We start from the raw sequence: 57671 nt of genomic DNA, 5'->3' as shown, positions 1-57671 counted from the left end.
CCATACCACCCAATACATAATAATTGTCCAGGTTTGGATAAGTAAGTCCAAGAGAAGCCACTCCAACGTTTACTTCATCAAGAAAACCTTGAGCAGTAATAAGAGTATGATATGATAAAAATCTTTCATAGTCTTTATCCAAATTATTTAGCGTATGTAAAGCATAAGTTTTTGCATTTTTAAAAAAATTAGGAGCAATTTTAACAATCTTGTCAATATTTTTAAAAGCTTTTAAGATAAGCTTAGTAGATGGCAAATTAGAGGCTTGCGGCAAAAAATCGTAAAGCATTTGCCATATTAAGTCTGATGTTGTATAAATGGTATTCCAAAATTTTTTGTTGTTTTTATCATAAAAGGCTTTTTGAATTTCCTCAAAAGCCATATCTTTATCTTGATATCTGTTGATGATTTTATCTTTGATGTAGATTTTAAGACTTGGATCTATCTTTTTAACTGGAAATTCAAGATTTAAAAGATGCTTTAATTTTGCAAGCGGCAAATTGCCATCTAATCCAACGAAAGTAGCTGCCCCTGCGTTGAAGTAATAACCTTTTCTTTTAAAAGTACCAGCACATCCACAAAGATAATCAAGTCTCTCAAAAAGAACCACATTATAACCTAAATTATTTAAAATAGAAGATACAACAGAACCACCTATACCAGCGCCTACTACAGCAAAATCAAACATTTAATATATATATAGATTCCCCCGCCAAAAGGCGGAGGATGGTATGTTAAGCTTGAACAGGTTCTTGTTTTTTCATTGGAGCAGGTGGAAGCATGGGACTAATACCGTTTTCCTTAGCCCATTCCAAAGCCATGTTGAAAGCTTCTCTTGCGGTATTTAGGTTTTTCTCTATAAGCTCCAATTTTTTCTTAAACTTTCTTTCTAGTGCTGAGTCCAAAGAAGCTGTACCACCAGAGGCTACAAACTTTTTCATAAACCTTGATTTTATACCCTCTTCTATAGCAGGCAAACCAACTATCTGAGTAGCACCAAACAAAGCACCTATCATGGCCATATTTGTAGAGAGCTCTGTGCCTGCTATATCTATAGCTATTTTGGTAGCTGGGAAGTTTAAAACTTTTACGTTTATAGAATCAAGCTTCTTATAATCCTCTGGTTTCAAAAGTTCCTCGTCGGTGTTTATTATGATGATACCGTTTCTTTTTATACCAGAGTAAAAAGGCATAGTATAAGATTTACCCATGGTAATAACGTGATGGTGAAAAACCATGATGATATCTGGATAAACCACTTCTCCTCTGTCGTATATAGGTTCTATACCTATGCGAGCATAAGATTCAGCAGGAGCCATACGTTTTTCGGCGCCAAAGAATGGATTTGAAACAGCATAGTATCCTTCGTAGTCTGCTGCGGTAGCTATAATGTGAGCTGCGGTAACGGCTCCTTGACCACCCAACGCTGGCATACGTATATTAAGACGTTTCCTTACTGGTTGTTGAATTGTCATATTAAACCTTCCTCCTTTTTCCTTTTAATCACTTCCTCTGCTTGAGGAGTCATATATTCAAAGAAAGCAAACCTTTCTTTATCACCAAGCTTCATTTCTTCTAAGCCTTCATCTGAGTTTCTTCCTATTTCAAGTATACAAGGTGTGTAAAGATGAATATATGTTGGACCTACTTCTCTAGCTACGTATATAGCTTTTTTAACAGCTTGTTCAACCCTACGAGGTGATGAGACTGTCATCCTTACCACGTAATGACAACCTGAATCTATAGCAAGTTGCCACATAGGGACTTTATCCCACTGTTTACCCTTGGGAGCCATCTTAAACACGTGGCCTTTCACCGTCAAACCGCTTTCTTGACCACCGGTATTTGCATAAACTTCGTTATCGTAGCATATGGTGGTGATTTTCTCTTGTCTGAAGAAAGATTGTAATGTACAATCTAAACCTATATCGACAGTAGCACCGTCACCCGCCAACACCACGACATCTTTTACTTTATTAGGAAATCTATACTCTAAAACCCTTTTTATACCGCTGGCAACCGCATTTTGGTTCCCAAACAAAGAGTGAACAGTATGTAAGGCTATATGAGGAAACACAAGTGATGTACACCCAGTGGAATTTACAATTATGGTATCTTCTGGATTTGGCAAAGATGCAAGTATATATCTAAAAGCATCCGACTCTGGACATCCTGCGCAAAGAGAATGCTCTTCTAATAGTTCTTTTGCATAGGGTAAATCCATTACGCCCCTTTTAGGATTACCCCAAGTGGCTTTTTCTTCAAGCTCCAGTATTTCTGGAGGCATAAATTCTCTAAGCTCTTCGTTTACTTTATATATATTAAAGGACATAGCTTACCTCCTTGCCTAAGATCTTTAAGGCATCTTTGTATATAATTTCTGGTGGCATTGTCATACCACCAGCTACCCTTGGCGTACCTATTATGGTAGCATTTGACTTTCCATAGAAAGCTGCTCTTACTTCTCTTTCTAACCATCCCACAATATTAAACTCTGGGACCATTATGTACTTTGCATTTTTTGTAGCTTCTAAAAGCTCTTGATGTGGGAATGGTCTAATGCTTTTTACTTTTACAACCTTTGCCTTTATACCTTCATCCAATAGCATTCTTGTAGCTTCCTTAGCTTGTGAAGCTGCAGTTCCGCTTGCCACAAACACAAGCTCTGCTTCAGGATCACCGTACTCTTCTATTAAACCTTTTAGATAGTGTTTAGCGTAAGGTCTAGAGCGTTCTATAGCTGCTCTTACTTCCCATTGCCAGCTTGCGTGAGTAGCGTAAGATATGTAGTTTGATTTCATAACAAACGGGTCTTTTATATATCTTCCAGGAGCTATTTCAGCATCTATTATTGGTGTTGGTGACGTATAAGGATTGTAAGGAGGAAGAGCTATATCTTCTGGTGGAATCATTATAGATTCCCTTGTGTGAGATATAAAGAAACCATCTATTGCGGTGATGATGGGTACGTGTACATCGGTTTTTTCTGCCACTACAAAACCAGCCAAAATCATATCAAAAAGCTCTTGAGCATTTTCAGCGTGCCATATCATAACACCTGTATCAAGTAAAAAGCTTATTTCTAAGTTGTCTGGTTGTATCGTAAGAGGGGCGTTCACACCTCTTGCCATCAAAACAAGCTGTATAGGCAATCTAGAACCTGCCCACATAGGAAAGTTTTCCATGGCTCTTAGGGTTCCTGGTCCAGAGGTGGTTGTTATTACTCTAGCACCAGCCATTGAGCATCCTGCTACTTCTGACATAACACCAAATTCTGACTCGCCTCTAAAGTATACACCTACATAACCTTCTACCCAGAGCTCACCAATCAAATGAGCAGCTTCTGATTGCGGTGTAATAGGATATGATACAGATGCATCCACTGAAGCTCTTTTAACGGCTTCTTTAACCGCTTCGGAGCCCGTCATAAACACCTTTTCTCTAGGTGCTTCAAAAAGCAAATAATCTGGTGAGACAATCTTTTGTCCCGATTTATTAACGCCTGAGTAAGTACCGTTGTTACCCATAACAAAAACCTCCTTTACTTACCTAACTCTTTCTTTACTTGCTTAGCTATCTCTATAAACTTTCTCACATCCTCTGGATGTTGATCTCTAACGGTTATCATAGCATCTTCATGACCCATTTTTGCACACATAGCTATTGTTAAACAATCCGTTTCAGCTCTTATGATCTTCAAAGCTATATTTGCAAAATGACAGTGAACGCCTATAAATATACATGCTTTTATATTGTTGTGCCATATTGTAAGATTTGGATGGTTTGGGTTTATCTCTACTTCGGGATTTATTTTTGGATACTTTGGTCTATAGTCAACCATAGGTATAATCTTGGCATTTAAGACTTCCGCCATTTCTCTTACAAGCTTTGCCATTTCCTTAGCTTCTTCGTTCCAAGCGTATATGATGAGGGGTCCTACAAATATAGTTGGGTTTTCCCTTGTAAGCATCTCTTTAGCAGCCTCACGCATGGCCACTTCTTCGTCTACAATCTCGTTGTACAAAAGCCCTTTACCAGGTGGTGGTGTTAATACACCTTCTACTATTGCCGTAGGGTACGGTGAGAAATGATAAGGCCCCAGTGTAGCCATTATAACCTCCGTTTAAAGTTTGAGATAATAATTTAATATAATATTAAAATTTTTTCAATGTTTTTAATTATAAGAAAGATTCTATACCAACATGAATTTTATAATTTTTATAGCTTTTTAACAAATGACCCAATCTTTTTATATTTGCTGTGTTTTTTACTTTTATTAAAAGCTTAAAACGTTTTTCCCCTTTTTCATAAAAATAACGGGGTTTTGAAACATAAAAAAAATCCTCTTCAGAAAGCTCTTTGTAAAGATCGTATATTTCTTTTCCCATTTCTATCAGTATGGCTTTTGTAAAAGGAGGATCGTTGTTGAGTTTTCTTCTTTTTAGTTCATCTTCTAAAAAAATAAATTGATCGTTCTTTAAGATAGATTCCAAAGCGTATTTATCAACGTGAGTGGTTTCTAACACAAAAAGTTCTTTTGCTTTTAAAGAAAGACTCCAAAGCTTATGATGATAAATTTCCCTAGCGCTTAATTCTGGAGCAAACAACAAGTTTTCTAAGGAAAAAGCAAACACTATATCATAAGTATCTTCTTTTTCTATAGTATCAAAAGAAAAGTTTTCCCTGTCCCCAAACATAGAAATTATGTATTCTTTATATTGTTCTAAACCAGCACCAAACGTCTTTAAAGGCCCGCCACATCTAGAGCAAACGCCCTCTTGATTTACATTTTTACATTTTGTGCATTTTATGGTATTTAGGCTTTTAAAATAAGTGGTATAAGACTCACAATAAACGCATGTATCAAGAGCGTTGCATCTTTCACAATAAGCATAGCTATAACCAGATTTGTTCACATAAAATAGTATATTTTTATCGATATGCTGTTTAATTATATCTATAGTTTCATCATCTATTAGAAAGTTTTTATCCTTTTTCTCTACTATTTTTATATGTGGCAGTTTAACGCTTATATGAATATGATTTGCTTTCTTTTCCTTGTAAAGGAAATAATCGTTTATGCTTAGTGTCAAAGAAACAAGGTATAAATTTGCACCGTAATGCTTTGCCACATAATAAGCAAGTCTTCTAAAATCTAAATAAGGCTCTTTTTTTGATTTATAAAATTCTGAGTACATATCATCTATTAGTACAACGTTTTTCAGATTATAAAAAGGAAGCACCAGTCCAAAAGGCGTAGTTACAAAAACTCTATCTTCTTTCATAGCGCTTTCATAGCAAAACCTTGCCTCTGATACTGTATTTGGGCTTTTCAAAAAAATAGCATCTTCAAAGATATCTCTAAAGTTATCAAACATATGTTTAGATGGAACCACCACAAGGGATTGGAATGGTCCTATTGTTATATCCTTAATTTTTTGTTTGTAATCTCCTGTGATTATTTCTATGTTTAGTCTCTTTGAAAAGTGTCCTTCATTAGAGGGTTTTATATCTATATCTTCAATTTTTACCAATGGCCCTACGTTGTTTTCTACCTCCAAAAAACCTTTTTTTATATAAAAATCCACTGCGTTTTTAGTATATTTTTTATAAGCTTCTTCTAAAGATAGTTTTCTTTTTTTTAAAAGCCTAAAAATACGTTTAAACGTTTTATCTGTAAAATCTTCATCATCTTTCTTTAATTTCAAGCTTTTATCGTTAACTTTAAACATTATATCTGGAATAATCTTTGCTAAAAGTGTATAAGCTGGGTAAAGATAGTATTCACCTGCATCTTTTACAGCTTCAAATACGCTTTGGTTTACTATGGGTAACTTATCTTTGTAAACAACTGTTTTTTCTGATTTTACAGCTTTTGCATCATAACCCCAAAGGATACCGCCTTTTATGGAACCATCAAGTCCAATGTAAAAAATACGCGTGCCTGCTGGTGGCACGTCTTCATCATCTGTGTAAACTTCTTGTAGAGCCCTAGACTCGGTGGCTAGTTTTAATATCAAACGTTTTTAAGATACTCTATCACTATCTTATCAAGATTAACAGCCTTTTCTATGTTTCCAGTATGGGCAAAAGCTATAGGTCCAAGTATAGTAGCCCCTGGAAATAGATTACTTTCCACAGATTCTATCTCTATACTAAAAGCAGATACATCAAAAGGCACTTCTTCTATCCTATTTTTTAGATAGCCCTTTCCATGAGCCACTATGGCCGTATCTTGAGCAAATATGCTTATACATACGTTTGGGTTTGTGATTATATTTTGAGCGGTTCTTGATTTTGTGCTAAGAGCTATGTTTATTTTACTTTCAGAAACAGGGTATACCCAGCTTATCAAAGCGCTGTAGGGTTTTAAATCGTTGGTAACCGTGCTAATCACCACGGGAAACACATAAAGATCTCTCATCAAATCTATAAGTTCTCTATTTAGCATAGACCTCTCCTTAGTTAAATTTTAATACGCCTCTTAATACTATTTTACCAGATCTTAGATCATCGAGCGCTTTGTTTACATCTTCAAACTTGTACTCTTGAATGATGGGTTTTATGTTGTTAAAAGCCGAAAACTCAAGCATCTCTCTTAAAAGCTTTCTTCCACCTATAGCAGAGCCAGTTATCACGATACGTTTTGTTATGAGATCAAAGGGATTTACATATATTGGTTCTTGGGCAGCGCCTACCACTGACAATCTACCCTTTATAAGCACCTCATCGGGGCCTATCTCTGGTATTGGTATATCTTCTATCACCAAAGGCTTTTTAAATTCTTTACAGATGGCTGCTTTCATAAGCTAAAAATTATAAAATATTTTATTTTTTGCAAGTATATTACATCATCATGTCAGAAAACAAATTTTCAAAAGTTTTTATGTAATAGTAAAAACTAAATAGGAGGTTTTTATGAAAAAGCTGATGCTTTTAAAGCGTGGCATACTTGTAACAGGAGTCTTGAGCGCATGTGCGCTGTCTCAAGCCCTACCGTTGTTTAACGTCAGTATAGACGCTGGCGGTGTAGAACAAGACCCTTCTGGTATCGTGTCTTATCAAGCACAAGGGTCTAATGACTATATAGACCTCAAAAGCGATGCTCATTTTTCACAAAGGACACGTCCTTATGTAGGTGTAAGAATAACCAACAACTTACCAATTCTTCCAAACCTAAAGCTTGATTACATGCCTATGAGCTTTAGTGGCTACGGTACGCTAAGTAGACCAATTACATTCGGTGGTGCAACTTACAAAGCAAAAGCAAACTTCAACCTATATGCAAAGATGGATAGATTTGATGTAGAAGCTTACTATCATCTTCCATTTATCAGTACAGCCACAAAAGATATGCTAAAAGTAAGACTTGGTCTAAACGTAAGGGTAGTAGATTTTAGCGAAACTTTTACAGGTAACAATGCAACTATTAATGGTCAATCTGTTGGTGGATATTATACAGAAAGCAAATCCCTTACAGTACCAGTACCTATGGGGCATGTAGGTGTTACGTTTTCACCTATAAAACAAGTATCTTTGGTAGGAGACCTAAACTATGTATCTTACGGAAGCAACGATTACTACAACTACAATGCTGGTTTAAGGCTGTCACCAGTGGGACTTTTTAAAAGTGCGATAGTACCATTTATCCAAGTAGGTTATAGATATGAAAAGCTAAAAATAGATCAAAGCAGTGTATATGCAGATGTTAAAGTAAAAGGTCCATACGCTTTGATAGGTGTAGAGTTTTAATTAATTTATAGCCCCGTTTTGGGGCTTTTAAAAAATTAAGAATTGATTCTTTTTACCTTAGCGCCTATTTTTTCTAATTTTTGTTCTATATGATCGTATCCTCTATCAAGATGGTATATATTCCTTATTATAGATTTGCCTTCTGCCATAAGACCAGCTATTACAAGCCCAGCAGATGCCCTAAGATCTGTAGAAAAGACTTCTGCACCCTTTAAACTTTTTACACCTTTTACATAGGCTGTTTTTGAATGTATCGTAATACAAGCTCCCATACGAGCAAGCTCTTGGGCGTGTTGAAACCTATTTTCAAAGATATTTTCTACTATGGTAGACTCCCCATCTGCTATAGAAAGTAGACTCATAAACTGAGCTTGCATATCCGTAGGAAAACCAGGGTATTCAAGGGTTTCTATATATAAAGGGTTTATTTTATCTTCTTTTGGATAAACCAAGACACTATCAGGCAACAAAATATCTATCTTAGCACCTGCTATCTCAAGCTTTTGCAATACACTTTCTATATGGTTTACGTTTAGATTTACTATGTTTATTTTTGAGCCAGTGGCAAGGGCTAAAACCATAAACGTACCCGCTTCAATTCTATCTGGTATTACTTTTATATCAAAACCCTTTAACTCTTTTTTACCTTTTATCTTGGCTGTTCTTTCTGACTCGTCTATTTCTATCAAAACACCCATCTGTCTTAGAGCATCTACTAAGTTTATCACCTCTGGTTCTAAAGCGATGTTTCTTAGTATTGATTCATCTTCTAATGTGCTTAACATACAAAACACATTTTCAGTGCCAGTTACCGTTATCATATCAAATCTAAAATCAATAGGGTTTAAGTTTTGGGCTTTTAAATTTATAAAACCTTGTTCAATCTCAATATCTACGCCTATTTTCTTGGCAGCTTTTAAATGCTGATCTATAGGCCTTGCCCCAATAGAACACCCTCCTGGCATGGACACTTTACCGCTTTTATACTTTGCTATAAGAGGGCCCATCACCAAAACAGAAGCTCTCATTTTACGCACTATGTCTTCTCTGGTTTCTTTGTTTAAAATGGGCCCTTCTATGCATAGGGTATTTTTGTCCATTGTGATTTTTTTGCCCATATCAGAAAGAAGCTCTATCATATTTTTTATATCAAGCAAATCTGGTACATTTCTTATGATGCAAGGCTCTTCTGTCAAGATGGTGGCTGCCATAAGAGGCAAAGTTGCGTTTTTTGCCCCAGAGACTTCCAAAGTCCCTTCCATATGTTTTGATTGTTCTATAACAAGGTAAGCGTCACTCATACAAGCTCTAGCTTAACAGCGGTTTCTATATGATAAGTCTGCGGAAACATATCTGCCATATATATTTCTTTTATTTTATATTTTCTTCCTAAAAGCTTCAAATCCCTTGCCAAAGAAGAAGGCTCACAGGATATATACCATATGTAATCAGGTTTTCCAAGAAGTATAAGGTCTATCTCTTCCTTTGATAAACCACTACGCGGTGGGTCTAAAACAAGAAGGTTTGCGTGTTTAGATAGGCTTTTTTTCAAAAAGATATAGCTGTTTTGGACATAAAAAGATGCATTATTTATGTTGTTTATCTTGGCTGAGTATTCGGCATCATTTATTGAGCTTTTATTTATATCAGCTATATCAACAGAGCCTACTCGTCTTGCCAAATGCAAGCCAAAAAGTCCTACACCACCATAATCATCCAATACTCTGTCAAAATAATTTTCTTTTTCTAAAAGCGTTTGTAAAAGTTTTTGAGCTACTTTTATATTTACTTGAAAAAAGCTATTTATGCTTATTCTATATTTTATTTCTAAAAGCTCAATAAAAGTAAAAGGAGTTCCTATTGAAAATATAATTTTATCTTCTTTATTATCATCCTTTATAAGCGTTATGCCAACGACGTTCTTAGGAGTAAGATGTTCTTTAAACTTTTTTAGCTTTTCCTTATCTATATAATCGTAAGAGGCAAACTTTATTATATACTCTTTTTGCGTATCCGAATAAAACACGCTTATCCAAGATGGATTAAAATGCTTGGCAAACTCTTTTAAAAAGGGTATAAGATCGTTTATAGCTTTTGAAGAAATAGGGCAGTGCTCTATATTTACAAAATCTTCATCAACACCAACAAAACCAATCTCTTTATCACTAACCTTAAACTTAACACGGTTTCTATAATAAAAAGGTTCATCGTAGATAATGCCGTTTAAATTCTCTATCTCTATGTTACCTATCTTTTTTAACGTCTCTTTTAGAATGTTTGATTTTTGATTTAGCTGTTCGGTATAATCAATATGTTGAAAATGACATCCACCGCATCTTCCAAAGTAAGGACAAATGGGCTCTATCCTATGGGGACTTGGTTCTAAAACAGTCTCTAATTTAGCCATAGAATAATCTTTTCTGTTTATAATATCTTTTATCTTAACTTTTTCATTTGGTAAAGTAAAAGGCACAAAATATACCCTGTTTTGAAATCTTCCTATTCCGTAGCCGTTGTGAACAAGTTTTTCAATTTCTACTATCATCAGGAAAGCTTCTTTAGCTTATCAAAATCTTCTTTTGACATCACATCTATATGTTTACCCAGTATTTTATAAGCTAGCTTTGTGTTTATACCTCTTTTCCCTATGGCTAAAGAAACTTGATCTTTGTCAACAGCCACCTCTATTTGATTGCCTGATTCCCTTATATCAAGGATTTTAGCTGGAAAAAACAAATTTTCTAAAAACTTCTTTTTATCCTCAGAGTATCTTACAACATCTATATGCTCTCCAGCAAGCTCTTTAGATATGGGGTTTATTTTTGAACCTTTTATGCCTATAACCACACCTACTGGGTCAATCTTTTTATCTTCTGTATCAACCACAACCTTAGCCTTTTCACCTGGTTCCCTTGCAACAGAAACTATTTTCACAAGCCCACTTGCTACTTCTGGTATCTCAGCTTCTAAAAGCCTTCTTAAAAACTTAGGGTGTGTTCTGGAAAGCAACAAAACTGGTCTACCTCTTTCTTTTTGCACTGAAAAAAGAAGCGCTTTCACTCTATCGTTTTTTTTGAAACTTTCTTTTGGGATTTGTTCTTTCCTTGGAAGCTCAGCATCTATAGGGCCTAAATCCACAATAGCGGTCTGGTCTTTGGTTATTTCTCTTACTATACCATGTACAATATTGCCCTCCTGAGAAACGTATTCTAAAAACCCACGCTCTCTTTCAGCATTTTCCAATTCTTTCAAAAACTCTTCTTTAGCGGCATAAGCTGCTATACGGTTCAAATCCTCAGTGGATATATCAAGTTTAGTTTTTTCTTTTCCAGAAATTATATAAGCTGTTATAGTATCATCATCTGCAAAATCTATATAAATTTTTCCCCTTATATGTTTTTCTTTTCTAATGCCGTAGGCTATAGCGTTTTTTAAAGCATTTTCCACTATTTTAGCCGGTATATCTTTTTCTTTTGCGACGTTTTCTATTAGTTTCTTTATATTCTTTACCATTTTTCCACATCCAACCTTGCTTTTGCTATTTTATCAAAAGGTATTTTTAACGTTTTATCTAAAAGCCTCAACACCAACGTATCATCTTCTACACTATCTATATAACCAGCGTACTCTTGTTTGTTATCTATTTTTTCCTTCAAATAGAGTCTTGCATACTTACCTTTGAAAAATTCGTAATGCCATTTTTCTTTTAATTCTCTAGTAAGACCCGGTGAACTCACTTCAAGAAAATAACTATTTGGTATCACATCTTCTACATCCAAAAGAGCGCTTACTCGCTTTGAAAGTTCTTCACAATCGTCTATTGTTACCCCTCCTTCTTTGTCTATTATTATCCTCAGTACCCAACCGTTTTCTGGTTTAAATTCAACATCAAACAGTCTAAATCCAAGGTTATCAGATATAGGTTTAACCAAATCTTTAACAGTATTAGCTATTTTTTTCGCATCTAGCATAGTGTTATTATACCATAACCAAATATAACAATATGATAAAATATAATAATGAAGCTTTATGTGGTACCCACCCCCATAGGAAATTTAGAAGATATAACCATAAGGGCGATAAATATCCTAAAATCGGTAAAATTTATAGCTTGCGAGGACACAAGGAGAATTCAGATACTTTTAAAACATTACAACATAGAAGGTAAAACGCTTTTATCGTACTATCATCCCAAAGAAGCTATACAAATAAGAAAAATCATATCCCTCATAAGAAAAGACGAAGACGTAGCGCTTGTATCAGACGCTGGTACACCCTCTATATCTGACCCTGGTTTTAAGCTTATAAATGCATGCATAAAAGAAGATATACCTGTAGAAGTACTCCCTGGACCCTGCGCACTTATTACAGCATTAGTAGGTTCTGGACTTCCAACCCATAGTTTTATGTTTTTGGGTTTTGCACCAAGAAAATCCCAAGAATCCTTTTATAAGGAAGTTTTTAGCTCTGATGCTGGGTCTTACATACTATACGAATCACCACAGCGTATATTAGATACATTGGAACTTATAAGCCACATAGAACCAAACATTACAGTAGTTATAGCAAGAGAGCTTACCAAAATACACGAAGAATACATAAGAGGCAATATAAAAGACGTAATAGAAGAGCTTAAAAAAAGAAACAACATAAAAGGTGAAATTGTCTTAGTGCTTTCAAAAGAAAATACGTTAAATAAAGAATCAAACTAGAGTTAAAAGTGAAATAATACATATAATATATTTTCATTTTGATAATGATATATAGCATTGCGCTAAAACATTTTTTTTGCTTATACTATACCAATAAAAGCAAAAAAGGAGGTCTTTATGAATTTGTTAGATATCGAAATTCCAAATCCGGGGTGTGAGCATTGTACAGATCCACTTGATTTTGATTTTACATTCGCATTTCAGCCAATAGTTGATATAGAACAAAAAAAAATATTTGCTCACGAGGCATTAGTAAGAGGTAAAGAAGGGCAAGGTGCAGGATGGGTTTTATCCCATGTAAACGAGAAAAATCGTTATAGATTTGATCAAGAGTGTAGGATAAAGGCTATAGCTTTAGCAGCAAAGCTTGGTATAAAAACTAAGTTATCTATAAACTTTATGCCAAACGCAGTTTATGTTCCCGAAGCTTGTATTCGCACCACTTTAGAAGCTGCTAACAAATTGAACTTTGATATTAGTAATATTATATTTGAAGTATTAGAAAGCGAAGAAGTAAGAGATCCAAATAAACTAAAGGATATATTTTCATATTACGAAAAACAAGGATTTAGCACCGCTATAGATGATTTTGGCTCAGGATACGCTGGGCTTACTCTACTAGCAGAGCTAGAACCGTCGTTTATAAAATTAGACATATACTTAATTCGCAATATTCATAAAGAAAAAGTGAAACAATCTATCGTAAATGGTATTATAAACACTGCAAAAGATTTGAATATAGGCATTATAGCAGAGGGCATAGAATCCGTAGAAGAAGCTTTGTGGCTAAAAGATAAAGGTATAAAACTTATGCAAGGTTATCTATTTGCCAAGCCAGCTTTTGAGCACTTATTCAATGAATCTGAGATAAATTTTCCATTTTAGCAGCTATCTTTAACCTACAACCTCAACTTCTTCCGGAGCTGTAAAGAATGCTACTGCAAGTATTATCCAACCTATAAATAGTAAAATAGCACCTAAACCAAACAAAATTATCGTGATTGCACCTATAAACATAAGAAGGCCAGCAGTGCTAAAAAGCTTATGGTTTAGAGCGTTAGCAAGCATACTGTAAGCTTTTTTATAAAAATAAGTAGCCGCTATAAAAAGTATATAAACTAATATTATGGCAATTATACCTATACCCGTACTAAAAAACACTACAATACCAACAAAACTCAACAAACCAAAGAAAAGAGCTATAATCCATCCAATTAAACCTAAAACAAAACCTATTATAAATTTGTTAAATATAGCTGGTTTTTTTAACATATTGCTAATTTGATATATGCTAACAATCAAAAGCACGCCACCAACAATCGAAAAGAGTATTCCGATTCCCGGTACGACACTTAACAATATCAAAATAGCCCCAATCCCACCCAGCATCTTTTGTGTGGATATATTCACCTTGTTCCCAGATGAATTGTTTTTTTCTTCCATAATTTTCCTCCTCTAATATAATTATAATATATTACATATTTTCTATCCTAGAGGAGTTGTAGACCACGCTAACGCTACTTATTATCATAAAAACTGCTGACCATATGGGTTGTATGAGTCCAGCCATCGCCAAAGCAATACCAAAGGTGTTGTATACGCTTGCCCATATAAAATTTGTATAAATGATTTTTTTAACTTGATTAGAAAATTTTATAATCCAGGGTATAGCTTTTAAATTTTTATTAAAAAGCAAGATGCTTGCAGATATCCTTGCAACACCAGAAGCGTTTGCCACCGCTACACTTACATCGCTAATCGCCATAGCAAGCGCATCGTTTATACCATCACCTACATACATTATTTTTGCCCCTTTTGATTTTTTGTCCATTACAACTTTCTGTTTGTCTTGGGGTTTTAAAGACCAATAAACCTCGTCAAATATATTTGAAAACTCTTCCACGAAAGCCCTCTCATCCCCAGATATAAGCCCTACTTTATAACCCATGTCTTTTAACCTCTTTATAGCCTCTAAGGCATTTTCATCTATCTTTTGTTTAAAATAAAGTGTCCCTTCTAACCTACCATCCACCGCTACATATACACAAGATAAATTTTCTTCACAAGCTTTTGGTGTTATGCCTATACTTTCCATCAACTCTTTAGAACCTATATACCACTTTTTATCTTCTATAAAAGCCTCAATACCATAACCTGGTATTATCCTAACCTTCGATGGTTTTACAAAATCCCCTTGATAATGGTTTAGTAGGCTTTTAGCTATAGGATGCTTTGAGTAGTTTTCTATAGAAGCTACTTTTTTTATGAAATCCTTTTCATCACCAAACTGAGTATAACCGCTGTATTCTAAGTTTTCTAAGGTTATGGTGCCGGTTTTGTCAAAAAGCACTTCATTTATATGTCTAACGCTGTAAAGGGCTCTTAGATTTTGCAAGATTATACCACGCCTTGCCAAGGAGTTTGCCGCATTCCAAAGAGCCAACGGAGCAGCTACGTTAAAAGCACAAGGACAGGCTATCAAAAGCACCGCCAAAGAGCTCATAAGAGCTTTATCAAAACCAGACTCATAATACCAAAAGCCAAAGGTTATAGCGGATAATGTTATAATGGTGGGGACAAATATAGCAGATATCTTATCGGCTATGTTTTTTTCTGGGGCAAAAGAGAGCTTTGCAAGTTCTATATTTTCTATGATTTTGTTTATAGTGTTTGAATTAAAATCGTTTATGGCTTTTATTAAAAAACTCCCATCTATGCTAACGCTTCCCGCATAAACGCTATCTCCTTCAAACTTAGCCACCGGTTTTTGCTCACCTGTAAAAAAACTCTCTTTTACGAATCCTTCTCCTTCTACGATGATACCATCTACTGGTATGATCTCATCGGGCTTTACCTTTACAATATCCCCTATTTTTACCTCATCTATCCTGATGATCTTCTCAGTACCATTTTCTACAACTGTAGCATAGCTTGGTAAAAGATCTTTAGTCTCGCCTATACTTTTAGCAGCTCTATACCTTCCAAAAGCCTCTATAAACTTTCCAAAAGCCGACAGCGCCACTATCATAGTGGCAGTTTCATAGTAAGGTGTACCAACACCCATAAGCGTAGAATAAACAGAAATCCCGTAAGCTGAAAAAGCACCTATTGCTATAAGAAGGTCTGTGGTAATGGATTTTCTTAAAAGTGCTTTTATAGAGTTTACAAGATAATCAAAACCAATAAGAGCCATAACGGGGGTAGAGAGTAAAAGCAAGAAGTAGTTTGTGAGTTTTACTATAGGATCGTGATAATCTTTTGACACATCGCCCCCATATATGGTAAAAGAGAGCATCATTACATAACCAGCCAAGAAAAAGCTTATACCAAACTTTATAAAAAACTTCTGTACGCTTTGGGATGTCTCGTTGCCAGAAATCTTGTTTACCAGATAACATCCAGTACAGCAAAACTCTCTATCTACGCCTTTTACGTTAAAAACTATAGGATTTCCAGAGATGCTTATGCCGCACTGATAACATTTGTGAATTTCGCTCATTTTCATTGATTTTACTCTTATATATATATTTTGTCAATGCTAAAGTTTTTTGGCTTTTAGGAAAATCAAACAGGCCTAAGATGGTATAATAATTATAATGCAAGAATACGGCGCAGATGCAATAAAAGTTGTTACCGGATTAGAACACGTAAGATTACGCCCCTCAATGTATATAGGGGATATCTCCGAAAGAGGACTTCATCACCTTATATGGGAAATAGTAGATAACTCTGTTGACGAAGCGATGGCAGGCTATGCCACACACATAAGAGTGCATATACACCAAGATGATTCTGTAACGGTAGAAGATAATGGCAGAGGTATACCTGTTTACATCCATAAAGACGTAGGAAAACCAGCGGTAGAAGTGGTTTTAACAGTGCTTGGGGCTGGTGGAAAGTTTGATAAAAAAGCTTATCAATATTCAGGGGGACTTCACGGTGTAGGCGCTTCCGTTGTAAACGCACTTTCAGAATGGCTCATAGTAGAAGTTTACAGAGACGGCAAGATATACAGACAAGAGTATGAAAGAGGAGTTCCAAAAACTGAGCTTCAAATAATGGGAGATACCACAAAAAGAGGCACAAAGATTACATTTAAACCGGACGCTGAAATATTTGAAACCACAAAAATAAAGTTTGACATAGTAGAAAAAAGAATAAGGGAATTAGCTTACCTTAATAAAAACGTAACCTTTGAGATAATAGACGACAGGTTAAACAAACATCTTGTTTATAAATTTGAAAAAGGCATCATAGAGCTGGTAGAATACCTTGCAGAAGGCAAAGAACCCCTTTTCGACGACGTAATCTATATAGAATCTGGAAAAGATGGTACTTTGGTAGAAATTGCCTTTAAATATACAAAAGATTACAAAGAATCTTTAGAAAGCTTTGTAAACAACATAAAAACCATAGAAGGTGGCACTCACGTCACAGGTTTTAGAAGTGGATTGTCAAAGGTTGTATCAAAACTATCCCAAAACATAAAAATATCAAAAGAGTTAAAAGAGATGTTTACCGGTGAAGACCTAAGAGAGGGTCTTGTGGCCGTTGTATCTTGTAAAGTACCAGAGCCTCAGTTTGAAGGTCAAACCAAAACAAAGCTTGGCAACCAAGAAACAAAAAACATAGTAGAATCAATAACGGTAGAATTTTTAACAGATTATTTTGAAAAACACCAAGATATTTTAAAACTTATAGTAGAAAAAGCTATAGAAGCAGCGCTAGCAAGAGAAGCTGCTAAAAAAGCCAAAGATTTGGTAAGAAGAAAATCATTCTTAGAAGATACATCTTTACCGGGTAAACTTGCCGATTGCTCTGAAAAAGACCCATCGAAATGTGAAATTTTTATAGTAGAGGGAGAATCAGCGGGTGGTTCTGCAAAACAAGGAAGAGACAGAAGATTCCAAGCGATATTACCACTAAAGGGTAAAATACTAAATGTAGAAAAAGCAAGAATAGACAAAGCCCTTTCCAATGAAGAAATAAGAGCAATTATATCAGCATTAGGTTGTAACATAGGAGAAGATATAGATCTAAGCGCTCTTAGATATCACAAAACCATAATCATGACAGACGCTGATGTAGATGGTTCTCACATAAGGACTCTTCTTCTTACTTTTTTCTATAGATTTATGACAAAACTTATTGAAAATGGGCATGTGTATATAGCACAACCACCCCTTTACAAAGTAAAGATAGGGAAAAAAGAAACCTACATAAAGGACGATAAAGAGTTAGAAAAATTTTTACTAAACATCATAAGAACAGACTTATCTATAACAGACGCCAAATCAAACACCTACAGAGGTGATGTACTAATAAACATGTTAAATACTATAAAGGAACAGCACAACACCATAGCTCAAATACTAAACAAAAGAAACAAAGATGTAATAACATATCTTCTGTCAAATAAAATAGATGAAAGTTATCTCAAAGATGAGCAAAAAGCCAAAAAACTCTTAGAAGATATACAGTCTATGAAAAGCGTAAGCAGTGCTAAATTAAAATACGATGATTTTGATGGCTCTTACTCTATAGTTATATACGATATCTATCAAAACTTTAGCATTATAGATATAGATTTTCTTACTTCTGGTACCTACAAAAAGCTCTTTGAAGAGCATAAAGAATTTTTTAACTATCCTATAAGCCTAAAACTTGGGCATAAGGTTAAAAATATAGAAAAACCAGTAGAAGATCTTTATCAAGACATAATAAATTTTGTAAAAGATGGCATAGAGATACAGCGATACAAAGGTCTTGGTGAAATGAACCCAGAACAGCTATGGGAAACCACCATGAATCCAAACACCAGAAGGCTTTTAAGGGTATCCTTAGAAGATGCGGCAGAAGCAGATAGAATATTCTCTATACTGATGGGCGAAAACGTAGAACCAAGGCGTGAGTTTATAGAGACCTACGCCAAGGAGGTAAGAAACTTAGATGTTTAAAAGAGTAATAGCGGGCTTAGACGGCTCAAAACCATCTTTTGTGGCTTCTCATTATGGCCTTGAGCTGGGTTCTAAACTAAACATACCTGTAGTAGGAATACACGTTTTAGATAGCATGTTGACTGAAGAAAGCCTGTTGGCGGATTTAGCGGGGGTATTGGGTTTTTCTTACTATGAGGGTATAAGTGCAAAAGTAAAAGAATTCTTAGAAAAAGAATCAGAAGCGCTTTTAGATGAGTTTAGCGCCCTTGGAAGGAAGTTAAACGCCAAGGTTTCAACGCTTCAAACCTGGGGAAACCCGGCAAAAGAAATTGCTTTACAAGGTGATTTGGAAGACATTATATTTGTTGGAAAGCCTAATCACGACAAAAGTATAAAAGGTATACATATAAGCTCTGTTTCAGAGCAGGTGATAAAAAGAGCAGAATGTCCTGTGTTTGTAGCTTTTAAAGATGAGTATAAACCTATAGAAAATATAATGATTTGTCATGATGGAAAAGATGAAGATGATAAGCTGCTTGATTTTACCAAAAATTTAAACAACATATACAACGCAAAAGTATTTTTATATCATGCCGATGAATTTGGTTCTAAAAAAGAAAAGCTTGAAAAACTATCAAAAGATTACGGTTTTGAGCTTATAGTAGAAAAAGCCGTAGCAGAAGAAGGTATAGTATCAAATGCAGAAAACCTTAAAATAGATTTGGTGATAATGGGATCTCATAAGAAAAAACTAGTTCACTTTTTCATGGGAAGCACCACTACATTTGTATTTCATTACATCAAGACAAACATGCTGGTAGTAAAATAAATGCTTAATAACACCTTAATAGTGGGCCTTGGTCTTATAGGTGGGTCTTTGGCTTTTGATATTAAAAGCAAGAAACTATCAAAACACATATACGCTTTAGACAAAGACCAAAATACATTAAACACTGCAATAGAAAAAGGCGTCATAGATGGGGCGTTTAAAGAGGGTGTAAAATACGATTTTGTAATATTTTGCAATCCAATATCCACTTTAGAAAGTGTAGCTAAAAATATAAAAGAGCATATAAAAGATGCCGTTATAACGGATGTGGCTTCTGTAAAAGAATATCCAGAGAGTGTTTTAAAACCTATCTTTAAAGAACGTTATATAGGATCTCATCCAATAGCCGGTTCTCATAAAAACGGTTTTGAAAATGCATCAAAAGATCTATTTTCAAATAGACTAACAATAGTTTGCCCTACAGATATATCAAAAAAAGATCATATAGAAAAAGTAAAAACATTTTGGGAGCATATAGGAGCTAAAGTAGAGATTATGGATGCAAAAACCCACGATGAGATATTCGCAACCACATCGCATCTTCCACACCTAATAGCTTACGCTCTTACAAAGACATTACCAGAAGAGTACAAAAACTACGTAGGACAGGGCTTTTTAGACACCACCAGAATAGGTGCAAGCCAATCGGAACTTTGGACGGATATTTTTTTATACAACCAAGAAAATGTATTAAAAAGTATAGAGCTTTTCAAAAAACAATTAGACACATTAGAAAATGCTATAAAAGATAAAAACAAAGACAATCTCAAAAGTATGTTGGACGAAATATCAGAAAAAAGAAAAAATCTATAAAAATCTTTCCAAAGCCTTACCAAAAAACGCAAATACAATAAGCTTAAAAGCTCTAGACAAAAGAGCCATCGCTATAAACCTATAATAACCAAACCTTAATATTCCAGCTATCCAGTTTATCACGTAAAAAGGCTCTCCTATCAATATTGCAAAAGCACCATACCTATGAAAAAGAGCTTCGGTCTTTCTAAATTTTTTTTCAGAAATAAACCTAGATACAGCCTTATAGCCGTAGTTGTAACCTATATAATATACTATAGAAGCTCCTATAAAATCTCCCAACAGCGCACAAAATGCTACAAAATAAACGTTTAGCTTGTAAATTGTGCCAGCGGTCATAAGAGGTAGCGTAGAAAGAGGAAACACGCTAGACTCTATAAGACCTACTAAAAAAATACCCATATAACCCCATTTTAAAAGATTCATAAATTACTCCTTGTATAGATTTTCAAAGATAGATTTAAACGTTTCTTTATCGCTACAAACCACAAATACCTCTTGCACAGATGTACCGTTTTTGTATAAAAGCTTAAAACCAGAAGAGGTCTCATATTGTAAAAAAAGACCTTTAGAACCTCGTCCTTTGTTGTTTCTAAAGATCCTTCCAGGTATTACAGCTTCTACTATCTCAATCTCCAACACCGGTTTTATATACTTATCAAAACCCTCTAACGTGTGATGCTCAAGTTTTAGTTTACCTTTTCTATATTTACTCATAAAAGATGACAAGTGTTGTTGAGATATTCTATGTAAAACCTATCCTCCACAAGTCTCAATTTAGAAATACCTGTATTATCCGTATGTATGTTCCAAAGGGGTGCTCTAAAACCTGTGGTTTCCATTATAAATCCGTGTATAAATCCACCGTGAGAAACAACAACTATATGCTCATGTTTTTGAGATTTCACGATATCTATAAACTCTCTTACCCTTTTTAAAAAAGATTCTTTGGACTCTTGGGTAGGAAGAGGATTTTCCAAAGGGTCTTTAGACCAAGATATCATCATATCTCTATACTCTACAAACATCTGTATAAAGTTTTTACCCTCCAACTCTCCAAAAGATATCTCCCTTATACGAGGTTCTATGATTATTTCTTTGTTTAGGGCTTTTGATAAAAAAATAGCGGTTTTTAAAGCTCTTTTTTGAAAAGATGAGTAGATAACATCTATTTTCTTATTTTTAAAAGCCAAAGACAAAAGTTTTGCTTGTATATATCCAAGAGGGGTTAGCTCACTATCTAAGCTTCCTTGAAATATACCTTTTTCGTTGTATTCACTCTGAGCATGTCTTATAAGATATATATGTTTCATCTTTGATATATTTTAGCATAACCTTATCCAAATCTACCAGTTATATAGTCTTCTGTAAGCTTTTCTTTTGGATTTGTAAAGATGTTTTCTGTTTTATCAAACTCTATAAGCTTGCCAAGATACATAAAAGCCGTATAATCGCCTATACGAGCAGCTTGTTGCATGTTGTGAGTTACTATAACGATAGCCATCTTCTTCTTAAGCTCTATGATAAGTTCTTCTATTTTTGCCGTAGATATAGGATCAAGGGCTGATGTAGGCTCATCAAACAAAAGCACCTCTGGATTTACCGCTATAGCCCTTGCTATAACAAGACGCTGTTGTTGACCGCCAGACAAGGAAAAAGCGTTTTCATGGAGTCTATTGCCCACCTCATCCCAAAGAGCAGCCATTTTTATAGCCGCTTCAACCCTATCTTTTAACTCAGTTTTGTTGTTAATTCCCATCAGTCTAAGACCAAAAGCTACATTTTCAAATATGGACATTGGAAATGGAGTAGGCTTTTGAAAGACCATACCTATTCTACTTCTTAAGACTATCAAATCCGTAGACTTTGATAGTATGTTGGTATTGTCAAAGATTATTTCCCCTTCGTATTTTATACCTGGGTAAAGATCGTGCATACGGTTTAAGCATCTTAAAAGCGTAGTTTTACCGCACCCACTAGGACCTATAAGAGCGGTCACTCTTTTATCAGGTATTGGCATGTTTATATTCTCTAAAGCTGGTTTTAAGCTTTTCTTATAGTAAAAGTTTAGGTTTTTTATCTCAATCTTTGGACTCTCAATGGCTATTACACTACTCATACGCTCTCCTCATCCTTTGTTTATTTTGGCAATACGCCTTGCCACATACATAAAAGGTGCTGTAAAAGACCCTCCATGCACCAAAAACTTAGCTATTATAACCGCTATAAGCACACCAAATGTAAGCACAAATCCTGCTGCCCAGGCTTGCTCATGCCACACGTGGTACGGACCAGTAGCGTATACAAATATAGTTATAGTAAGAGTGGCCATAGGTTTTAAAAGATTGAAGGTAGTATGGTCGTTGTTAAAAGATGTAAACAACAAAGGTGCCGCTTCGCCAGCCATTCTAGCAAGACCTAGTATAACACCAGTCAGTATACCAGTTTTAGCAGCTCTCATGGTAACTTTTTTTATCACATAGTGTTTGTAAGCTCCTAAAGCGTAGGCAGCCTCCCTCATCTCCTTCGGCACAAGCTTTAACATCTCATCTGTAGCTATCGTAATGTAAGGAAGGGACAAAATTGAAAGAGCCACAGAACCAGACAAACCGTTAAAACTGTGAAGAGGTGCCACAAGTATTACATAAACAGCAGCACCAATAACTATGGCTGGCATAGAGATTACAATATCTGCCAAATTTCTTACAAACATAGCCCACCAAGTACCTCTACCGTATTCTGCCAAGAAGATACCAGCCATTATGCCTATCGGCGTACCTATAAAAGCAGCTATAGTAGTGATTAGAAATTGACCTATGAAAGCCATTTTAAGCCCACCACCTGGCATACCGGGAGGAACTGGGTCTTTAATAAAGAAATCAAGGTTTAGATATTCATATCCATGATAAAGAACAGATACAAGTATCCATCCTAAAAATACTATACCATATAAAGCTGCCAATGTAGACAAAATCATCATAACGTTGCTCTTTACAACCCTTGCTTTTATCCTTACGTTCTCCATCTTCTTTCCAATCTCCATACTATAATTTTTGCTATAGCAAGTGTACTAAAGGATATAGTAAGAAGTATCAAAGCTAGATAAAACAAAGCTGACAAATAAAGATGCGTCATAGCTTCAGTAAACTCATCCGCCAACGTAACTGTTATAGTGGTTACAGAATTAAGCAAAGATAACATATCCAAGAAACTACCAGGGTTGTGATTGTTACCGTTTACAAAAGACACCGCCATCGTTTCACCTAAAGCCCTACCTATGGCAAATATCCCAGATCCAAAAATACCAGAAGATACATATGGCATAACCACTTTTCTTATGACTTCCCACCTCGTAGCTCCAAGCCCATAGGCAGATTCTTTTATTACCTCTGGTACCAAACCAAAAGCATCTTTAATAAGTGAGGACATAAAAGGTGTTATCATGATAGAAAGTATAACAGCTGTTGTAAGTGTATCTATTCCTATGCCAGGACCGTTAAAAAGAAATCCAATCACTGGTAACGTAGCAAGATGATCCAGTATCCAAGGCTCTATATGATTTTGCATAACAGGAGACAATATAAAAAGACCCCACATACCGTATATAACAGTTGGGATGGCTGCTAAAAGCTCAATGGCAGTGGTAACTATGGGCTTTAACCAATTAGGAGCAAGCTCTGTTATATATATAGCAACCCCTATACTTATAGGAGCGGCAAATATAAAAGCCCATATGGTAACGTATATAGAACCAAAAAGCGGTGTAAAAGCACCAAAATGATTATTAACAGCATCCCAGCTTTTACTGGTAATAAAATGCCAAACTCCAAAAGCTTTTATAGCGGGGTATGCCTCTATGAAAAGAATAACAAATATAGTTATCACCACAAACGGAATCAAAGCCGCTGCTGTAAAAGCCGCAATTTTAAATAAGGTATTACCTAATTTGCCGTTTCTTTTCATAGAAGCAGCGGGGCCATAAGCCCCGCTATCTTTTAATTCTATCATAACATAAACCCTTAGTTATTGCCAAATTCACTTACCAGCTTAAGCCATGCTTTTTCCAAGAGGCCATTATATCCTTTTTGAGAAAATCTGGAAGGGTAATGTAATCAAGAGCTCTTAAGTCAGCATCACCGTGGTTAAACACCCATGTATAGAACTGTAGCACATAAGAGTTGGTGGATTTACCCAATGGAAGCAATGCATACGTTGGACCTTCTATAGGATAAGAATATTTACCTGGAGGGTTTGCAAGCTCCATATAAAAGTCATGTTTCATAGCTTCTTTCCAATTTGCTTGTTTAGCAGCAGCTAACATAGTTTGCATAGTTGGAGCGACCCACCAACCAGCCTTGTTTTCTAAGACTGCAGCTTTTAAGCGGTTTTGGTTTTGTTTGTAATAAGCGTATTCTATATAACCTATACCACCTCTAATCCTCATTACATAGTTTGTAACACCCTCATTACCTTTACCACCTACACCTACTGGCCATGCTACAGAGGTGTTAAACCCTATTTTGTGTGCCCAAGCTGGACATACTTTTGTAAGATAGTTTGTAAATATCCAAGTGGTACCAGAACCATCGGCTCTATGAACCGGTGTTATTGGTATGTGGGGTAAATTTAATTTTGGGTTTGTGGCTTTTATCTCTGGGTCATCCCAATATCTTACTTTACCCATATAGATATCGCATATTTGCTTACCGGTGAGGTGAAGTTGATAGTTGCCAACACCTGGTATGTTATAAGCCATTACTTCACCACCTATAGCATCTGGCCATTGGATAAGATGCCTTTTCTTTAACTCTGCTGGTTTTAAAGGAGCGTCAGATGCACCAAAATCTACCGTCCTTTTTGTTACTTGGAGTATACCACCGCCAGAACCTATACTTTGATAGTTTACAACATTTCCAGTGGCTTGCTTAAAGTGAAGAGTCCATCTTTGCATAGCAGGATAGATAAATGTAGAACCAGCTCCTGTGATAGTCCAAGCCATAGCCCCTTGAAGGCTACCAGCAAAAACAGCTACTGCTAAAACTTGTTTTAACTTCATACAAACCTCCTTAAGTTTTGATGCTTTTATTATAAGAAACAATTGTTAATTTTTCGTTAAGATGCCAAAGAAAATTCTATACCATATTTACTGAGCTCTTCTATGAGGGTTTTTGAAAGTACCACATCCTTGGAGGTTTGTACTATAGCCCTATAGGAGCTAACGTCCAGTTCCAATACAACTTTTTGAGATTTCATAACATCTTCGTTAGCCTTGGGCGTATATTTGTCTAGCATAGATTTAAGCTTTTCTAAAAAGCCGTTTTTTGCTTTTTCCTCATCTATCTTAAGAGTTAGCGTGTTGTATTGATTTAACAAAGAATCTATAGAATAAAGATCGTTTGCCACTATCTTAAGGTTTTCGTTTTCAATATCTATGTCTAAGATACCTTTTATCACCACCACTTCATCTTCTTTTATAATACCTTCAGAAGATGTATACCTATCTGGGAAAACCACAACTTCAACAATATCCGTTTTATCCACAAGGTTAAAAATAGCCATGTAAGAACCATTTTTGGTTTTTTTAATCTGTAAATCGCTTATAACACCAGCAATCGTATATTCCGCCGATGCGTTTTGCCCAGCCTCGCTGTCTATGGCTTGGTTTGGCATATTTTCAAAATCTATATCTTCTATATTTGTTATGTCTTTGTTGTGAGATAAAATCCAATTGTATTTGTCCAATGGATGCCCAGATATATAAAACCCAAGAACCTCCTTTTCTAATTTTAATATATCTATAGAAGAGCTTTGTTCCATCTGCTCAGTGGATTTCGAGGCTTTTATACCAAACAACGACCTCTGAGCTATGCTTGATATATCCTGAGAATTCAAAAGCCTTGAGAGAAAATCTTCTCTATTTTTATAACCGCTTTTTTCTATAAGACTATCAAAAGCCCCTGCTTTTGAAAGAGCTTCCAAAACTTTTTTGTTTACTTTCCTATTGTCTGTGTTTTTGGTAAAATCTTGAAAACTTAGAAAGTCTCTTCCAATTTTTTCTTGCATAGATTTTATATGCCTTGCGGTATCCTCACCAACACCCTTTATTCTTCCGAGTCCAAACCTTATTTGTCTTGGAGCTTCTATCTTAAAATCCACATCTGATTTGTTTACATCTGGAGGTAATACTTTTATACCAAAAGACTTCGCATCTTTTAAAAGGTTTATAAACTTTTTATCGGAGTTCTCTGTAGAGAATTTAACAGTGTAAAACTCATCTGGATAATAAAGCTTCATGTAAGCAGTCCAAAAAGATATATAACCGTAAGCCACAGAGTGAGATTTGTTGAAAGAATAAGAGGCAAACTCCTCTATTTCAGACCAAAGTTTTTCTATTTTATCCTTAGGATAGCCTCTTTCACAGCTTCTTCTTATGAAATCATCCTTTATCTTTGCCATGAGATCAGCTTTCTTTTTACCTATGGCCTTTCTCAAATTATCTGCCTCTCCCATGGTAAACCCAGCAAGTATGTTTGATATAAACATGATCTGCTCTTGATAAACGATAAGACCATAGGTTTCTTTTAGCACCTCTTCAAGCTCTTCAAATTCGTATACAACTTTTTCTTTACCAAGTTTTCTATTTATAAATTTATCCACCATCCCGCTTTTTATAGGACCTGGTCTATAAAGGGCTAAAGCGGCTACAATATCTTCAAATCTGTCTGGTTTTAAACGTTTTATAAGCTCCCTCATACCCTTTGATTCCAGTTGAAACACCCCTATCGTTTCACCGGTGGCTAAAAACTCGTAAATTTCTTTGTTGTTAAAATCCAAAGACAAGAAATCAATATCTATACCTTTGTTTTGTTTTACAAGCTCTTTCATCTTCCATAGTTCTGTAAGCGTTTTTAATCCAAGAAAATCCATCTTGACAAGCCCAAGCTCTTCCAAATGAGCCATATCGTATTGGGTAGCTATGTTGCCAGTATCATCTTTTACCGATTTATCAAGATACAGAGGTGCCAACTCTATAAGGGGTTTTGGAGCTATCACAATACCAGCAGCGTGTAAAGATGTATGCCTTGTGAGACCTTCAAGTTTTATAGAGATCTCCACAAGCTCTTTTATCTGAGGATCTTTTTTCGCAAGGTCTCTAAATTTTTTTACATTATCTTCAATATCTCCTCTGTGTCCATAACGCTCCATCAACTCTTCTATGGGCGTTATATACATCTCTTCAAGGCTTAGCCATGTACCTTGGACGTTGCCTTGAGGTATAAGCTTTGCTAGTACATCGGCATCTTTGTAAGCCATACCCATGGCCCTTGCCACATCTCTAAGGGTTTGTTTAGCTTTCATCGTATTGTAAGTAATGATCTGAGCCACAGAGTCTTTGCCGTATTTTTCTTTTACATACTCTATAACCTTATCTCTGTTGTCCATGCAAAAGTCTACATCTATATCTGGCATAGATATACGCTCTGGATTCAAGAATCTTTCGAAGATAAGTCCATGCTTTAACGGATCAACATCTGTTATGTTTAGAGCAAAAGCCACCAAAGACCCCGCCGCAGAACCTCTTCCAGGACCCACAGGTATGTTGTTTGATTTTGACCAGTTTATAAAATCCGATACTATCAAGAAATAACTATCAAAACCCATATTTTGTATTACTTCTAATTCATAATTTAGCCTGTCCCAGTACTCTTTTTCTGGTATATTTTTGCTTATTTGAGATTTTTGTATACGGCTTTTAAGACCCTCAACGGCTAAATTTCTAAGGTAAGAAGATATATTGACATTTATATTATCACCTTTAAAAAACTCAGGAAACTTGTAAGATTTATCTTCAAAGATGCTTAAAGAATCTGCAATTTTTTCTGATATTTCAACGGTGTTTAAAAGCGCTTTTTCCCACTCACTCCATTTTCCTTCAAATTTCTTTACCATCTCCTCGTATGAGGCAAAGTGCATACCCTCATAGTGTCCAAAAGCATCTTCTCCAAGCTCCTGAAGTGTTTTTTTCATCTGAATCGCCATCAAGACGTTGTGAGCCCTCAAATCCTCTTCCAAAAGGTAATGACAATCGTTGGTGGCAGCAAACTTTACGTTGTATTTTTTAGCTATCTCTATAAGGGTTTTATTGGCGGTTTCCTGAGCTGGTATATGATTTGATTGAAGCTCTAAATAAAGATCATCCCCAAAGATATCTTTAAACTTTTTAACCCAATTATAAGCCATCTCTTCGTTGCCTTGAGCTGCGTAAAAAGTGGGCACTCCCTTAAGACAGGCCGTCAAAGCTATTAGACCTTCCGCATGCTGCTCTAACACTTCATAATCTATCCTTGGTTTATAGTAAAAGCCTTCAATAAAAGCTATAGAAGAAAGCTTCATGAGGTTTTTAAGCCCAGTGTCGTTTTTTGCCAAAAGTATGATGTGGTGGTTTATTCTATCTGTTATGTTATCTTCAGAACCTTTTCCTTTATGCTCAGTTCTTTTTCCTGTGGTAAAGTAAGCTTCCATGCCTATAATGGGCTTTATACCGTTTGCCTTCATCTCTTTGTAAAAGCTCATAGTACCAAAAAGGTTACCATGATCCGTTATAGCCACAGCCTTATAGCCGTATTCCTTTGCCTTTTTAGCCAGATCCTTTATCTTTATAGCTCCGTCCAAAAGTGAATATTGGGTATGAAGATGAAGATGCACAAAATCTTTCATAAATCTGATTATATGTACAAACAAAAAGTTTGGAAATAACTTCTTAGCTTTACCACAAAAAGACCTTCAAGCTAGCTCATCTTAAGTATCTAATGTTCTCAATTTTTATATTTTGCTATAATAAAAGCTATGATACTATATAAAAATTTAAAGTTTTTAGCTTTTAGGAAAATAACATGAGAAAAAGAATTTTGATAACGGGCGGTGCTGGTTTCATAGGATCTCATCTTTGTGAGAGGCTTCTTGAGGAGGGCAACGAAGTTATATGTGTAGATAATTTTTTCACGGGTTCTAAGGAAAATATAAAACATCTTCTTGGAAATCCTTACTTTGAGGTGCTAAGACACGATATAACGTTTCCTCTTTATGTGGAAGTGGATGAAATTTACAACTTAGCCTGTCCTGCTAGTCCTATTCATTATCAGTTTGACCCGGTGCAGACCACCAAAACCTCTGTCATGGGGGAGATCCAACGGTACATCCTCAAAAAGAAGATTATTGGGGCAATGTAAATCCAATTGGTCCAAGGGCTTGTTATGATGAGGGTAAAAGATGTGCTGAGACGTTGTTTTTTGATTATTATAGGCAACACAATCTTGATATACCTCTTCCCCAAGATGATCCAAAACAGCGTCAGCCAGATATTACTCTTGCTAAAAGCCGATAAAATGGGAGCCAAAAGTCCCACTACAAGAGGGGCTTACCAAAACCATTGAGTATTTTAAAGCATTTTTGGGCGTTTGATGGGATAATATAATCTATGATAAAGTTTATAGATGAAAAAGAAGCTATAGAAAAATACGGCAAGGGATTAGAGACGCCTGTTTTATATATACCATTTAGCAGGCTTGATTTAGTAGAAAAGGCTTTTGGGCAGATAAAGAAAGTAAAACCAAAAAAGCTTTACATAGCTCAAGATGGGCCAAGAGAACATGTAGAAGGAGAAAAGAAAAAGATACTGGCAGTCAGAGATTACATACTATCAAACATAGATTGGGATTGTGAGGTTAAAACGCTTTTTAGAGAAAAAAATATGGGTATGCGAGAAGGTATTATAGAAGCGTTAAATTGGTTTTTTGAGAATGAAGAACAAGGTATAGTTTTAGAAGAAGATATATATATGAGTTTATCTGGTTTTTGGTTTTTAGAAAAGATGTTAAATAAATTTAAGCATGATGAAGATGTATGGTTTGTTTGTGCTTACAATATTGTAGATATAGCATGTGATTATGCAAAGACAGATAACTTTAACACATGGGGATGGGCAGGCTGGAAAGATAAGTGGATTAAAGTTAGATACGGGAGCGTAGATAGAAATGAAGGTAGATTTTTAGATAACTATTTTGAAAACAAGAGAATGGAAAAATTTTATAAGGGGGTTGTAAATACACCAAAACAATGGCTTATAAGATATGGATACGATGTTGAAATACCTATAGAGCTAATTTATTATAAAAAATATAGTATAGTTCCCAACATACCTTTGTGCGCGCATTTAGGATTCGAAGAAGGGGCTACCTTCTCATCAGAAGAAACATACAAATTGGATGTGTTTAGATACAACATAGCTTTAAAAGATTTAAAAGAAATAGATATTGAACAACTGGAAGGATGCGATGGCATCATAAAAACATTTGAGAAAAACCAGATAATGCACTCACACTACAATATCTTTATGGCTATTTATTCTAAAAACCTTGAAAACAATATAAAAGATTTGGCTGGAGAATATAAGAATATAGCCATATACGGAGCTGGTATACTTGGATATTTAGTATATGCTACTTACGATGATTTATTGTCAGATAAAGTATGTTGCTTCATAGACGATAATCCAAAAGACATAGAGCTTATGGGAAAGCCTATCCTAAAACCGCAAGATATGCCAGATAGCGTAGATATGATATTGGTATCACCGCAATCCAAATATGTTTATGAAAATCTGAAAGCCAAAATAGATAAACAAATACTGTGGCTAAAAGACCTAGCTTTTAGCCATGAAAAAAATTAAAATCTATACCTTACAAAACACTTTCGTACCACCCCAAAAATCAGTTGGTGATTCATTGTTTAAAAGCCATATCTTATATTCTGGGACTATAGATTTTATAAATGTTGGGATCTCATAAAAGTGCTCTGGTTTGTGATAAATGCATATTGCCAATTTTGGTTTGAAGGTTTTTATAGTATTTATAGCTCCTTTTAGAGCATCGAGCTCAGCGCCTTCTATGTCCATCTTTATAAAATCCACTTTTGGTATGTTGTGCTCTTTTACAAACTCATCTATAGATATAAGCTCTACTTCTATATCTCCAGCAGTGTCTATCCTTGATCCCCCTCCTAAATCTTTAAAATAAACTGTCTGTTTTCTGTCAGAAACACCTTTATTTACAGGTATTATATTTTCAAAACCTTTTACATCTTCTAAAAGCTCATTGTATATCCTTGGTATTGGTTCAAAAGCATAAACTTTTCCATTTTTACCAGCTTTTTTAGCAAAATATAAACAGTTTATATAAGCATCTTTTGAAGAGTTTGCCCCGCAATCAAATACTACATCACCTTCTTCTACATCAAAGTTTATATCTGGGTAAGCGTAATCTTCTTCGTGAGTATTGGCAACATACTTTGAATACATATTGAATAGTTTATAAACCTCTTCAAAAGATATAAATTTTTGACTAGTATTCTTATTAGCTTCTTTAAGCTCGTCAAAATGCTCTATCAAATCTCTTTTAAAATCATTTTCTTCAAATATATCAGTATACAATTTAATATCATGGGGTGGGCTCATAGTAGTAATTCTATTGCCAAATCTATCGGAAGCTGGAACATTAGAAACCATTATCTTACCCCTATCCACAAACCTTGACAACTTTTCAACCCAGTCTTTTATCTTTTTAATGCTCTCCGCAGTTCCTATAAAATAAGCATCTGCTTTGTACTTGTTCAAATCTTCAAGTTTTATAATAGGTTTTCCAAAGTATTCTCCGCTTTTAAAATCATCTATAAAAGCTATTACTTCTATACCATTTTCTACAAGATGTTGATATGTAATAGCCCCGCCTTTGCCAGCCCCGTATATGATAGCGGTCTTGATACTTTTGTATAAACTCATGAGAACACCTCTTTTATTAAATCTTTTAAGATTATAACATCGGCTCTTTGAGATTTTAATTTATCTTTTATATTTCTAATCTGATCTTCTCTTGTTACAGCTACAAATATAGGTATATCTTGTCTTGCTTCTGAAAGTGGTATTACATCTTTGTCAAGAAGCTTCCCACCAGCGTTGTCATCTACAAAAGCTACAAGTTTTTCTTTTAAAAGCTCCATATAAACATTGTAGAATATATATCCAAAAAGACCAGCCCCGTAGATATATATAGAATCATAGTTCTTTAGGATTTTGTAAATATGATTATAAACTTTATCTGAGACAAATGAAAAAATTATATCTTTTTCCCAAAACTCATAGCAATGTTTTATCAAGGCTGAATCATCTTTACAAGGTATCAATGCGCTAAAATCATATTCTTTTATATCTATATGTTTGCTAATATCTCCTAACCATGTATCGGCATGAAAACTGGTAGCATATTCTGAATCAAAATCAAGATGCTTTATAAGATTTTGCCTTGGGAAAACACAATATCCGCCATTATACTGTATAACAAACCTAAACTTTAAATCCCAAACCATCTTGTCTTTAAGCCGATGAATATTTTGAGTTAGTATATTTGCGTAAGATAGCACAATATCTCTCATCTGCTTATTTTTATAAACTCTGTTTAAAAACTCATAAGATGTTATATTTTTAAGCTCAAAATCCTCAAACTTACACCATCTATCTTTCCATGTTGCAAAAGCCCATGGGCAAAATCTTATATTGCTAATAGTATAATCACAATTTACTTCATCTTCATCAGCACAAGCCGAAAATCCACAAATTGCATATATGCTTTTATCATCTTTATATTTTTCCAAAAGTTTTTTAGAAAAGCCAAAAAAACTCAAAGATGGAAAACCATCCTCTTCTAATATTATCCCCATATCTTCTTTTTCAAACAACCAATTTATAGCTTTGTATAAAAACAAGTTAGGTCCAAGGTTTTTATCGCTTTTAAACAAATTTAATTTACAATCCCAATCTATATTTTCTTTTATAAAATCCAATACCTTTTCCAACTCTTCTTTTTCTTTATCATCCCTTGCCCCATCTTGAGCTATATAAAGCTTTTGCGGCTTAATGGCTTTTATCTGCGAAAACACGTCTTTTACTATATTAAGCCGTTTAAAGGGTATATATAGTATAGGTATACCGTAATATATCACATAAATATTATATCATGCTGTAAATGTGTATACACATAAACCGTGGCAGACTTGTCGTATAATAAGTGTCTTTTAAAAAGAGAAGCATCTGAAACGTGCTCACACACTCTATTGTACCAAAGGTATTTTCATCAGCAAAAAAGTATAACTCTCCAACCTTGTTTGTATTATCAAAACCCATGATTATATAGAAACGGCTCATTGCATATTTTTAACGCTTGATTATATTGTATCTGTGAAGAATAACCCTGAGGAGGTTGAAAGTATTTTAAAAGAACTAACAGGAGGTGACGAGAAGGTTATGACACTAACAGAAAAGTGGATGATGGAAGGATTGCAAAAAGGATTGCAAGAAGGATTACAGAAAGGTAAGCAAGAAGGATTACAAGAAGGATTACAGAAAGGATTAATTAAAGCTAAAAAAGATGCCATCAAAAGCGCCATTCTTATCAAGTTTGGAGTACTACCAAAAGAGCTTGAAGAGAAGATAGAAACCACAGATGATATACAGGCTTTGGATGAGATGTTTAAGAAGGTTATACTGGCTGGTAAGATTGAAGAGATTTTGTAATTTAGATAATTTGTTCCCTTAAATTGTGAGCGCATAAGCTTACTATATCCTAATCATAATTTAAGCATGTCTCTTATAATATATAAATGGATCAGCAAAACCGTCATCCTCAAGATATAGATATAACCATAAAGAATATAATACTTCCTCTTTTGGAAAGTAAGCTAATGAGAGATATAATAGGTATAAAATATAAGCGGGAGTTAGATTCAGTATTTAAAACAACAAAAGAAAGAAGAGTGGATCTACTCCTTGAGTTAGAAGATGATTCTATCCTTCATATAGAATTCCAGACAAAAAACGATAAGACCATGCTTTATAGGATGTTTGAGTATTATAGCCTCATCAAAATGGAATACAAAGAAAAGACTATACACCAAAAGCTTATATATCTTGGTGAAGACAAATGCAACATGAAAAACACTTTAAAAGATTCAAAGCTTTATTACGAGTATGAGCTAATAGATCTAAAAGATTTTCAATGTGATGATCTGTTGGAATCTGATAATATGGCAGATATAACCTTTGCATTTTTGTGCAACGTGAGAAATAGAGAAAAGCTATTTCGTAAAGCTCTATCCAAATTAAGAAACTTACCAGAGCAAGAAAGATCTGACTGGGTTGGAAAGATATTGACATTGTTAAAGGTAAGACCTAAATTAAGAGAAGGATTTAAAATATTGCTTAAGGAGGAGCCTATGTTAGAGATACCGCCTTTTACTATAGAAGAGCTAAAAGATTTACCTTTCACAGCAAAAGCTATAGAGCAATTAGAACAAGAGGCTACTTTGAAAGGTAAAAAAGAAGGATTGCAAGAAGGATTAGAAAAAGGTAAGCAAGAAGGATTAGTTCAGGCTAAAAAAGATGATGTTAAGAGTGCTATCCTCATTAAGTTTAAAGTGCTACCAAAAGAGCTTGAAGAGAAGATAGAAAACACAGATGATATAAAAGTTTTGGATGAAATGTTTAAGAAGGTGATACTCGCCAGTAAGATTGAAGAGATTTTATAAGCTCATATACATAACTTCAAACCCTCAATACTATATTTGATAAATCCATCACTGCAAATTTAAGATTTAAAATTAAGACAGTGTATATAAATCTATCCAATCCAAGTTTAAAACATGTAAAACATGATCCATAATCATTTTATCGTAAAGCTCTGGGAAATTTTTAAACTTTTCGTATTTTTGAAGAATCATAGATTTTGTCTCTTGGCTAAGTAAATCCCACTCTTTTTCGAAAATCTGCTTTTTTATTCGGTTTAAAGTGCTTGCAGCTTCTTCTTCTGTGGTAGGGTAAGGGATTTTGTCTAAACTTATGTTGTATTTTTTGTCTAGGCCGATGTATTTAAGGCGTTTTATATGTAAATCAAACCTTCCTATATACCAATGTTCATCGGAATTTGCCCACATCCTTCTTATAAAATCTGTGATAGAGGTATTTATATCGTTATCACACATAAAAAGCATAGCCTTTCTTCTTTTAAACTCTGGAAGCCTATACATATATTTTTCTATACCACTTATTATCACTTCTTTAGGAACTTTCTTTTTTAAAATATGATCAAGATAAAGCTCTTCTGCATAAGAAAGATAAAAACTGCTTTGCTTTAAATCAAGGAAAAAATCTTTTATAGCTTGAAAATCTTCTATGTTTCTATTATCTTGGTCTAAAAATTTATCTTTGATAACGATATCTTTTTCATTATCTTTCATATTTAACTTTGGTTTATATCCTCTAAGGCTCGTTTTATGGCTTTTATTTGAATTAAAATACTCTCTAAATCTTTTAAAGGTATAGAGTTTGGACCATCGGACAGCGCCTTTTCTGGATTTGGATGCGTTTCCATAAAAACCCCATCTACACCCACTGCCACAGCAGCCCTTATAAGATAGGGCACAAATTCCCTTTGACCAGAAGAAGACCTACCTGCACCACCAGGAAGCTGAACACTGTGAGTAGCATCAAATATAACGTTTGCATACTGTCTCATAATAGGTAGTGATCTCATATCCACCACAAGGTTGTTATAGCCAAAGGAAGAACCTCTTTCTGTAAGGTAAAATGTAGCGTCTTTGTTTTTTGATTTTAGCTTATCTATTATATACTTAGTATCCCAGGGGGCTAAAAATTGTCCTTTTTTAACGTTCACACTTTTACCAGTTTCTGCAGCGACAAGAAGTAAATCCGTTTGCCTACATAAAAAAGCCGGTATTTGAATGATATCCACCACCTCTGCCACAGGTTTTACTTGATAAGTTTCATGGACATCCGTGGTAACTGGCATAAAAAATTCTTCTTTTATTCTTTTTAAAATCTCAAGACCTTTTTCAAGACCAGGTCCTCTATAGGAGTTTACAGATGTTCTATTGGCCTTATCAAAAGAAGCCTTAAATACAAAATCAAACTCCTTATACTTCAAAGAAAGCTCTTTTAGATGAGAGGCCACTTCAAAGCAAAGCTCATAAGACTCTATTACACAAGGACCAGCTATTATAAGAAATTTCTTTTCCATCAAAAAACTCCGTAAGTTTTTCAAAACCACCCATCTCAAAAGCCCCTACAAAACAAACGGCTTCGCCTTCTTTTAAGTTTAAAATTATATTCTCTACATCAAAACTTGGTTTATCAAAATATCCTTCATAGGTTTTGTAAGCTTTTATGCTAGATATATCTTTTATAGGGCTTTTAGAGATTATCAAAATACTGGAATCTTTATAAGAAAGCTCTGATTTTATATGTGCTTTTATCTTTTTGGCATTAAGAAGCTTTTCTTTATACTCCTCATCTACTATAAAACACGGTGAAACATCTTTGTTTGCCACAAACTCTTTTGAAAAGATTATTTTTACATTTTGTTTCGTAAGGTATAAAACATCTTCTTTTGAAATAGAAAAATCTATATTTGCCTTTACAACACCGTTGGTATGTTTTGAATAATACCTTATGTAGGAGGGGATTGGCTCATCATCTACAAAGATATACCCATTCAGTAAATCCCAACCTAAGAAGCTAAAGTTTATCTCTTTTGTATAAAATCCCATTGACTCTGCTAAAAGCCTAATACTTTTTATAAAAAGAAGCTCTTCTTTGGAACCAGGGCTAATCTTTGCCCACATAAAAAGCTCTGTATCTGGTTTTTGATTAAAAAGCCCATGTATGCATCCGCAGTAATCTTGGGAGTATATTTCGTTTAGTTTTGTAAGCTCGTGCATTATCTGAACCCCACCACCCTTTCTATAATCTACGCTTATAAAATCTATACCGTACTCCTTAGAAAAGATAGAAGCTACATGATTTATTTGATTTATACTTTTTTTTGGACTCATCAAAAGCGTAGTGGTAATAGCTTTAGCACCCAAACTTCTTGCAATCTCAAAAGACTCTTTTAATCTTATATCAAAACAAACTTCACAGCGCTTACCCTTTTCTGGTTCTTTTTCAAGACCTTCTACCGCCAAAAGCCATACATCATCGTCGTAATTCCCCTCTATGAGAGGTATTCCAAGCTTTTCACACACTCTTTTTGTTTCTACTAGCCTCAAATCGTACTCTGTTTTAGGATGTATATTTGGATCGTAGAAAAACCCTATCCATTCGTAGTCTTTGTAATCGTTTTTTAGCTTTTCTAAAAAGTATATACTATCTGGTGCACAACATATATGAACAAGTCCTTTCATTTCTGAACTCCCAACTTCAACACAAGATTTCCACTTTTAATCTCGTAGTCCTTTATTATAACACGCTCTTTAAACTGATTTGGCACCTTGGCATAAAGCTCAGATGCCTTTATATAAGGCCAAAAGTTTATATAAGGCTTTCCATCTATCACCTCAAAAGCGTTTGGTAAAAGCTCTATATCTTTTTCTAAAAGCATATCAAACCCAATAGCCCTTTTACCAGCTTTTCTATCGTTTATAAAATATTCCCCTTCTTTTAACCTTATTTTATAATCTTTACTAAAAGCCAAAAACTTCTTTTTTACCACTACATCCATTACATGTGGCTCTAAATAAACCGAGACTCCCAATATATTTTCTAACTCTTTTTGATTTATCGGGAAATCTATGGTAGCTTCCATTAGGTTGCCAAAGTTTATTAAGTCTTCTGCAAAAATTCCCATGCTATAATATTAACTATGGTATCAAACTATGCAATAGTTTTAATCACAACACCAAAAGATAAAGCAAAGGATATTGCTAAGTTTATAGTGCAAGAAAAGCTTGGGGCTTGCGTTAACATAATAAGCGGTGCAGAATCTATATACTGGTGGAAAGGAGAGATCGAAACCTCAGAAGAATCTCTTCTTATTGTAAAAACCCTAAAAGAAAAGATTGTACTTTTGATAGAAAAGGTAAAAGCTATTCACCCATACACAGTACCAGAGATTATATCACTTAACATAGAATCTGGTATAGAGTCTTACCTAAAATGGATAGAAGACTCAATTGGATAGATAAGTTTTTTTGAACCATCTATTAAATATCTCCACCGCCCAGACGTGGTGTTTGTAAGCTTTTGAATTACCATTTTCATATAAAAATCTCAAAAACCCTTCGTCAAAAAATCCATGTTCTTTGTTTATCTTAAGCCAATCTTCCAAAAAGTTTTTCTTTTCTTTGTAAAACCATTCTATAAATGGGTAAGAAAATCCTTTTTTCCTTCTATACACTATCTCTTCTGGTAGATATTTTATAGCTATTTTCTTAAGAAGGTGCTTGTTTTGGTTTGATATACGAAGAGATGGGTCTACATTTAACACAAGCTGATGAAGTTCATGATCAAGCATAGGTACTCTTAGTTCTACAGAATGAGCCATAGCCATTTTATCCACTTTCATCATAAGCACTTCCCCTATCCACATATACATATCTACAAAGTAATACCATATAGATATATGATGATGAGAAAAAGGCTCAAATCTTTTTGAAAATAGCTCAATATTATCACTCTCATAAGAAAATCTTAAAAACCTTTTAAGCTCATCGTTTGTAAAACACTCCCCTATAGTCCTAAAGATAATCTCATCTTTTAAAGCTCTTTTTAAAAGCTCCGATGCTTTAGAATTCTTGTCTGAAAGTGATTCTAATATAAGTTCTTTATGAGGTTTTTTTAGGATTTTAGAGATATCTTCATAGTTTAGATACTTATAATAAAGATCGTATCCAAAAAATAGCTCATCAGAACCCTCTCCAGAAAGGGCAACTTTTATACCGTTTTGTTTGATGTAAGAAGATATAACGTATGTGGGCAAAGTGGCAGGATCGTTTATAGGCTCATCTAAAAAATAAACCACCTCATCTATTTTCTCTATAAAATCCTTTGAGTTTATGCTGATAGGATGATGGCTTGATCCAATAAACTTTGAAACTTTCAAAGCCCAATCAAGCTCGCTGTAGTGCTCATACTCGCTGTACCCTATAGAAAATGTGTTTATATTTTTGCCAAATGTTTCTTTGGCAATCTTTGAATACAAAGCGCTTACAAAAGAAGAATCAAGACCTCCAGAAAGAAGCGATGCCACTTCCACATCTCCCACAAGCCTAAGCTCAATAGATTCTATAAGCTTATTTTCTATGTCTTTTAGTATTTGATCTTCGTTTTGATAGCTTTTAGAAAGATAATCAAGGGGATTGTAATACTCTTTTACACTAAACCCATTTTTATCTAAAATCCCAAAACAAGAAGGAGGAAGCTTATATATACCCTCATACATAGTCTTTCCATAAGAAGGGGCCAAATATCTAAAATAATCTGCCATAGAACCTTTATCTGGAAGTGGCGTTTTGTCAAAAAACTCAAGCAGTGCTTTTATCTCCGATGAAAATAAAAAATTATCTTTTATAAAAGCATAATAAAAGGGTTTTTTACCAAACCTATCCCTTGCAAAAAAAAGAGATTTTTTATCTGCATCGTATATACAAAAAGAAAACATACCTCTTAGCTTGCTAAGGACCTCTACACCAAAATATCTATAAGCTTTTAAAAGTACTTCGGTGTCCGAAGATGAGTTAAAGTTTATTCCTTTTGATATTAAAAAATCCCTTATGGATTTAAAATTATAGATCTCTCCGTTAAAAACGATAACATTGCTTGTTTCTTCATCCACCATAGGCTGATTGCCCAAAGGAGATAAATCTATGATAGAAAGTCTTCTATGGCCAAATACTATATCTTCATTTTGATAAATACCGTAAGCATCTGGTCCTCTATGAGCTATTTTATCTAAAGCTTTTTTAAAAAGATTTGTATCTATAGATGCTGGATTTCCAAAAAGTCCCAATATACCACACATATCAATATCTTTTTAGGTCTTTGGCTTTTAAAATAGTATCTGTTAGAAAATCTAAATCCACCTTCATAGAACCCCAAACGTTTTGAGCAAGCTCATCGAAGCGTTTTCCTATAAGCTTTAAAGCGGTATTTACCAAAGAGTCTTTGTCGTTTACCCATTTCATAAGCCCCACATCCACCACATACTTATCGTAATGACTTATAAAGCTTCTTGTGGATATAACAGGTGTGCCAAAGTAAGTGGCTTCAAGGTTTATGGTACCGCCTCCTCCGATAAACAAAGATGCGTATGCAAGAAGATGCTGTATCTTGTATTTTTTTTCTAATATGATGGCAAAATCAAAAAGCTCTTTTAAGGGCTCTGCCTCGTACCTTGGTATTATTACAAACGTTGCATCTATTTTATCTTTTAGTTCTAAAAGCCCATCATACAAAAGGCTGTATTTTTTCATCACATAAGAGGCTTTAAACTCCTCTTCTCTTACCACTATAATGGGTTTATCTAAAGGTATCTTCATTACATCCTTTACATAGTTTATATCTGGTTTAAAATCATAAAGCCATATCAAAGGATCTATGAAATCGTATGTATAAACCTGATCTTTTTCCAAAGCAAACCTATAAAATATCTCATCTGGCACCACGAAAGGCTTTAGGGCCACAGTAGAAAGAGGAAGCGTAAGCCTTGCCTGAGGCAGGGCTTTTTTAAAATCATGCTTATAATCAGACAAAGGTATATCGTAAAAATTTACTATAGGTATACCAAGCCCGTAAGCCACTCTGTTGGCATCTACAGAGCATATGCTTACCATAATATCTGGATTGTACTTATCAAGAAGTTTTGTCATCTGATACATTCTTTCTATGCTCGCATGAAGCTTACCGTTTAGAGTACCGCCCCCAAATCCCCCTACAACTTCGTAAGGGATATTAAGCATATCAAGGAGCTCTACAATCTCCTCATAGCCTTCTGATTTTCTGGTGGTAATTAAAACACGCTCCCCTTGGCTATCAAATTTTCTTATGATGGGACTAAAAAAAAGAGCCGCTTTAGGAGTTACTATATCAAACCATATCATTCAACATATTATAACAAATCATATTTTATCTTCTAAAAAGAATATTTAGCAATATTGTTAGTAAAATACTTAAAATTATAGAACTCACCAAAGGAAAGTAAAACACAAAGTTTCCATTTTTATAAACAATATCCCCCGGAAGCCTTCCTAATGGGATGTTTAATTTTCCAAATATAATTATCAAAAGCCCTAAACCAATGAGTATAAAACCAAATATTATTAGGAGTTTTGCAAATTCGTTCATAGCTTTAACTCTACAGGATAGTTGTCTGTAAAGCAAGCATCACAAAAAGAATCTGGTTCTTGAACAGACCTCATAAGCCCTTCTAAGGATAAATATTTTAAAGAATCGGCTCCTATAAACCTTCTTATATCTTCCACAGACATATGGCTTGCCATAAGCTCTTCTTTTGTGGGCGTGTCTATACCGTAATAACAAGGCCCTATAACCGGTGGAGAAGCTATCCTCATATGTACTTCTTTGGCTCCGGCTTCTTTTAAAAGGTTTACTATACGCTTTGAGGTAGTCCCTCTTACAATAGAATCATCTATCACCACTATGCTTTTATCCTTTATAATACCTTTGTTTGGATTTAACTTCATCAAAACGCTTAGATTTCTAATATCTTGAGTAGGAGCTATAAACGTCCTTCCTATATAGTGATTTCTAACAAGTCCCATTTCGTAGGGAATATTCTTGTACTGGCTATATCCTATGGCTGCTGGCATACCAGAATCCGGTACTGGAATCACTATATCTGGAAATATATCGTCCTCTTTAGCAAGTTCCATACCCATTTTCTTTCTAACGTTGTAAGAGTATTCAGAAAATATAAAGCTATCAGGTCTTGCAAAATATACATGCTCAAAGATGCATTTCTTTGGTTTTGGGCTTTTAGCAAAAAAGTAAGTTCTTATACCGTTTTCATCTACTATAGTGATTTCCCCAGGCTTTATCTCACGCCAATAATCCGCTTCTATAATATCAAAAGCACAGGTCTCAGAGGCAAATACGATAGCGTCTTGACGTCTTCCCATCAAAAGTGGCCTAAAACCAAGAGGATCCCTAGCGGCTATAAGCTTACCGTTTATTATCATAAGTATACTATAAGCTCCCTCCACAAGCTTTAAAACACTAACAAGATAGGGTATAAGCTCTTCATCCAACATATGAGCACTTATAGATGCATCTTTTTCTACTACATCTAAAAGCCCTAAAAACACCTCTGTATCAGAAGAGCATTTTAACTCCACTTCGTTTGCAACAAGAAGCCTTCTTAGAAAGTTATAGTTTGTAAGGTTTCCGTTATGAACCACAGCCACTTTTCCAAACCTTTTACTTTCTCTAACTATAGGTTGAATATTTTGAGCAGAATCACCACCAGTAGTAGAATATCTAACGTGAGATATAGCTACCTTACCTTTTAAATTTTTTAACTCTTCTTTGGAAATGGCCTCCAGCACAAGGCCTTTGTTAGCAACTCTTTTAATATCATCCTCATAATAAGAGCATATACCAGCGCTCTCTTGGCCTCTATGCTGCAGAGCGTATATACCAAAGTAAGCAAACGTTGCTGCCTTTGGGAAATCTAAAGTTTCCTCTTCGTTCAAATAAACGCCAAAAACACCGCACATCAATTATAATATAAATGATTTTTGTTAAAAAGTTATGGCAAATTTTATAACTACTCTTAGAATATTTTGTGGCATAGTGGCCTTTTGCTTTATAATATCTTCTCACTACTTTATAGCTCTTATAACATTTAGTATAGGAGCAATATCGGATTGGTTTGATGGCTCTATTGCAAGAAACAACAACGCTATCACAGAGTTTGGAAAAGTGTATGACCCTTTTGCAGATAAAATCTTAGTTTTAACAGCGGTTATGGGGCTTTTATACAAACATATGTTAAACCCCTATGCAGCTACGTTTTTGATGATAAGAGAACTAACAGTGTCTTTTCTAAGAAGCATAGCAAAGAATAAAGACAAAGGGGCTATTTTAAGTGGAAAAATAAAGGCGTTTTTTGAGATGTTTAGTATCATTGTAATACTTCTTGGTGAGGTAAAATTTGGTAATATGCTTTTCGATATAAGCCTTATTTTTGCATATATTTCTTTGTATGGTTATTTAAAAAGATGGTTTTATGAGTGATATAATAGAAATTTTTGGCAAAAAACATACCGCCCACGGATTAAATTTTTACCTAACTCACTTTGACCTTTTAGCAAAATGCCTTGATAGAGACCACTACGCTTTCTTGGTGGGAGGATACGTAAGAGATAGAATAATAGGAAAACCAATAGACAAAAGTGTAGATATAGATATTATAACCACTCAAGAACCAATAACTGTTGCAAACCGTTTTAAAGAACTTCTTTTCCAAACATACAACATAAAAGCCGATGTATTTGAGTTTGAGAAAAAAGAACCTTGGATAAAAAGAAACAAAATAGCCACTATAGTATTTAACGAAGGAAGTTTCAAATATAGATTTGATATAGCAATATTAGAAAGTGGTGGATTAAAAAGTTTTTTTGGTCTAAGACCAAGCCCTGAAGAGTGGGAAAAGATCCTTGAAAAGGATTTAAAAGATAGGGATTTTACCTGCAACGCAATAGCTGTAAACTTAGATGATGTGCTATCTGTGGGAGCTCAGCAAACGATTCTTTTTGATCCAACCGGTGGTATAAAAGACTTAGAAAATGGACTTGTAAGAGCAATATCTTATGAAAATCTCAAAAAAGACCCTATAAGGCTTTTAAGGGGAGTAAGGATAGCAAACGAGCTTGATTTTGAGTTAGAAGAGGGTTTTATAAATTTCTTAAAAGAAAACCATACACTTCTAAAAACCAGTGCAAAAGAAAGGATAGCAGTAGAGTTTTTTAAGCTTTTAAAATTAAAAAAATCCTACAAGGGAATGGAGCTTCTTTTTGAGACAAATGCCATTTACAGCATAATACCATATTTAGAGGATATAAAAAAAGTTTCAAATCAAGGGCATCATCACATATACCCCCTTGATAAACATACGTTAAAAGTCTATGAGTATGCGGATAAAATCCTTGAAAATGAGGATGTAAACTTTGATAAAGAGCTTTTAAATTTTATAAAAAGCCAAATACCAGCCTATCAATTTTTAGGGGATTTTGGCACAAAAGAGGCTATAAAACTAAGCGCTTTACTACACGACATAGGAAAGCCTCACACCATGAAAATAGATGAAAAAGGTAACATCACCTTTTACGAGCATGACAAAGTAGGAGAAGAACTAACGGCAAAAATATCTAATGAGCTTACCTTTGGAGAAGATCTTTCAAGGTTTTTACAAAAAATGGTAAGAATGCACCTTAGGATATTTTATCTAAGGGAATCTTTGGAGCATCTCACACCAAGAGCCTATGGAAAGCTCTTAAGAGAAGTAGAAGATGATATATACCCTCTTATGATACTAACTATAGCAGATGCCTTGGGATCTAAAGACGATGAGCCCACTATGAAAGCTTTAGAAAAAACCATAAAAAATATAATAGAATTTAAATTAAAAAATGTACCAAAGCCTATAGAACCACTTCTTAGTGGAAAAGATATAATGAATATACTAAATATACCAGAGGGGCCTACCGTTGGGCTTTTAAAAAATAAACTATTAGACCTTCAATACGAAGGTGCAATAAAGACAAAAGAAGAAGCAATAGAATGGCTTAAAAAAGAAGGTGAACATATAAATATATGAAACTCTGGGACCTTTATGAGGGCAAAGACTACAAGATAAACCCCACTTTAGATAGAATACTAAAAGCAAGAGACTATGTAGGAAACCCAGAAAAACACTATAAATCTGTAATAGTGGGCGGTACCAACGGCAAAGGCTCTACCTGCGCTTTTTTAAATTATCTTCTGATAGAGCATGGCCTTAACACCGGATGGTTTGTATCTCCTCATCTTGTTAGAGAAAACGAAAGATTAAGAGTAAACAACATTCATATAAAAGATGAAGAGTTAGAATACTATGTCAAAAGCCTAAAACCTGTATTTGAAAAATTTGAGCTAACTTACTTTGAAGCTATAACTCTGATAGGGCTTTTATACTTTAAAGACAAAAATGTAGATATAGTAGTATGGGAAGTAGGAATGGGCGGAAGATGGGACGGCACCAGAGCCTCTTCACCTTTTATTGGGGTTTTAACAAACATAGGAAAAGACCATATGAAATGGCTTGGCAACACCGTAGATAAAATAGCTTTAGAAAAGCTTGAAATAGCAAACGGCACAAAAGCACTCCTAATAGGAAACAATAGATACCCACTATACCCAATGGCAACAGAAAAAGCAAAAGAGCAAAACACAAAGCTTTTTGTAGCAGGGGAGGATTTTGAATACAAAGGTTATGTAGATAAGCATAGCACTTATATAGAAGAGTTTAATTTTTTAGATTTTAACATGAAAAGCCTAAAACTTGGGCTTTGGGGCAAACATCAAATAGACAACGGAGCTTTGGCATTGGCATCGTTTCTTAGTATACCTACGGTAGAAACTCTATTTAAACCAAAAGAAGAGCTTATAAAAAGGGCGTTAGAAAAAACCTATTGGGAAGGGCGTATGGAGATTTTAAGAGAAAAACCCCTTATAATGATAGATGGAGCTCACAACGTAAGTGCTTTGGTAAAGATTATAAAAGATATAAAAGAACATTTTGATATAAAGCTTGTAATGGGAAGTTTAAAAGACAAAGAATGGCAAAAAGAGTTAGATATACTAAGAACTTACTTTGATGAGATTACGTTTGTACCCATTCACTACAAAAGAGCAGAAGATATAGATAATATGCTAAATTATGCAAAAAGTATAGGTTTTAAAACCCATACTTTAGAAGACGCAAAAGATATTTTAAATCTAAAAGATGATGTATTTGTCTTTGGTTCTTTGTATCTTCTTGGTGAGTTAAAAAGAGCTTTGGAAAAATCATAATTTAAATATTCTTTTCTATCTCATTTATTACGCTTTTTATAACAGGTAGATATTTCTTAATATTTTGAAAAATTTTATCGGCAACCTCTTCGTGATAAGTGTGAGATGTAAGATTTCGATCGTCTATTGCCTCTAAAAGTGTAACAACATCCTGAGAACTTAGATAACCAGACCCGAAAAAATCTCTTATACAAGATTTTGGAGATCTGCATTCTATTCCTTCTTTTAATTTTAAAAACTCTTTAACAGTTTTCCATAAAATCTCTATGGTAAACTCAAACCGCTGTATAGTAGAATCTCTGAAAAACGAATAATCGGCGGTATTTTGAGAGTTTATAGTTTTATCGTAGGACTCTTTTAACCTTGAAAACGCATTTTTTAAATCTGACAACAATCTATCTAAAGCCATCTTTGTCCTTTTTCGTAAACTATAGGTTTAAGATGAGGTGCCATCTTTAAATCCACAAAATCCACCTTGTAAGGAAGCGTGCTTTCTTCTATTATATATCTTAACAAAGTCAAACACTCTGTTATATCCTCTTCTGTGTCAATAGCTATATCAACATCGGAAAAATCTGAATTGTTTCCATAAGCCCTAGAACCAAACAGATAAATTTTTACATTCTTATCTTTGAAATAATCTTTTAAAAACTCTTTTAAATCTTCTATAGTTTTTATCTTAAAAGCCATAAACTGGTATAATAGTATAGCATGATCATATACGTAAAGGCGTTTTGGAGGCAAAAATGTATTTTCAGGATATAATACTTAATCTTCAGGATTTTTGGTCTAAAAATGGATGCGCTATAATGCAAGGATACGATATAGAAGTGGGGGCTGGTACTATGAACCCAGCTACTTTTTTAAGGGTGCTTGGCAAAAAACCCTTCAGCGGGGCTTACGTAGAACCATCCAGAAGACCAAAAGATGGAAGATATGGGGAAAACCCAAACAGGCTTCAGCATTATTTTCAATTTCAGGTGATACTAAAACCTGCCAAAGAAGACTCTCAAGAGCTATATCTTAAAAGCTTAGAAACCCTTGGTATAGATCAAAACCTTCACGATATTAGATTTGTGGAAGATGACTGGGAAAGCCCTACACTTGGAGCTTGGGGACTTGGTTGGGAAGTGTGGTTAGATGGGATGGAGATAACACAGTTTACATACTTCCAACAAGCAGGGGATATAGATTTAGATCTTATAGCCTGTGAAATCACCTACGGGCTTGAGCGTATAGCGATGTATCTTCAAAATGTTGACAACGTATTTGATTTAAAATGGAACAAACATCTTACTTACAAAGATATATACTTTGAGTTTGAAAAAGAGTGGTCTATCTACAACTTTGAAAAATCAAACCAAGATAGACTTTTTAAGCTTTTTGAAATATACGAGCAAGAAGCAAAATCTCTCATAGAAGAAAAACTCGTTTACCCGGCTTATGATTACGTATTAAAATGCTCTCATACATTTAACCTTCTTGATGCAAGAGGCGCTATATCTGTCCAAGAAAGAACAAACTACATAAAACGCATAAAACAAATGGCATCTTTAGTGGCTTCTTTATACATAGAAAAGGAGAATAGCCTATGAACGATATTCTTTTAGAGCTTCAAACGGAAGAACTACCCTCTTCATTTTTACTAAAAGCCAACGAAACCTTAAAAGATATAGTAATAAGCTTTTTAAAAGATAAAAATATAGGAATAGATAATAGCATCAGCGTATTTACAACCCCAAGAAGAATAGGTATTTTGATAGAAAATTTACCAGATCACAACAAGAAAGAAGAAATCCTTGTAATAGGCCCTCCTTATGAAGCCTGTTATAAAGACGGAGTTCCTACAAAAGCTTTAGAGGCTTTTTTAAAGAAAAATAACGCTTCTTTAGAAGAGACTTTCAAATACGAAAAACAAGGAGGAGTTTACATAGCCATAAAAAAACAAACCGGTGGTATACCAATAGAAGAGCTTTTTAAAGAGTTTCCAGATTTTATAATAAAATCTCTAAACTACAAAAAGATGATGAGATGGGACAACTCTTCTATGAGGTTTCCAAGACCCATAAGAGGTATAGCCCTTGTTTTAAACGACAGACCAATACTGCCTTATAAAAACACATCAAAAGGCCATAGGTTTTTATCCAATGAGTTTGTAATAGAGCATGCAAAAGCCTACGAAGAGCTTTTAAAAAAGCATTATGTAATACCAACATTCAAAGAGCGTAAAAGCATCATATTAGATCTTGTCTTATCAAAAGCCAAAGAGCTAAATGTTACACCAGATTACGAAGAGGAGCTTATAGATGAAATCACAAACTTGGTAGAATACCCATATATTGTTATAGGGGAGTTTGAAAAAGAGTTTTTGAGTTTACCAGATATAGTTATAAAAACTGTGTTAGCTCATCATCAAAAGTTTATTACCACAAAACAATATAGCATTACAAACATATTTTTTGGTATATCAAACATAGAAGATAAAAAAGGTTATATAAAAAACGGTTATCAAAAAGTGGTAAAAGCAAGGTTAAGAGATGCCATATTTTTCTACAACGAGGATCTAAAAAAACCTTTTCATTTTTTCGTGGAAGAGCTAAAGGGTATTATGTTTCACCACAAGCTTGGAACGCTGTTTGATAAAACCAAAAGACATATAGCTTTGGGAGAGTATTTAGACCATCAAAACAGCGTACTAATAAGAGCCTGTGAACTTTCTTTGTTTGATATAGCCACAAACATGGTAAAAGAGTTTGACGAGCTTCAAGGCTATATGGGTATGATATATGCAAAAGCCAAGAACGAAGACGAAGAACTATCAAAAGCCCTTTTAGAACAATATATGCCTGATAAAATAGAAGGTATTCAGTCTACCAAAACGGGGGCTTTGCTTGGTATCATAGTAAAATCAGACAACATAGTATCCCTTATCGCCGCTGGTGAAATTCCAAAAGGTACATCGGATGCTTACGGTATAAAAAGAAACATATACGGTATTATAAAAACTATTTTAGATCATGATCTTGATATAAATTTAGAAGAGCTTTTTGGAAAAGTTTTTGAGCTTTTAGAAAACAAAGAAAAGCTTCTTAGCTACGAAGAGATTTTATCTCATATTAAAAACCTTTTTAAAACAAGACTAAACACTTACTTTGAAGAATATCCTTACGACATAGTAAGAGCTGTTTTGGAAGTAGAAGACCCTCTTAAGGTAAAAGATATAAAAAACAAGATAGAGCTTTTATCTTCCAACAGAGATATTGTAGAAAGCATAGCAAAAGCCTACAAAAGGATAAGAAAAATACTACCAAAAGACTTTAGCCCAAAGGATATAAAACAAGAGCTTTTTGAAAGCGACTTAGAAAAAGAGCTTTACAATATATTAGAAGATATAAAAGATAAAGAACTCTCAAAAGAGCTATTGGAATACATAGACCACAAGAAAAAGATAATAGATGAATTTTTTGATAAAATACTTGTTATGGCTGAAAATATAGATGTTAGAAACAACAGACTTAGCTTACTTTACAATATCTATAAAAGCCTAAAGCAGATAGCAGATTTTGAACACGTTGTTATAAAGGAGGCATAAAAAATGAGTATCGGTAAAAAAATAAGACTTGAACGTATCATCAACAGAGAAACCCAAAAGACCATCATAGTACCGATGGATCATGGTGTAAGCTCAGGGCCTATAGAGGGTCTTGTGGATATGAAAAAAACCATAGAGGCCGTATCAGAAGGTGGTGCCAACGCAGTTTTAATGCACAAAGGCCTTGTAAAAGCAGGCCATAGAGGCTCTGGTAAGGACATAGGTCTTATAATACATCTTTCTGCTTCCACAGACCACTCACCTACAAAAAACGATAAGGTATTAGTTTGCACAGTGGAAGAAGCTATAAGGCTTGGAGCGGATGCAGTTTCTATACACGTAAACATAGGGGCTCCAATGGAAAGGGAGATGCTAAGAGATTTTGGTTATGTGTCAAAAGTGTGCGATGAATGGGGTATGCCACTTTTAGCGATGGTATACGCAAGAGGCCATGAGATAAAACCCCAAGACCAATACGATAAAACCTTTGTAGCTCACTGCGCAAGGATAGGAGAAGAGCTTGGAGCTGATATTGTAAAAGTCCCATATACCGGCGATGTAGAGTCTTTCAAAGAAGTGGTAAGAGGCACCCATATACCTGTGGTGATCGCAGGTGGGCCCAAGATGAAAACTGAAAAAGATGTGCTTGAAATGGTAGAAGGTGCTATAAAAGCTGGAGCAGCTGGGCTTTCTATAGGAAGAAATATATTCCAAGCCAAAGACCCTAAAAAGATAACAAGGGCCATGTATATGATAGTACACGAGGGCAAAACTGCAGAAGAAGCAGCTAAATTTTTACACTCATAAATAATAGGAGATAAGGATGATATTAAAAGGTAAAAAAGCTCTTATAATGGGTTTAGCAAACGATAAGAGTATAGCCTATGGTATAGCTAAAAGCTTCAAAAGAGAAGGAGCTGATATAGCTATAAGCTACGCCGGTGAATCTGTGAAAAAAAGAGTGATGCCTATAGCCCAGGAGCTTGGCACTGAGCTTGTTTTTGAATGCGATGTATCCAAAGACCAAGACATAGAAAACCTAGCAAGCAACATAAAAGAAGCTTGGAACAACATAGACATAGTAGTGCATTCTATAGCCTATGCTCCAAAAGATGAGTTTAAAAATGGTGTTATAGATACCACAAGGTCTGGTTTTAACATAGCCATGGATATATCCGTTTATTCGTTCATAGCTGTAGTTAGGGCATTCTCAAACATCATGAACGAAGAAGGGGCGTTTTTGACGCTTTCTTACTACGGAGCCCAAAAGGTAGTACCTCATTACAACGTTATGGGTATAGCAAAAGCAGCTTTAGAAAGCGCCACAAGGTATTTGGCTTTTGATGTAGCAAAGAAAAATCAAAGGGTAAATTGCATATCAGCAGGTCCCATCAAAACACTATCTGCATATAGCATAACTGGTTTTCATATACTGATGGAGCACACCGTTAAAGTAAGCCCCCTTGGAAGACATGTCACCATAGAAGAAGTAGGTGATACAGCTGCATTCTTATGTAGTGAATGGGCAAGGGGCATCACAGGTCAAACCATATATGTAGATAGTGGTTATAGTATAATGGGTGTTTCTGATAAAGAAGAGGAGTAAAAGTTTCATTGATAGAGCATCTTAGTTCAAAAAACTTTGATAAAGAGCTAATAGGTCATTGCATAGGTTGTAACTGCGGTTGTAAGTTTATAGCTTATATAAAAGATAATCAAATAATAGATGTAACAGGGCATCCATCAGACAGACTTGGGATGGGAAGCTTCTGCACAAAAGGTATAGCGCTTGTCCAAGAACTTCCTTTCTCAGAGTTTAGGCTAAAAGAGTCAAAAGCTATTGATATAGACATAACAAATAAAGATACAGCTATATACGTAGATAGATTTTGCACAGAGGAAGAGCTTCAAAGGGCTTTTTCTTTTACAGAAAATATATATTCAAACATGCTTTACGTAGAAAAGCCAAAAACCATAGAAATAGAACATATACCAGACAAAAAAGTCATATTAAACATATCAGAACCCTCTTATTACGATGTGATGCTATCAAGATGGATCATAGACGCTAAACAAAAAGGTGCAAAGCTCTTTAGCGCTGGTGCTATTTATACAAACATGAGTTTTAAAGCAAACTACAAAAAACTTATACCGCCTTCAGAGTTTTTAAGCTTTTTAGAAAATATAAAAAATGCTTTTGAAAAGGGATATCACGAAGATGAATTTATAAACAAGTTTTCGCTTTTTTCAACAAAACTAAGCGATGCTCTTATAATAATAGAAGACAGCTATATTAGGATAAATAGAGATTTTGTTTTGGGATTTTTAAAATATATGAAAGAAAAACATAACATAGATTATATCATTACCGGCAACATAACCCATTGGCCTGTAAAGGGAATAGAAGGAATAGATAAACATGAGGTTATTGTAAACTTAGGGGATATGTTTAGATATATACCGGATGGCAAATTAGACAGTCTTTCTAAAAAAGATGTAATAACCATCTCTCATATGGCAAACATGAGCGCAAATTTATCAAGATACTATCTTCCAAGAAAGTTTTTTATAGAGATGGATTTTACCAAAAAAACAGCGTTTTTAGAAGTAGATTCCAAAAAGCTTTTTGAAAATGAAAACGCCTATACGCTTCTTGATATAATACCACAAGTGGATAAAAATATATCTCATACTAAAAGCCCAAAACAAGAAACTATAACCTTAAAAGGTTATACCCTTTTTATAGGGCATAGTGTAGTAGATGAAATTGGGCATTACTCAAGATGGCTTCACGAGATAGAACCAAACCAATACGTATATATAAACAAAACCCTTGCCGATAGTATAGATATAACCGACGGAGAGCTTTTAGAGATAACCACTGAGTATGGAAAAGCAGTCTTAAAGGTAAAAATATCTGCCAACATACCAGAACATACATTTTTCATCTCAGATGGCTTTGATGAATATCAACCTTTCTACGAAGGTGTAAGACCAGGGGTGCTGGCTATTGACAAAACTTTTGTGAGCGTGTTAAGATATAGGAAGTTATAAACCAAAGGAGGTATTGTATGAGTTTAGAAGGTAAGTTGGTAGTGTTCTTGGATGAGGTGGGTATCTCTGATATAGGATATGTAGGTGGCAAAAACGCATCTTTGGGGGAGATGATAAGACACCTAAAACCAAAAGGGGTAAACGTACCTTATGGATTTGTGGTAACTGCTGAAGCCTATAGATATTTTATAAAACACAACAACCTTGAACAGAAGATAAAAGATACATTAAAAGATTTAGACCCTTCAAACTTAGAGCAGCTTGCCAAAAAAGGGCATGCTGTAAGAGAGATGATAAGGGCTGGAGAATTTCCAAAAGACTTGGAAAATGAGATAATAAAAGCCTACGAAAAATTATCACAAATGTATAAAACACATGCTGTAGATGTCGCTGTAAGATCATCTGCCACCGCTGAAGATTTGCCGGATGCCTCTTTTGCAGGTCAACAAGAAACTTACCTAAACGTAGTGGGAGCTCAAAATGTCTTAGTAGCAGTAAAAAATGGTTTTGCATCGCTTTTTACAGATAGAGCTATCTCATACAGACATTCTCACGGCTTTGATCACTTTAAAATAGCTATATCGATGGGTGTACAAAAGATGGTACGCTCAGATCTGGGTGCATCTGGTGTTATGTTTACCATAGACACAGAAAGCGGGTTTAAAGACGTGGTAGTTATAAACGCTATATACGGTCTTGGAGAGATGATAGTACAAGGTATGGTAACTCCAGACGAATATATGGTCTTTAAACCAACACTAAAAAAAGGCTTTTCTGCCATTATAGAAAAAAAACTTGGCAAAAAAGATAGAAAAATGGTATATGGAGTGGGGTCTGATAGGGTGAAGATAGTAAACGTACCTCAAAATGAGCAAAAAGTTTACGCTTTAAACGACGATGAGATATTAACTCTTGCCAAATGGGGTATAGAAATCGAAGAACACTACAAAAAGCCAATGGATATAGAATGGGCTAAAGACGGAAACGACAATCAACTTTACATAGTCCAGGCAAGACCAGAAACAGTCCAATCAAGACGTGCTCAAGATAAGCTCGTTGTATATGAAATAAAAGATCCTCTTGAAGAAAGGATCCCACATAGAATACTAAGCGGTATAGCTGTAGGCGATAAGATAGCAAAAGGCACGGTAAAAGTAATTCACAGTATAAAAGAAGCTGTAGATTTCAAAGAAGGGGATATATTGGTCACAGACATAACAGATCCAGACTGGGAACCTATTATGAAAAAAGCAGCTGGTATCATCACCAACAGAGGTGGTAGAACTGCCCACGCTGCTATAGTGGCAAGAGAATTTGGAGTACCAGCAGCTGTAGGCACTCAAAAAGCAACGGAAGTGCTGAAAACCGGTATGAAAGTAACACTTTCTTGCGCTGAAGGAGAAACTGCTTACGTATACGATAAAGAACTTGATTTTGAGACAAAAGAAATAGATTTATCCAATATCAAAAAGCCAAAAACCAAGATCATGATAAACGTAGCAGATCCAAGCTCTGTGTTTAGATATGCAGCTATCCCAAACGACGGTGTTGGTCTTGCCAGAGAAGAGTTCATAATAGCAAATTACATAAAAGTACATCCTTTAGCCCTTATAAACTTAGACTACGTAAAAGAAAAAGACCCAGAGCTTTATAAAGAGATAGAAAATCTAACATTTGGCTATGACAACAAAGAAGAATACTACGTAAAGAAGCTTTCTTACGGTATAGCAAAGATTGCTGCAGCTTTTTATCCAAATCCTGTGATAGTGAGGTTTTCTGATTTTAAAAGCAACGAATACGCAGGTCTTTTGGGCGGTAAGTACTTTGAGCCAAAAGAAGAAAACCCGATGATAGGTTGGAGGGGAGCATCCAGATATTATTCAGATAAGTTTAAAACGGCTTTTGGTATGGAATGCAAAGCCATATTAAGAGTTAGAAACAAGATGGGTCTTGACAACGTAAAGGTTATGATACCTTTCTGTAGGACACCGCAAGAAGGTGCAAAAGTGTTAGAAACCATGAAAGAGTTTGGGCTTGTAAGAGGGGAAAATGGTCTTGAAGTATATGTGATGGCAGAAATACCAAGCAACGTTATATTGGCAGAACAATACGCAGAGATATTTGATGGATTTTCCATAGGTAGCAATGACCTTACACAGCTTACCCTTGGCATAGATAGAGACTCTGATTTGGTGGCTCATCTTTACGATGAAAGAAACGAAGCTGTAAAAATCATGGTGGCAAACCTCATAGATATAGCTAAGAAAACCGGTAGAAAAGTAGGGATATGCGGACAAGCTCCCAGCGATTTTCCTGATTTTGCCCAATTTTTAGTGGAAAAGGGTATAGATAGTATCTCATTAAACCCAGATTCTGTATTTAAAACTATGCTTGCCGTCGTAGAAATGGAGGAAAAACTAAATAAATAATATAGGATGGAGTATTTTTTATGGAACGAGTAGTTCCTCTTGCCAACAAACTTTTGGAAGAGAACGGTAGTATACTCTTGGTTTGTCATGAGAACCCAGATGGCGATACTCTTGGCAGTGCATTGGCACTTTATATTTTTTTAAAAAAGCTAAATAAAGATGTATATGTCTTTTGCAAAGACAATATACCAAAGTTTGCCCAGTTTTTACCAAGGGTAAACGAAGTCCTTCATCCAAAGGACTTGGAAGGCAAAACCTTTGATTTGGCTATAATAGTAGATGCAGCTGGCTTTAAAAGAGCCAATTTTGAAATATCCTCACATCTCAAAGCCCGCATCGACCATCATGTGGGTGGGGATTTCTATGGGCTTTACGATTTTATAGATTTCACATGTGCTTCCACTACACTTTTGGTGTATGAGCTTTTAAAATACATAAACAAAGACCTCATAGACAAAGATATCGCTCTGTGCCTTTACACTGGTCTTTGCACAGATACTGGATTTTTTAGGTATTCCAATACCACAAAAGAAGTTTTTGATGCAGCCTCTTCTTTATGCGCTTATGGAGTAGAACCAAACTACGTCTGGAAAAACTTTGGAGAAAGAGAGAGCTTAGCAAAGCTAAGACTTATAAGCAAAGCCCTAGAAAACCTTGAGATATTCCACAGCGGAAAAACCGCCGGTATCGTTATAACTCAAAGTATGATAGAAGAAACAGGGGCTCTTTACGAAGACACCGAAGGGCTTGTAAATTATCCAAGAAGATTAGAAGGGGTTTATGTGGCTTTTGCTATGATAGAAACCAAAAAAGAAGATGGGTCTACGTTTTGGCGCGTATCTTTAAGAAGCAAAGAAGAGTCTGTAGATGTATCTAAAATAGCCCAGCGTCTTGGTGGCGGTGGTCATAAGTACGCCTCTGGTTGTAAATTGTACGATGATATGCATACATCCTTATATAAGCTCTTAGACAGCATAGCGCTAGAACTAAGTAATCTTGAAAAAGCCAAAGAGATTTCTTTAGAAGAAGTGCAAGTTTAAAAAATTACATAAAATTATATTTTTAAAAGCCCCGAGGCAAAAAGCCAAGGGGCCAACTATATGAACTAATCAGTTGTTGTCATCTTCTAGCATAATATTTCCAGTAAAGTATACATTAGAAGCACAGTTTGATGCGCTGCATGTGTTCACATCAAGAAGATAGCTACTGCCTACTGTAAATGAGCTCCAAGTCATAGAAAGTGGGTAAATAACAGGGTTAAAAAGAGGAATTGTGACTAAAGTAGTGCTGTCTTCTTTTGCCAACGTTAAATAGCCATTTGTATAGCTATTATAATAGCTATTATAAAAACCACCTACTGTTTGAGTTATAAGGGATGCGCTGCATATATTGTTTGTAAAGCTACTGCACACTACAGCCACTTTTAAACTATTAGAAGAAGCGCTTTGAAGAAGACTAGATACGCTTGAGGTTAGCGAGCTATACACTACAGTATAAGAATTATCATCTTTTACAATATTAAAAGCGGTAGTAGATAAGTTGCTTACATATCCTCTTAGCCTTAGCATAACATTGGATGGCTCATTTTCATTTTCCATGGTTATAGGCCTTGTAGCAAAGCTAAATTGGCAGTTAGTACCAGATGTAATCATATAACTATCTTTTAAATCAAAATCAATATCTACGTAGGAGTTTGTACCTGATAGTGCACCGATGTTTCCAGTCATATCAAGCGTACATGAAGAACCACTCCCACAGTTTACAGTATTTGGCAGTGTAACATTTGAATTAGCATTTGGATTGTAAGAAGTGAGTGTACACATAGTAGAGCTATAAGTAACTGGTTCAATAACACTTACTGTATTTGAAAGAACTATATCAAGCCTATTGTAAGCACTATCGGACGGACAGGCAGTTGTACTTATATACTGGGCAATACCCGATAAGCTAGCAAGATTTATATAAACTGGAGTAAAGCTACTAAACAAAACGCAAGCATTACCATCTCCAGTATTAGCAAGAGATATACTGTATATACCTACTGTTACGTTTGGAAAATTAGAAGCATCATCTTGGATGTAAGCGCTTGTTGTAGTAAAACCACTACCAGAACTAGACGAAGAGCCTGAACCACCTCCTACACCACAAGCGCTTAAAAGCGCTCCAATACCTAAGACAGCAACAGCTACACTACCTTTTCTAAGTATAGTGTTTTTCATAAAAACCTCCAAAGATAATCTTAAACATAAATTAACATAAACATAATGAATACAATATGAAAACCATCACCATATCAAAAAACCGCTGTACAAGTTTACTACATCGTGAACACATAAAACCTTAGCAAACTTATCGTATAATAAGTGTCTGTTAAGAAGACGGGCATTTGAAACGTGCTCACGCATTCTGTTCATATTCTATATGAACTTATACACTATATCTTCTCCCACTCAAAACCCACAATGTTCTTATCTTTCTTGCTAAACTCTATCCCTATTAGATAGATCTTTTGGTACTTGCCTATATACTTCTCATAATACTTTTTATCTTTTATCTGTTTTAAAGCATTTCCTTTCTCT

Annotated in this window: 55 protein-coding genes and 2 pseudogenes (2 of these 57 cut by a window edge); 21 read left to right on the top strand and 36 right to left on the bottom strand. The window is 34.9% G+C overall.

Annotated features, from left to right (window positions below; translation table 11 throughout):
* The 8 genes from HYD3684_RS08175 to HYD3684_RS08140 form a co-directional block, all read right to left on the bottom strand.
* Positions 1-688: the start of an NAD(P)/FAD-dependent oxidoreductase gene (locus HYD3684_RS08175; RefSeq protein ID WP_015420181.1), read on the bottom strand. The gene continues 776 nt to the left of window position 1, outside the view; 688 of the gene's 1464 nt are visible here — the first part of the coding sequence; it begins with the start codon at positions 686-688; the stop codon falls past the left edge of the window.
* A 46-nt stretch (positions 689-734) separates the two neighbouring features.
* Positions 735-1475 (bottom strand): 2-oxoacid:acceptor oxidoreductase family protein, encoded by a 741-nt coding sequence (locus tag HYD3684_RS08170; protein WP_015420180.1) that lies wholly within the window; start codon positions 1473-1475, stop codon positions 735-737.
* Positions 1472-2332: a thiamine pyrophosphate-dependent enzyme gene (locus tag HYD3684_RS08165; RefSeq protein WP_015420179.1), complete on the bottom strand. Its 861-nt coding sequence runs from the start codon at positions 2330-2332 to the stop codon at positions 1472-1474. The genes HYD3684_RS08170 and HYD3684_RS08165 overlap by 4 nt, the downstream gene beginning before the upstream one ends.
* Entirely contained in the window at positions 2322-3527 is a 1206-nt protein-coding gene (locus HYD3684_RS08160) for a transketolase C-terminal domain-containing protein (protein WP_015420178.1), read from the bottom strand. The genes HYD3684_RS08165 and HYD3684_RS08160 overlap by 11 nt, the downstream gene beginning before the upstream one ends.
* 14 nt (positions 3528-3541) lie before the next feature.
* Positions 3542-4111: a carbon monoxide dehydrogenase beta subunit family protein gene (locus tag HYD3684_RS08155; protein WP_015420177.1), complete on the bottom strand. Its 570-nt coding sequence runs from the start codon at positions 4109-4111 to the stop codon at positions 3542-3544.
* A 67-nt stretch (positions 4112-4178) separates the two neighbouring features.
* Positions 4179-6020, bottom strand: coding sequence for a replication restart DNA helicase PriA (locus HYD3684_RS08150; RefSeq protein ID WP_015420176.1), 1842 nt, complete (start codon positions 6018-6020; stop codon positions 4179-4181).
* Positions 6017-6451, bottom strand: coding sequence for a pyridoxamine 5'-phosphate oxidase family protein (locus HYD3684_RS08145; RefSeq protein ID WP_015420175.1), 435 nt, complete (start codon positions 6449-6451; stop codon positions 6017-6019). Before HYD3684_RS08145 ends, HYD3684_RS08150 begins: the two co-directional genes overlap by 4 nt.
* Before the next feature lie 10 nt (positions 6452-6461).
* Positions 6462-6806, bottom strand: coding sequence for a hypothetical protein (locus tag HYD3684_RS08140; RefSeq protein WP_041112969.1), 345 nt, complete (start codon positions 6804-6806; stop codon positions 6462-6464).
* A 112-nt stretch (positions 6807-6918) separates the two neighbouring features.
* Here HYD3684_RS08140 and HYD3684_RS08135 point away from each other — a divergent pair, with 112 nt between their 5' ends.
* Positions 6919-7752 carry a TIGR04219 family outer membrane beta-barrel protein gene (locus HYD3684_RS08135; protein ID WP_015420174.1) on the top strand — a complete coding sequence of 278 codons (834 nt, stop codon included), beginning with the start codon at positions 6919-6921 and terminating at the stop codon, positions 7750-7752.
* Between the two features lie 35 nt (positions 7753-7787).
* Here the strand turns inward: HYD3684_RS08135 and murA are convergent, their stop codons facing one another.
* From murA to HYD3684_RS08115, 4 genes are read right to left on the bottom strand one after another with little or no spacing between them, the layout of a single operon-like run.
* The gene (murA, locus tag HYD3684_RS08130) at positions 7788-9053 is read right to left on the bottom strand and encodes a UDP-N-acetylglucosamine 1-carboxyvinyltransferase (RefSeq protein ID WP_015420173.1); all 1266 of its coding nucleotides are present in this window, start codon (positions 9051-9053) and stop codon (positions 7788-7790) included.
* Positions 9050-10297: a 23S rRNA (uracil(1939)-C(5))-methyltransferase RlmD gene (gene rlmD, locus HYD3684_RS08125; protein ID WP_015420172.1), complete on the bottom strand. Its 1248-nt coding sequence runs from the start codon at positions 10295-10297 to the stop codon at positions 9050-9052. The genes murA and rlmD overlap by 4 nt, the downstream gene beginning before the upstream one ends.
* Positions 10297-11265, bottom strand: coding sequence for a transcription termination factor NusA (gene nusA, locus HYD3684_RS08120; protein ID WP_015420171.1), 969 nt, complete (start codon positions 11263-11265; stop codon positions 10297-10299). Before nusA ends, rlmD begins: the two co-directional genes overlap by 1 nt.
* The gene (locus HYD3684_RS08115) at positions 11259-11723 is read right to left on the bottom strand and encodes a ribosome maturation factor RimP (protein WP_015420170.1); all 465 of its coding nucleotides are present in this window, start codon (positions 11721-11723) and stop codon (positions 11259-11261) included. Before HYD3684_RS08115 ends, nusA begins: the two co-directional genes overlap by 7 nt.
* Before the next feature lie 48 nt (positions 11724-11771).
* On the opposite strand from HYD3684_RS08115, the gene rsmI reads away from it, so the two are divergent.
* The gene (gene rsmI / locus HYD3684_RS08110) at positions 11772-12464 is read left to right on the top strand and encodes a 16S rRNA (cytidine(1402)-2'-O)-methyltransferase (RefSeq protein WP_015420169.1); all 693 of its coding nucleotides are present in this window, start codon (positions 11772-11774) and stop codon (positions 12462-12464) included.
* A 117-nt stretch (positions 12465-12581) separates the two neighbouring features.
* Positions 12582-13349, top strand: a complete 768-nt coding sequence (locus HYD3684_RS08105) for an EAL domain-containing protein (protein WP_015420168.1) — start codon at positions 12582-12584, stop codon at positions 13347-13349.
* A 9-nt stretch (positions 13350-13358) separates the two neighbouring features.
* Here HYD3684_RS08105 and HYD3684_RS08100 read toward each other — a convergent pair whose 3' ends face one another.
* Entirely contained in the window at positions 13359-13907 is a 549-nt protein-coding gene (locus tag HYD3684_RS08100) for a DUF996 domain-containing protein (protein ID WP_015420167.1), read from the bottom strand.
* A 31-nt stretch (positions 13908-13938) separates the two neighbouring features.
* The gene (locus tag HYD3684_RS08095; protein WP_015420166.1) at positions 13939-15969 is read right to left on the bottom strand and encodes a heavy metal translocating P-type ATPase; all 2031 of its coding nucleotides are present in this window, start codon (positions 15967-15969) and stop codon (positions 13939-13941) included.
* 91 nt (positions 15970-16060) lie between these two features.
* On the opposite strand from HYD3684_RS08095, the gene gyrB reads away from it, so the two are divergent.
* The 3 genes from gyrB to HYD3684_RS08080 are packed head-to-tail and all read left to right on the top strand — an operon-like array spanning position 16061 to position 20045.
* On the top strand, positions 16061-18421 hold the full coding sequence (gene gyrB, locus HYD3684_RS08090) for a DNA topoisomerase (ATP-hydrolyzing) subunit B (protein ID WP_015420165.1): 2361 nt from the start codon (positions 16061-16063) through the stop codon (positions 18419-18421).
* The gene (locus HYD3684_RS08085; RefSeq protein ID WP_015420164.1) at positions 18414-19232 is read left to right on the top strand and encodes a universal stress protein; all 819 of its coding nucleotides are present in this window, start codon (positions 18414-18416) and stop codon (positions 19230-19232) included. The genes gyrB and HYD3684_RS08085 overlap by 8 nt, the downstream gene beginning before the upstream one ends.
* Entirely contained in the window at positions 19233-20045 is an 813-nt protein-coding gene (locus HYD3684_RS08080) for a prephenate dehydrogenase (protein ID WP_015420163.1), read from the top strand. It abuts the gene before it with no gap.
* Here the strand turns inward: HYD3684_RS08080 and HYD3684_RS08075 are convergent.
* The 8 genes from HYD3684_RS08075 to dnaE are packed head-to-tail and all read right to left on the bottom strand — an operon-like array spanning position 20040 to position 28763.
* On the bottom strand, positions 20040-20471 hold the full coding sequence (locus HYD3684_RS08075; protein WP_015420162.1) for a VTT domain-containing protein: 432 nt from the start codon (positions 20469-20471) through the stop codon (positions 20040-20042). The genes HYD3684_RS08080 and HYD3684_RS08075 overlap by 6 nt on opposite strands.
* A 3-nt stretch (positions 20472-20474) precedes the next feature.
* Complete coding sequence (locus HYD3684_RS08070) at positions 20475-20762, bottom strand: DUF2103 domain-containing protein (protein WP_012514653.1); 288 nt, start codon at positions 20760-20762, stop codon at positions 20475-20477.
* On the bottom strand, positions 20759-21358 hold the full coding sequence (locus HYD3684_RS08065) for a histidine phosphatase family protein (RefSeq protein ID WP_015420161.1): 600 nt from the start codon (positions 21356-21358) through the stop codon (positions 20759-20761). The genes HYD3684_RS08070 and HYD3684_RS08065 overlap by 4 nt, the downstream gene beginning before the upstream one ends.
* A gap of 23 nt (positions 21359-21381) precedes the next feature.
* Positions 21382-22164 carry a phosphate ABC transporter ATP-binding protein PstB gene (pstB, locus tag HYD3684_RS08060; protein ID WP_015420160.1) on the bottom strand — a complete coding sequence of 261 codons (783 nt, stop codon included), beginning with the start codon at positions 22162-22164 and terminating at the stop codon, positions 21382-21384.
* A gap of 9 nt (positions 22165-22173) precedes the next feature.
* Positions 22174-23070 (bottom strand): phosphate ABC transporter permease PstA, encoded by an 897-nt coding sequence (gene pstA / locus HYD3684_RS08055; protein WP_015420159.1) that lies wholly within the window; start codon positions 23068-23070, stop codon positions 22174-22176.
* Positions 23058-24053, bottom strand: coding sequence for a phosphate ABC transporter permease subunit PstC (pstC, locus tag HYD3684_RS08050; RefSeq protein WP_015420158.1), 996 nt, complete (start codon positions 24051-24053; stop codon positions 23058-23060). The genes pstA and pstC overlap by 13 nt, the downstream gene beginning before the upstream one ends.
* 31 nt (positions 24054-24084) lie before the next feature.
* Positions 24085-25101 carry a phosphate ABC transporter substrate-binding protein PstS gene (gene pstS / locus HYD3684_RS08045; RefSeq protein ID WP_015420157.1) on the bottom strand — a complete coding sequence of 339 codons (1017 nt, stop codon included), beginning with the start codon at positions 25099-25101 and terminating at the stop codon, positions 24085-24087.
* Between the two features lie 56 nt (positions 25102-25157).
* Positions 25158-28763: a DNA polymerase III subunit alpha gene (gene dnaE / locus HYD3684_RS08040; RefSeq protein ID WP_015420156.1), complete on the bottom strand. Its 3606-nt coding sequence runs from the start codon at positions 28761-28763 to the stop codon at positions 25158-25160.
* A 176-nt stretch (positions 28764-28939) separates the two neighbouring features.
* On the opposite strand from dnaE, the pseudogene HYD3684_RS08525 reads away from it, so the two are divergent.
* Positions 28940-29507: pseudogene (locus tag HYD3684_RS08525) on the top strand (GDP-mannose 4,6-dehydratase).
* 16 nt (positions 29508-29523) lie between these two features.
* Complete coding sequence (locus HYD3684_RS08225) at positions 29524-30774, top strand: hypothetical protein (RefSeq protein WP_052296832.1); 1251 nt, start codon at positions 29524-29526, stop codon at positions 30772-30774.
* 3 nt (positions 30775-30777) lie between these two features.
* Here the strand turns inward: HYD3684_RS08225 and HYD3684_RS08025 are convergent, their stop codons facing one another.
* Together HYD3684_RS08025 and HYD3684_RS08020 are read right to left on the bottom strand one after the other, a co-directional pair.
* Complete coding sequence (locus tag HYD3684_RS08025) at positions 30778-31881, bottom strand: FkbM family methyltransferase (RefSeq protein WP_015420155.1); 1104 nt, start codon at positions 31879-31881, stop codon at positions 30778-30780.
* Complete coding sequence (locus HYD3684_RS08020; RefSeq protein ID WP_015420154.1) at positions 31878-33098, bottom strand: hypothetical protein; 1221 nt, start codon at positions 33096-33098, stop codon at positions 31878-31880. The genes HYD3684_RS08025 and HYD3684_RS08020 overlap by 4 nt, the downstream gene beginning before the upstream one ends.
* 169 nt (positions 33099-33267) lie before the next feature.
* On the opposite strand from HYD3684_RS08020, the pseudogene HYD3684_RS08015 reads away from it, so the two are divergent.
* Both HYD3684_RS08015 and HYD3684_RS08010 read left to right on the top strand, forming a co-directional pair.
* Positions 33268-33669: pseudogene (locus HYD3684_RS08015) on the top strand (hypothetical protein); the annotation flags it as partial.
* Positions 33670-33755: 86 nt separating this feature from the next.
* Positions 33756-34679, top strand: coding sequence for a hypothetical protein (locus HYD3684_RS08010; protein WP_015420153.1), 924 nt, complete (start codon positions 33756-33758; stop codon positions 34677-34679).
* Positions 34680-34751: 72 nt separating this feature from the next.
* Here HYD3684_RS08010 and HYD3684_RS08005 read toward each other — a convergent pair whose 3' ends face one another.
* From HYD3684_RS08005 to HYD3684_RS07990, 4 genes are read right to left on the bottom strand one after another with little or no spacing between them, the layout of a single operon-like run.
* A complete protein-coding gene (locus HYD3684_RS08005) occupies positions 34752-35387 on the bottom strand; it encodes a hypothetical protein (RefSeq protein WP_015420152.1) in 636 nt (211 codons plus the stop codon).
* Positions 35388-35389: 2 nt separating this feature from the next.
* A complete protein-coding gene (gene kdsA, locus HYD3684_RS08000; protein WP_015420151.1) occupies positions 35390-36187 on the bottom strand; it encodes a 3-deoxy-8-phosphooctulonate synthase in 798 nt (265 codons plus the stop codon).
* Positions 36135-37352, bottom strand: coding sequence for an epoxyqueuosine reductase QueH (locus tag HYD3684_RS07995; RefSeq protein WP_015420150.1), 1218 nt, complete (start codon positions 37350-37352; stop codon positions 36135-36137). The genes kdsA and HYD3684_RS07995 overlap by 53 nt, the downstream gene beginning before the upstream one ends.
* Complete coding sequence (locus HYD3684_RS07990) at positions 37349-37795, bottom strand: hypothetical protein (RefSeq protein WP_015420149.1); 447 nt, start codon at positions 37793-37795, stop codon at positions 37349-37351. Before HYD3684_RS07990 ends, HYD3684_RS07995 begins: the two co-directional genes overlap by 4 nt.
* A 15-nt stretch (positions 37796-37810) precedes the next feature.
* Between HYD3684_RS07990 and cutA the strand changes: the two genes are divergently transcribed.
* The gene (gene cutA / locus HYD3684_RS07985) at positions 37811-38128 is read left to right on the top strand and encodes a divalent-cation tolerance protein CutA (protein WP_015420148.1); all 318 of its coding nucleotides are present in this window, start codon (positions 37811-37813) and stop codon (positions 38126-38128) included.
* Here the strand turns inward: cutA and asnB are convergent.
* From asnB to purF, 4 genes are read right to left on the bottom strand one after another with little or no spacing between them, the layout of a single operon-like run.
* Positions 38117-39967, bottom strand: a complete 1851-nt coding sequence (asnB, locus tag HYD3684_RS07980; RefSeq protein ID WP_015420147.1) for an asparagine synthase (glutamine-hydrolyzing) — start codon at positions 39965-39967, stop codon at positions 38117-38119. The genes cutA and asnB overlap by 12 nt on opposite strands.
* A gap of 1 nt (position 39968) precedes the next feature.
* Complete coding sequence (locus HYD3684_RS07975; protein WP_015420146.1) at positions 39969-41045, bottom strand: DUF354 domain-containing protein; 1077 nt, start codon at positions 41043-41045, stop codon at positions 39969-39971.
* 25 nt (positions 41046-41070) lie between these two features.
* Positions 41071-41289, bottom strand: coding sequence for a DUF2905 domain-containing protein (locus HYD3684_RS07970; protein ID WP_015420145.1), 219 nt, complete (start codon positions 41287-41289; stop codon positions 41071-41073).
* Positions 41286-42680 (bottom strand): amidophosphoribosyltransferase, encoded by a 1395-nt coding sequence (gene purF, locus HYD3684_RS07965; RefSeq protein ID WP_015420144.1) that lies wholly within the window; start codon positions 42678-42680, stop codon positions 41286-41288. Before purF ends, HYD3684_RS07970 begins: the two co-directional genes overlap by 4 nt.
* A 34-nt stretch (positions 42681-42714) precedes the next feature.
* Between purF and HYD3684_RS07960 the strand changes: the two genes are divergently transcribed.
* Genes HYD3684_RS07960 through HYD3684_RS07950 form a run of 3 tightly spaced genes read left to right on the top strand, consistent with a single transcriptional unit; the run spans position 42715 to position 46017 of the window.
* The gene (locus tag HYD3684_RS07960; protein WP_015420143.1) at positions 42715-43200 is read left to right on the top strand and encodes a CDP-alcohol phosphatidyltransferase family protein; all 486 of its coding nucleotides are present in this window, start codon (positions 42715-42717) and stop codon (positions 43198-43200) included.
* Positions 43193-44782: an HD domain-containing protein gene (locus tag HYD3684_RS07955; protein WP_015420142.1), complete on the top strand. Its 1590-nt coding sequence runs from the start codon at positions 43193-43195 to the stop codon at positions 44780-44782. The genes HYD3684_RS07960 and HYD3684_RS07955 overlap by 8 nt, the downstream gene beginning before the upstream one ends.
* Positions 44779-46017: a folylpolyglutamate synthase/dihydrofolate synthase family protein gene (locus HYD3684_RS07950; protein ID WP_015420141.1), complete on the top strand. Its 1239-nt coding sequence runs from the start codon at positions 44779-44781 to the stop codon at positions 46015-46017. Before HYD3684_RS07955 ends, HYD3684_RS07950 begins: the two co-directional genes overlap by 4 nt.
* Before the next feature lies 1 nt (position 46018).
* Here HYD3684_RS07950 and HYD3684_RS07945 read toward each other — a convergent pair whose 3' ends face one another.
* Together HYD3684_RS07945 and HYD3684_RS07940 are read right to left on the bottom strand one after the other, a co-directional pair.
* Positions 46019-46426, bottom strand: coding sequence for an HI0074 family nucleotidyltransferase substrate-binding subunit (locus HYD3684_RS07945; protein WP_015420140.1), 408 nt, complete (start codon positions 46424-46426; stop codon positions 46019-46021).
* Positions 46417-46707: a nucleotidyltransferase domain-containing protein gene (locus HYD3684_RS07940; RefSeq protein WP_015420139.1), complete on the bottom strand. Its 291-nt coding sequence runs from the start codon at positions 46705-46707 to the stop codon at positions 46417-46419. Before HYD3684_RS07940 ends, HYD3684_RS07945 begins: the two co-directional genes overlap by 10 nt.
* Positions 46708-46763: 56 nt before the next feature.
* Here HYD3684_RS07940 and HYD3684_RS07935 point away from each other — a divergent pair, with 56 nt between their 5' ends.
* The 7 genes from HYD3684_RS07935 to HYD3684_RS07905 are packed head-to-tail and all read left to right on the top strand — an operon-like array spanning position 46764 to position 56132.
* A complete protein-coding gene (locus HYD3684_RS07935) occupies positions 46764-47612 on the top strand; it encodes a glycine--tRNA ligase subunit alpha (protein WP_015420138.1) in 849 nt (282 codons plus the stop codon).
* Complete coding sequence (glyS, locus tag HYD3684_RS07930) at positions 47609-49609, top strand: glycine--tRNA ligase subunit beta (protein ID WP_015420137.1); 2001 nt, start codon at positions 47609-47611, stop codon at positions 49607-49609. The genes HYD3684_RS07935 and glyS overlap by 4 nt, the downstream gene beginning before the upstream one ends.
* Before the next feature lie 3 nt (positions 49610-49612).
* Positions 49613-50416, top strand: a complete 804-nt coding sequence (locus tag HYD3684_RS07925; RefSeq protein WP_015420136.1) for a 2-amino-3,7-dideoxy-D-threo-hept-6-ulosonate synthase — start codon at positions 49613-49615, stop codon at positions 50414-50416.
* Positions 50417-50432: 16 nt separating this feature from the next.
* Entirely contained in the window at positions 50433-51215 is a 783-nt protein-coding gene (locus HYD3684_RS07920) for an enoyl-ACP reductase (protein ID WP_015420135.1), read from the top strand.
* A gap of 8 nt (positions 51216-51223) precedes the next feature.
* Positions 51224-52663 (top strand): molybdopterin dinucleotide binding domain-containing protein, encoded by a 1440-nt coding sequence (locus HYD3684_RS07915; RefSeq protein WP_015420134.1) that lies wholly within the window; start codon positions 51224-51226, stop codon positions 52661-52663.
* Between the two features lie 17 nt (positions 52664-52680).
* Positions 52681-55092: a pyruvate, water dikinase gene (gene ppsA / locus HYD3684_RS07910; RefSeq protein WP_015420133.1), complete on the top strand. Its 2412-nt coding sequence runs from the start codon at positions 52681-52683 to the stop codon at positions 55090-55092.
* A gap of 20 nt (positions 55093-55112) precedes the next feature.
* Entirely contained in the window at positions 55113-56132 is a 1020-nt protein-coding gene (locus HYD3684_RS07905) for a bifunctional oligoribonuclease/PAP phosphatase NrnA (protein ID WP_015420132.1), read from the top strand.
* Positions 56133-56201: 69 nt separating this feature from the next.
* Here HYD3684_RS07905 and HYD3684_RS07900 read toward each other — a convergent pair whose 3' ends face one another.
* Together HYD3684_RS07900 and HYD3684_RS07895 are read right to left on the bottom strand one after the other, a co-directional pair.
* Positions 56202-57311: a DUF4382 domain-containing protein gene (locus HYD3684_RS07900; protein ID WP_015420131.1), complete on the bottom strand. Its 1110-nt coding sequence runs from the start codon at positions 57309-57311 to the stop codon at positions 56202-56204.
* Positions 57312-57526: 215 nt separating this feature from the next.
* Positions 57527-57671: the 3' portion of an ATP-binding protein gene (locus HYD3684_RS07895; RefSeq protein WP_015420130.1), read on the bottom strand. Its footprint extends 1391 nt past the window's final position; the window shows 145 of its 1536 coding nt (coding positions 1392-1536); the start codon falls outside the window, past its right edge; its stop codon occupies positions 57527-57529.

Source organism: Hydrogenobaculum sp. 3684, assembly GCF_000213785.1.
Classification (GTDB): domain Bacteria; phylum Aquificota; class Aquificia; order Aquificales; family Aquificaceae; genus Hydrogenobaculum.
The sequence above is the reverse complement of the archived record's forward strand: the minus strand, read 5'-3'. Positions and strand labels throughout refer to the sequence as shown.

Coding starts and splice junctions, on each gene's coding strand:
- HYD3684_RS08225 (WP_052296832.1), top strand. CDS start 29,524: ATGATAAAGTTTATAGATGAAAAAGAAGCTATAGAAAAATACGGCAAG.
- HYD3684_RS07970 (WP_015420145.1), bottom strand. CDS start 41,289: ATGAACGAATTTGCAAAACTCCTAATAATATTTGGTTTTATACTCATT.
- pstS (WP_015420157.1), bottom strand. CDS start 25,101: ATGAAGTTAAAACAAGTTTTAGCAGTAGCTGTTTTTGCTGGTAGCCTT.
- HYD3684_RS07925 (WP_015420136.1), top strand. CDS start 49,613: ATGAGTATCGGTAAAAAAATAAGACTTGAACGTATCATCAACAGAGAA.
- HYD3684_RS08170 (WP_015420180.1), bottom strand. CDS start 1,475: ATGACAATTCAACAACCAGTAAGGAAACGTCTTAATATACGTATGCCA.
- cutA (WP_015420148.1), top strand. CDS start 37,811: ATGGTATCAAACTATGCAATAGTTTTAATCACAACACCAAAAGATAAA.
- rlmD (WP_015420172.1), bottom strand. CDS start 10,297: ATGATAGTAGAAATTGAAAAACTTGTTCACAACGGCTACGGAATAGGA.
- HYD3684_RS07945 (WP_015420140.1), bottom strand. CDS start 46,426: ATGGCTTTAGATAGATTGTTGTCAGATTTAAAAAATGCGTTTTCAAGG.
- purF (WP_015420144.1), bottom strand. CDS start 42,680: ATGTGCGGTGTTTTTGGCGTTTATTTGAACGAAGAGGAAACTTTAGAT.
- HYD3684_RS08085 (WP_015420164.1), top strand. CDS start 18,414: ATGTTTAAAAGAGTAATAGCGGGCTTAGACGGCTCAAAACCATCTTTT.
- HYD3684_RS07940 (WP_015420139.1), bottom strand. CDS start 46,707: ATGGCTTTTAAGATAAAAACTATAGAAGATTTAAAAGAGTTTTTAAAA.
- ppsA (WP_015420133.1), top strand. CDS start 52,681: ATGAGTTTAGAAGGTAAGTTGGTAGTGTTCTTGGATGAGGTGGGTATC.
- HYD3684_RS08155 (WP_015420177.1), bottom strand. CDS start 4,111: ATGGCTACACTGGGGCCTTATCATTTCTCACCGTACCCTACGGCAATA.
- HYD3684_RS08145 (WP_015420175.1), bottom strand. CDS start 6,451: ATGCTAAATAGAGAACTTATAGATTTGATGAGAGATCTTTATGTGTTT.
- HYD3684_RS07935 (WP_015420138.1), top strand. CDS start 46,764: ATGTATTTTCAGGATATAATACTTAATCTTCAGGATTTTTGGTCTAAA.
- HYD3684_RS07955 (WP_015420142.1), top strand. CDS start 43,193: ATGAGTGATATAATAGAAATTTTTGGCAAAAAACATACCGCCCACGGA.
- HYD3684_RS07920 (WP_015420135.1), top strand. CDS start 50,433: ATGATATTAAAAGGTAAAAAAGCTCTTATAATGGGTTTAGCAAACGAT.
- HYD3684_RS08140 (WP_041112969.1), bottom strand. CDS start 6,806: ATGAAAGCAGCCATCTGTAAAGAATTTAAAAAGCCTTTGGTGATAGAA.
- HYD3684_RS07900 (WP_015420131.1), bottom strand. CDS start 57,311: ATGAAAAACACTATACTTAGAAAAGGTAGTGTAGCTGTTGCTGTCTTA.
- gyrB (WP_015420165.1), top strand. CDS start 16,061: ATGCAAGAATACGGCGCAGATGCAATAAAAGTTGTTACCGGATTAGAA.
- HYD3684_RS08005 (WP_015420152.1), bottom strand. CDS start 35,387: ATGAAAGATAATGAAAAAGATATCGTTATCAAAGATAAATTTTTAGAC.
- HYD3684_RS08080 (WP_015420163.1), top strand. CDS start 19,233: ATGCTTAATAACACCTTAATAGTGGGCCTTGGTCTTATAGGTGGGTCT.
- HYD3684_RS07990 (WP_015420149.1), bottom strand. CDS start 37,795: ATGGGAATTTTTGCAGAAGACTTAATAAACTTTGGCAACCTAATGGAA.
- HYD3684_RS07975 (WP_015420146.1), bottom strand. CDS start 41,045: ATGATATGGTTTGATATAGTAACTCCTAAAGCGGCTCTTTTTTTTAGT.
- pstB (WP_015420160.1), bottom strand. CDS start 22,164: ATGAGTAGTGTAATAGCCATTGAGAGTCCAAAGATTGAGATAAAAAAC.
- asnB (WP_015420147.1), bottom strand. CDS start 39,967: ATGTGTGGTATATTGGGACTTTTTGGAAATCCAGCATCTATAGATACA.
- HYD3684_RS08070 (WP_012514653.1), bottom strand. CDS start 20,762: ATGAGTAAATATAGAAAAGGTAAACTAAAACTTGAGCATCACACGTTA.
- HYD3684_RS07960 (WP_015420143.1), top strand. CDS start 42,715: ATGGCAAATTTTATAACTACTCTTAGAATATTTTGTGGCATAGTGGCC.
- glyS (WP_015420137.1), top strand. CDS start 47,609: ATGAACGATATTCTTTTAGAGCTTCAAACGGAAGAACTACCCTCTTCA.
- rsmI (WP_015420169.1), top strand. CDS start 11,772: ATGAAGCTTTATGTGGTACCCACCCCCATAGGAAATTTAGAAGATATA.
- HYD3684_RS07995 (WP_015420150.1), bottom strand. CDS start 37,352: ATGAAAGGACTTGTTCATATATGTTGTGCACCAGATAGTATATACTTT.
- HYD3684_RS08135 (WP_015420174.1), top strand. CDS start 6,919: ATGAAAAAGCTGATGCTTTTAAAGCGTGGCATACTTGTAACAGGAGTC.
- pstA (WP_015420159.1), bottom strand. CDS start 23,070: ATGGAGAACGTAAGGATAAAAGCAAGGGTTGTAAAGAGCAACGTTATG.
- murA (WP_015420173.1), bottom strand. CDS start 9,053: ATGAGTGACGCTTACCTTGTTATAGAACAATCAAAACATATGGAAGGG.
- dnaE (WP_015420156.1), bottom strand. CDS start 28,763: ATGAAAGATTTTGTGCATCTTCATCTTCATACCCAATATTCACTTTTG.
- HYD3684_RS07905 (WP_015420132.1), top strand. CDS start 55,113: ATGGAACGAGTAGTTCCTCTTGCCAACAAACTTTTGGAAGAGAACGGT.
- kdsA (WP_015420151.1), bottom strand. CDS start 36,187: ATGGAAAAGAAATTTCTTATAATAGCTGGTCCTTGTGTAATAGAGTCT.
- HYD3684_RS07950 (WP_015420141.1), top strand. CDS start 44,779: ATGAAACTCTGGGACCTTTATGAGGGCAAAGACTACAAGATAAACCCC.
- HYD3684_RS08010 (WP_015420153.1), top strand. CDS start 33,756: ATGGATCAGCAAAACCGTCATCCTCAAGATATAGATATAACCATAAAG.
- HYD3684_RS08165 (WP_015420179.1), bottom strand. CDS start 2,332: ATGTCCTTTAATATATATAAAGTAAACGAAGAGCTTAGAGAATTTATG.
- HYD3684_RS08075 (WP_015420162.1), bottom strand. CDS start 20,471: ATGAATCTTTTAAAATGGGGTTATATGGGTATTTTTTTAGTAGGTCTT.
- HYD3684_RS08160 (WP_015420178.1), bottom strand. CDS start 3,527: ATGGGTAACAACGGTACTTACTCAGGCGTTAATAAATCGGGACAAAAG.
- HYD3684_RS08095 (WP_015420166.1), bottom strand. CDS start 15,969: ATGAAAATGAGCGAAATTCACAAATGTTATCAGTGCGGCATAAGCATC.
- HYD3684_RS08105 (WP_015420168.1), top strand. CDS start 12,582: ATGAATTTGTTAGATATCGAAATTCCAAATCCGGGGTGTGAGCATTGT.
- HYD3684_RS08115 (WP_015420170.1), bottom strand. CDS start 11,723: ATGCTAGATGCGAAAAAAATAGCTAATACTGTTAAAGATTTGGTTAAA.
- pstC (WP_015420158.1), bottom strand. CDS start 24,053: ATGATAGAATTAAAAGATAGCGGGGCTTATGGCCCCGCTGCTTCTATG.
- HYD3684_RS08065 (WP_015420161.1), bottom strand. CDS start 21,358: ATGAAACATATATATCTTATAAGACATGCTCAGAGTGAATACAACGAA.
- HYD3684_RS08100 (WP_015420167.1), bottom strand. CDS start 13,907: ATGGAAGAAAAAAACAATTCATCTGGGAACAAGGTGAATATATCCACA.
- HYD3684_RS08025 (WP_015420155.1), bottom strand. CDS start 31,881: ATGAGTTTATACAAAAGTATCAAGACCGCTATCATATACGGGGCTGGC.
- nusA (WP_015420171.1), bottom strand. CDS start 11,265: ATGGTAAAGAATATAAAGAAACTAATAGAAAACGTCGCAAAAGAAAAA.